Raw genomic sequence first — 56,350 nt, 5'->3', positions numbered from 1 at the left:
AACCCCAGCGTCCCCTGCCCCCAGGAGGTCAACGACACCGCCGTGCGCATCCTTCGGGAGCAGCCGGAGGTCATCCACTGTTACACCAGCGCCCAGGGGGACCAGGAGGCCCGCCAGCGCTTCGCCGACTCCCTCAACCGCCGCTTCGGCACCTGCTATACCGCCGACCAGTTCTACATTACCGTGGGGGCCGCCGCCTCCCTGTGCTGTGTGTTCAACGGCCTGGCCTGCCCCGGGGACGAGTTCGTCGTCTTTGCCCCCTACTTCCCGGAGTATAAGGTCTTTATCGAGGGCGCTGGGGCCAAGATGGTGCTCATTCCCCCGGAAATCGAGGGATTCCAGATCGACTTTGACGCCTTTGAGGCCGCCATCAGCGAGCACACCAAGAGCGTGGTGGTCAACTCCCCCAACAACCCCTCCGGCGTGGTCTACTCCCGTGAGACGCTGGAGCGGCTGTCCGCCATCCTGACGGAAAAGAGCCGGGCCTACGGCCACCCCATCTACCTGATCTCCGACGAGCCCTACCGGGAGATCGTGTTCTCCGGCTTCCAGGTGCCCTGGATCCCCCAGCTCTACCCAGACACCATCGTGTGCTACTCCTTCAGCAAGTCCCTCTCCCTCCCTGGTGAGCGCCTGGGCTACGTGCTGGTCCCCGCCTCCGTCACCGACAGCCGGGAGGTCTACGCCGCCGTGGCCGGCGCCGGACGGTCTCTGGGCTACGTCAACGCCCCCAGCCTGTTCCAGCAGGTCACCTCCCTGTGCTGCGACCTCACCTCCGACCTGGCCGTCTATGAGCGCAACGCCAAGCTGCTGGTCCCCGCCCTGCGGGAGATGGGCTACCACTGTGTGGAGCCCGGCGGCGCCTTCTACCTCTTCCCCCGCTCCCTGGAGCCCGACGATATGGCCTTCAGCGAGCGGGCCAAGCAGTTCGATCTGCTGCTGGTCCCCGGCTCCGGCTTCGGCGCCCCCGGCCACGTGCGCATCGCCTACTGCGTCCAGACCGACATGATCCAGCGGGCCCTTCCCAAATTCAAGGCCCTGGCCGATTCCTACCGGTAAAATCTCTCCACTTTGTAAGTAGTGAGCCAGTCAAAAGATGGATAAGCACTTTTGTGTCTGCTATCTTTTACTGCATACAGAGAGCGCCGTACCGCGCGCAATGCCCGGACCAGGACAGGAGTCCTGCCGGGCCACGGCTCCCAGCCTTTATATGGAGAATATATGATGAAACTCAGGATTGCCTATCTGGATTGTCTGCGCTGTATTGCCATTCTTTTGGTAATCGTCCTGCACGCCATGTCGCCCATCCTCTCCAATCCTGTCTATTACGGCATCCCGTCCTGGTATCTGTGTCTGCTGCAAAACCCGCTGAATCGGATCGGGGTCCCCCTGTTCTTCATGATCAGCGGATATCTGCTCCTCCGCTCCCCGGACACCCTCCGCCCGTCCACTTTCTACCGCAGACATCTCCTGCGGCTGGCGCTCCCCTTATGCACCTGGAATCTGGTCTATCTGCTCGCCGACGCGTTGCGTATAGGAGCCCCTGTCTCCCTTTACGCCTTTCTCTCTTCTCTATTGAATCGCGGCCAAAGTTATCATATGTGGTTTGTCTATACGATGATGGGGATCTATCTGACAGCTCCCTTTCTAAAACGGATCACAGACGCCTGCACGAGCAGGCAGCTGTTCCTGCTCCTCCTCATCCTGATCTTCCCCACCTCTATCCGTCCCCTCCTCAACACAGTGCTGCCGGTCTATATCTATCTGTTCGACCCCATTATGGAGGGATACCTGGGCTTCTTCCTGCTGGGGTATATGCTGGGCCATTACAGCTCCGGCAGGCTCCTGAGGGCCGTGATCTATTGCGGCGGTGTCATAGGATATCTTTGGGGCGTTCTGGGCAATCTCTGGACCGCGTCTCCAGAACACATCCCTCTGCCGTTCAATGGCGGATACTCTCTCAATCACTATCTCTGCGCAGCCGCCTTTTTTCTGTTCTGCAAAACAGTTTCTGCGCGCCATGAGGAAGCCCTGCGTCCCCTGGAAAAACCGCTGGCATCTGCTTCCGATCTTGTATTTGGAGTCTATTGGATCCATGTGTTGATCCTGGATGTGATCTCTGATCTGGCAGGGAGTTCCCTGTCTGTGATCCAGCTTCTGGGTTTGGAGGTCAGCGCCACTGTAATCCTCTCGTTTTCTGTCATGGCGCTGATTGCAAAGCTCCCTCCCCTCCGGAGGTCCCTCATGTAATACTGTAAAGCATCGGCCCCATCCGTGATGGATGGGGCCGATGCTTTTTACCGCTATCCAAACAATACAAATTCTTGAAGGATGCCTATGGTGCTGAGCACATCGGCACATATCATAGATAACAGATGAGAAAACTGCCGGTCCTGTTTTTTTAGCCTGCACCTTATCAGCATCACAAGCCGGGCGATCAGGATCACCAAACTGTATGTCCAAATCAGGCTTGGGAAAAGCAGTCCTTCTGGCGAGGCAAGCATAAGATAGAGCCCTAGCGGCAGAACAGTATATATTACATATTCCAGCCCTTTCACCAGAAAACGGAAAATCAGGATTCCTTCTAATGCCGTCATTCCCAGTATCAAGATCCAATAGCCAGCCGCTACTGCCTCTGTGGGAAAATTCAACGCAGCAGGCCAATCTTCACCTTTTACTTTTAAAAGTATCACAGTTGGAATTCCAGCAGCCACTACAAGCAGAACTTCCCAATAGATTTTTATGAAATTTCTCACTGATTTTTTCATACATCTCTCCGTTATCTGACCATCGCCCCCGCTTCCTTTTATAATAATATATATCTTTTTCTTTTATTTGTCAATCTTTTTGTCTATTTTCAACAAGAACAATCTCTTTTTCCCTCCCAAATGATTCAAACAGCCCGCTTCACAGCCGGCGGATCAACTCCTCCACGTCCTCCATCCGGGTGGCCCAGCTGGTGACGAAGCGGATCACCGTCCGCTCCTCGTCCAGCTGCTCCCAGAAGCTGAATGCGGCCTTCCGGGCCAGGTCCTCCCGCTGGGCCCGGTCCACCACCAGGAATATCTGGTTGGTGGGGGTGTCCAAATAGAAGGAGAACCCCTTTTCCCGGAATCCCTCTCTCAGCCGCTCCGCCGTCTCGATGGCATTTTTGCCCAGCTTCTGGTAGAGTCCATCGGTGAACAGGGCGTCGAACTGCACCCCCAGCAGCCAGCCCTTGGCCAGCAGGGCGCCCCGCTGCTTCACGGCGGTCATAAAGCGCCCGGGGGCGTTGTGCCGGGGGAAGACCACCGCCTCTCCGAACAGGGCCCCCACCTTGGTCCCCCCGATGTAGAACACGTCGCAGCTGGCCGCCAGGTCCGCCAGGGTCATGCCGCTCCCCCGGCTGGCCAGCCCATAGCCCATCCGGGCGCCGTCCAGGTACAGCGGTATCTTGTATTGCCGGCACACCTGGTGGATCTCCCCCAGCTCCGCCCGGGTATAGAGGGTGCCCAGCTCGGTGGGCCAGGACAGGTACACCATGCCCGGAAAGACCATGTGTTCGTGGTTCTCGTCCCCGTAAAAGCCCTCCAGATAGGTCCGCAGCTCCGCCGCTGACAGCTTCCCCTCCCGCTGGGGCAGCTCCAGCACCTTGTGCCCGGTTGCCTCGATGGCTCCCGCCTCATGGGTACAGATGTGTCCCGTGGCGGGGGCGATCACCCCCTCCCAGGGGGCCAGCAGGGCGGAGATCACCGCCTGATTGGTCTGGGTCCCGCCCACCAGGAAAAAGACGTCCCCCTCCGGGCAGCCGCAGGCCCGCCGAATCTTCTCCTTTGCCCGGGCGCAGTATGGATCGGTCCCATATCCGGGATGCTGCTCCCGATTGGTCTCCGCCAGCCGCCGGAGCACCTGCTCGTGGGCCCCCTCAGAGTAGTCGTTGACAAAAGACAGCATGCTCAGTTCCTTCCTCTCTGTAAGATCTCCAGATGAAGGAAGTTTACCACATTTCCCCGGGGATCTCTATACTCTGCCGTCAAAAATCATCGTCTTGTCTGTTCAGCCAGTGATTTTACATACATTTAACCAAAATTCTGCATCCTATTTCTGGACCCAGCCCCCTGCATTTGATATCATACGACTCAGATGATCCGGTCCCGCTTCCGAGCGGACCGCAGCCACAGAGGAGAGCTTGCATGTACGCTATTATCGACATCGGCTCCAATACCATCCGCCTGAATGTCTATCAGGTGGAGGAGGACGGAGCTATCCACAGCATTTTTCAAAGCAAGGAGACGGCCGGCCTGGCCGGCTATGTTCGGGAGGACGGCTCCATGAGCCGGGAGGGCCTCGACCGGGCCGCAGACGCCCTGCTCCGCTTCCGGTCCATCCTGGATGCCCTCCACATTGAGAACCGGGCGGTCTTCGCCACCGCCTCTCTGCGCAACATTACCAACAGTGAGGAGGCGGTCTTCCAGCTCCAGGAGCGCACCGGACTGATGATCCGCCTCCTCTCCGGCCGGGAGGAGGCCATCCTGGACTATGTGGGAGCCACCTCCGGCATGGAGGAGCGGGAGCAGGGCATGGTACTGGACATCGGCGGCGGCTCCACCGAGTGGGTCTGCTTCTCTCAGGGCAGGATACGCCACGCCGCCTCCATCCCCCTGGGCTCCCTGAACCTGTATAACCGCTGTGTGGAGACCCTGCTCCCCTCCCCCAAAGAACAGGCCAAGATCCGCAAGCAGGTGAAAAAGGCGCTGGACGGCGCCCCCCTGCCCGACTTTCCCTGTCCGGTGATCTGTGGGGTGGGCGGCACCATCCGCGGGGCCGGGAAGCTGTGCAACTACCTCTACAAGCTGCCCGCCGGCAACCGCACCATCACCCTGAACATGGTGGACGGCCTCCTGGAGCGCTTCTCCGCTCCCGCTAAGGCGGACCTCCAGATCCTGCTGAAGATCGTCCCCGAGCGGGTCCACACCCTGCTCCCCGGGCTGGTCATCCTCTCCACCCTGGCCCATCGGTGCCGGGGCGACGCCATTGAGGTCAGCAGCTACGGCGTCCGGGAGGGCTTCCTGCTCACCGAGGTATTGAAACGAAGGAGCGTGACTGTCTGATGGCCCGGGAACCCCAACCTTACATGCAGAACCGCGAGCTCTCCTGGCTCACGTTCAATGAGCGGGTGCTGGAAGAGGCCCGCGATCCCTCCAATCCCCTGGCCGAGCGGCTGAAATTTGTCTCCATCTTCACCAGCAACCTGGACGAATTCTTTATGATCCGGGTGGGCAGCCTCTATGACATGGCTGTCATGGGGGACGACCAGGTGGACAGCCGCACTGGCCTGCTCCCCTCCCAGCAGCTGGAGGCCATCTACCGCCGGGCAGTCCTTCTGATGGAGCAGCGGGACCAGGTCTACGCCCAGCTCCAGACCCAGCTCCAGGCCTATGGGGTCTGCGAAGTCTCCCCCGGCCAGCTCGCCGGGAAGGACAAGGACTTTCTCAAGACCTGCTTCAAGACCCAGCTGCTCCCCATCCTCTCCCCTCAGATCGTGGACATCAACCACCCCTTCCCTCACCTCCAGAACAAGAGCGTCTATGTGGTGGCCCGCCTCCATGGGAAGGACCGCAGTCTCTTCGGCATCGTCCCTGTGCCTTCCTCCGCCCCCGACGTGGTCTATCTCCCCGGGGAGGGCCTGCGCTATGTGCGCACCGAACAGCTGCTTCTGGATAACCTGAAGCGGGTCTTTGACCCCTACGGCGTGGCGGAGAAAAACTGTGTCTGCGTCACCCGCAACGCCGATATCGCCCCCCAGGACGAGGGCTTTGATGTGGACGATGACTTCCGCTGCCAGATGCAGAAGCTGCTTCACAAGCGCAAACGGATGGCCGTGGTCCGGCTGGAGTGCGCCGCTCCCCTCAGCGAGGCCCTGTCCGCCTTTCTCTGCAAGCGCTGCCACGTCGCCCCCGCCCAGATCTTCCTCTCCCGGGCTCCCATGCGCATGGGGTTTGTCCACCCCATGCTGAAAAAGCTGCCGGAACCCCTCCACAGTGCGCTGCTCTACCCGCCCTTCTCCCCCCAGACGCCCCCCAAGCCCAAGCGGGAGACCTATCTCCACCTGGTCCAGCGCCGGGACCTGCTTCTCAGCTACCCTTTTGAAAGCATGGAGCCCTTCCTCCGCCTGATCCGGGAGGCCGCCTCCGACCCGTCGGTCCTCTCCATCCAGATCACCATCTACCGCCTGGCCCAGAAGGCCCGGCTCGTGGAGTATCTGTGTGCGGCGGCGGAAAACGGTAAGGAGGTCACTGCCGTCATTGAGCTGCGGGCCCGCTTTGATGAGCAGAACAACATCGACTGGTCCGAGCGCCTGGAGGACGCGGGTTGCCGGGTGATCTACGGGTTCAGCGACTATAAGATCCACTCTAAGGTGTGTCTCATCACCCTGAAAGGCAAATCCGGCATCCAGTACGTCACCCAGATCGGCACCGGCAACTACAACGAGAAGACCTCAGAGCAGTACACAGACCTCTCCCTCATCACCGCAGATCAGGGCATCGGCCAGGATGCAGCGGAATTTTTCAAAAACATGGCTGTGGGCAATCTGGAGGGCAGCTACCACAACCTCCTGGTCTCCCCCTCCAACCTGAAGCAGATCATCCTCCTGCTCATCGGGGAAGAGACCGCCCGGGGCAGCCACGGCCGCATCATCATGAAGATGAACTCCCTCACCGACTACGATGTCATGGAAAAGCTGGCCGAGGCCTCTCGTGCAGGGGTTCGGGTCGATCTCATCATCCGCGGCATCTGCTGCCTGCGGCCCGGCGTCCCCGGCCACACGGAGCACATCTCCGTCACCAGCGTGGTGGGGCGCTTTTTGGAGCACTCCCGCATCTACAGCTTTGGCTCTGGAGAGAACCAGCGCCTCTTCCTGGGTTCGGCGGACATGATGACCCGCAACACCCAGCGCCGGGTGGAGGTCATCTGTCCCGTCTATGCCACCCACACCAAGGCCCGCTTGAATCACATTCTTGACATCCTGCTGCGGGACACCGTGAAGGCCCGGGCCCTGGACAGTGAAGGGAGCTATCAAAAAAAAGTGCCCGCCCCGGGCGCCCCCGGCCTCTCCTCTCAGGACTTCTTCATGGACGAGGCCGTTCGGAGCTGCCGGGAGGTGGAATTTGCCGCCCGTGCCCTGCCCTCCGGCCCCTTGGGCGGCCTGCTGCGCCGTCTCCGCCGCCGCGGATGAGCCCCGCCGTCCGCCCGGCCCCCGTTTTCTGCGCCGGTTTCCTTCCTGCCGTTTCCCTGATCTGAAAATGATGGAAAATCAACAAAAACAGGAAAGCCTTTTCCTGCATAGTCCGCTTCTCCAGGGCAATGCTATGCTCGGATGTTCCATCCAACGAAACAAAGAAGATCAAAATGAACAGGTAAAGGAGAAACGAATTATGTCTACCAACAAGCAGTCTCTGGTCCCCAATGCCCGCGAGGCTCTGAATAAGTTCAAGATGGAAGCGGCCAACGACCTGCGTGTACCTACACCATCTTAAAGATTGCAGGAAAAATGTTGTTAAAATCTACTTAAATCGACGAATTGAGCCACAAAAACTCCGCATCATGTCTGGTACACATGATGCGGAGTCTCTTTTTACTCAACCTTTGGGTGGGAACGGATCATTACCATAGGAGTCTTTCGCACGGATACGGCCATCAGTCCCGTGAATCAGTCGCTCAGACTTCTGGTGAATGGCAATCGTACGTGCAATATCGGCCGCTTGCTTCTGCGTTGCCGTACACTTCGTAGCCCTGGAGTTGCCAGCCCCCTTAACCTGCCAGCCTCCCTTGGGATGCGGCGTCACATGTTGGTTCTTACCCATAGTCTTACCTCCAGTCCGGCACAAGGTTAACCTTGGCAGTATGTCCACATTTAGGACAGCGAACGCCCCCACCGCGAAGGACAACTACTTTGACATTGCCGCAGGAAGAACATGTAGCAGAAATCGTCTCTCCTACATGGTCATTTAAAATCTTCTCAGGATGTTTCTTCAGGTCAGACTCAACACTCTTTTTGATGTCTCTTTCCAGTTCTTTCATGAACTTTTTGGATTCAAAATTGCACTTGAAAGTGGCCATATCGCACCTCCTTATTCGCGAGGCAGGTCAAGGAGATTGTCATGGGTGTAGTCGTTAGGGGTGGACCGCACATATTTCTCTCCTCGGCTGCTGGTGGCAGGAATCACATTGGGGTAGGGCCAAATTTTCACTTGAATAGAACCGGGAGTGTCCCTCAAGAAGTCATGAAGGACTTCTTTTTTAAAAAAACCAGGGTTGTTACAGCCTTCGATATAAATCTCGTCGATTTCTAGAAGGCTTCTGGAATAGTAGCAGCCTCGCTGCATTTTGATTTTTGTGGCATACATTATAAATGTACCACCTTTCTGCTGTAATTACAGCTTTTGTATTTACAAACAGAAAAAGGCCTGTCTTGTGTCCGCAAAACTTGTCCAACACAAAATCTACGGGCTTGCAAGCTCGGCCAAAAGATGATACACTATACCTGTGTATGGAAACGGCGTTATGTATCAGTTTTGACTGGTCTTGCGTCAAACACAGGAGAACAGCATTCTGCGAGTACCAGTCGCGGGGTGCTGTTCTTTTCCTTTTCCTGGTTTGCATTTTATTTCAAATGTTGCTCGTCTACAATAACAATCAACGTTTGGGTCTTGTCGTCATATTCCGGGATGAACTGTTTTGCTTTGCTCAGAAAGTCAATCCCGCTGACTTTAGAAAGATACTTTGTGAAGTCCTTTGCACCGATGCGAACCCAGTCGTTTTTGACACGTGGAGCAAAGTCAAAATAGGGAGCAGTTGTATCGTTGCCCCTATCGCGGATGCCAATGGCCTTGTTCTTTTCATCATAGCCCACAATGATTTGAGCGGGAGCTCCCAGCATATCCACAGCCCCCCTATTGAAAGCAATTCCGAGAGAACTAAGAGTGACGATTGGAGCACCATTTTTCAGATAAGAGAAGTTAAAAGAAAAATCCATTGAGCATCCTTCCTTTCCGAAACATCATTAGTGCAAGAAAAGTATATCATATGCGCAGAAAATTTGCAACAGGAAGATGTGGCATGATTTTTCATCTAATAATGTGAGCGCCACATTTTTACTCGTAAGCTCAGTAAATTAAAAATCATCCCTTTTAATGCTCCTTATATTATAGCATATTTATTTTTTAAATTCAATCAATTCTAACGTATTTTTCTCTTCTGTATATCGCAAATTTTTCTTTTTATATTTCACTCAAACCCCTTAATTTTCACTCTAAAACGCATGAGGTTCGACCCCCATACAGCGTGTTAAATAGCTCATGCACATATAGAGCGCGAAGCCCTTTATATTTTATCCTTCCTATGCCCGAATAGTTAAGCCAAAATTCCTGCTATGTTGCAAAAATTAACCCTTCAATACAGTCACCGGCACCACAAACACCCCGTCCGGCCTTTGATATGCCGCATTGGCCAGGCCGCACAGGACACAGAGCACCACAGGGGGCTTGCCTTTGGGGTCTTCCCCGATCTGCCGCTTGATCTCCAGCAGGTTTTCCGCCGCGGCGTCGATCTGGTTGGCCCCCAGTTTGATCTCGAAGGCGCACCACTGGCCGTCGGGCAACTCAATCACCGCGTCGACCTCCTGATTCTTGTAGTCCTGATAGTGATAGAGACTTGCCCCAAAAGATTCCGCGTAAATCCGCAGATCCCGCTCGCACAGGGCCTCAAACAAAAAGCCCAGGGTCTCCAGATCCCCCAGCAATCCGGCGGGAGTTGCTTTCAGCAGCGCACAGGCCAGGGATGGGTCGGCAAAATGCCGCTTTTCCGCCTGCTTCACCCGGACAGAGGAGCGGATCCCGGAGGAAAACGGCGGCTGGTTATCGGTGAGAAACAGCCGCTTGAAGATGTCCAGATAGGCGGCCACCGTGTTGCCGTCAATATCCTCGTCATCCACGGCCTTGATGTCCTTCATCAGCGTCTTGTTTGTGACGGTGGTGCTCTCGTTTCGGGCCAGGGAGCGCAGCAGCAGGCGCATTTTCTGGGTGTCCCGCTTGATCCCGTCCATGCGGTACACATCGTCGTCGATCACGGCGTTCAGATATTCAGCGGGGAGCAGCATCGCCTGCTCCAGCGGAAGCCCCAGGCTCCCCGGCCAGCCGCCCCGGATAATCAGTTCGATCAATTTCTTCAAGTCCACCTCGCCGGTCATAGCGGGAGTCAGTTCGCCGTGGCACAGCTTCTCCAAGGACACCTTGCCGCTGGAGTCCCCGGACTCCCACAGGGACATGGGGCGCATCCGCAGCCGTGCGATGCGGCCCGCACCGCTGTGGAGGATGCCCTTGTGGTTGGGTGTGGCGGAGCCGGTGAGGATGAACTGCCCTTTCTGTGCCGTTTGATCCACTTTATATCGCACTGCGTCCCAAAGGGGCGGCACCTCCTGCCACTCGTCGATCAGCCGGGGCGTCTCCCCCTCCAGCACCAGGGCAGGGGAAAGCTCCGCCAGCTGCCGGTTCTGGAAACTGCCGGTGGGGTCGCCGATATAGATCTCACTCTTGCTGTGGTAAGAAGAAGTCCAAGTCTTTCCGCACCATTTCGGCCCCTCGATGCAGAGGGCACCAAAGGCGGACAGATACTCCTCCACCTGTCGGTCGATGATCCGGGGTTTATAAATTCGTTCCTTCATGGCAAATACCTCAATCAATAGTCTGACTTCATTATATGTTATTCAGTCAGATTTTACAACTACAATCAGTCAAATTTCTAAATTAAAATCAGGAGGATTTTGACTGGTTAAGATTTCTTCCCTTCTGAACCAGACGGCTACTGATCAGGAACCTCTCTATTCAAGAAGATGTTTGATATATTTCAAAAACCCGTGTACCCGCAATCTGCGGGTACACGGGTTTTATCATTCGACGGGGATCAGGTTGCTCTCATAAGGGCGTTTGCCGGAGAGTACCTCGTCGTAAAAATTCTGTTTCCAATCAATATAGGCCACGCTGCCCTCCAGTTCCCGGATAGTCTCCCGCAGGGCCGCCTGCTTTTCCGCCAGCAGTTCCTTCCTCCGGGGGATGCTGGATGGGCCTTGCAGGCAAAGTTCCAGATACTCCTTCATCTCCTGGATGCTCATACCGCACTTCTTCAGGCAGGTCAGGCTCTCGATCCAGGCCACATCCCGCTCGTCAAATACCCGGCGGTTATTTTTGTCCCGTTTCACATTGGGCACCAGCCCTTCGTTGCAGTAAAACTTCAAGGCTTGATAGGTCATATTGGTTTTCTTGCATACCTGCATCATGGTGTAGATCATAGTTGGCGCCTCTCTATTCACAAAAAATTCACGTTTTTTTGAAAAAAGCTATTGACAGGTTGTAACAACCGGAAATTATAATCGTCAGTATCAAACGGAAGATACAACCGTATCGTAACACAACAAGCTGATTTTTGCAAGAGGGGGTTGATACATTGCTGGCAAAGCAAATGATCCGGCATCTGGTCGATCTCAGCATGACGGTCCTGCTGCTTCTCCTGATGGCCTACTCGCTGGTCGGTGAGGCCGCCCACGAATGGCTGGGGGTGGCGATGCTGGCGCTGTTCCTCTGTCATCATGTGCTGAATGCTGGGTGGTACAGGAATCTGCGAAAGGGACGATATTCCGCCTTCCGCATCTGCCAGACGGCGCTGGCCGGACTGCTGTTCCTGACTATGCTGGGCTCTATGGCAAGCGGCATCCTCATGTCCCGCTATGTGTTTGACTTTCCGCCGCTTCGTGGCAGGCGGGAACTGGTGAGAGCCATTCACCTGCTCTGCGCCTACTGGGGCTTTCTGCTGACAGGACTGCATCTCGGCCTTCATGGGAGCATGGTGCTGGGAGCGGCGCGGCGCATGACAAAGGCGAAGCCCTCCCGGACACGCACCGTCGTCCTTCGGCTGCTGGCCCTATGGATCACGGTCTATGGCGCGGCCGGCTTTTATCGGGATAACATTCTTTCCTACCTGCTGCTGCGGACGCACTTCGTCTTTTTCGACTATGACCAGCCGCTGACCCTGTTTTTTGCCGACCATCTGGCCATGCTGGGCCTGTTTGCCATTTTGGCCTACTACGGGGGAAAGCTGCTGCAAAAGCGGAACCATGTTCACAGATCCCCAAAGGGAGGTGTACCATGAAAACCTTGCTGATCCAAATCCTTTTGCTGGCGGTGGTACTCTCCGGCTGCGGAAACGTACCGGCAGAAGCGCCGTCGGATGAACAGACGGAGGGGGTACCCATGATAGCAGAACCCTTTACGGCGGAAACACTGATTCGGGATGTGATGGCAGACCCCGCTTTTGGTGAGTTTGGCAGGCTTCTCTTTCCGGTGGACGATGGTTATTGGAGCGGCGACACGCTGGAAGAATTGAGGCTGACCTACTACAGCCATATCGACCCGGACAAGACGGTGGAGATCGTCAACTATCTGAAAAGCGAGGCGCAAGCCGGAGAAACCATTTTTTACGACATTTACACCCAAGAGGAAAAGGACGCCGACCCCGCCAAGGAGGACACCGGACTGTTCTTTTTCAAGGGCGAACCGGGAGCCAAATTCGCCGTCTGCAATGCGGGCGGGGCCTTCGCCTATGTGGGGGCCATGCACGACAGCTTTCCCCACGCGCTGGAGCTGTCCAAGCAGGGCTATAACTCCTTTGCCTTGATCTACCGCCCCGGCGCCCAGACCGCCTGCGAGGATCTGGCCCGTGCCATCCAGTTCATTTTTGAACACGCAGAGGAACTGGAGGTGGACACCGGCTGCTACTCCCTATGGGGCGGCTCGGCGGGAGCACGGATGGCGGCATGGCTGGGGACCTACGGCCCGGCGATCTTCGGCGGCGGCGACCTGCCCCGACCCGGTACGGTGGTCATGCAGTACACCGGGCTGGGCGAGTATTCCGAAGCTGACCCGCCTACCTACGCCTGCGTGGGCGACCAGGACGGCATCGCCATCTGGCGTGTCATGCAGGCCCGGCTGGATGCCATGTCTGCTTTGGGCATTGACACGGAATTTCATGTATATGAGGGGCTGGGCCACGGCTTTGGCCTGGGCGCCGGCACCACGGCGGAGGGCTGGATCAACGACGCCATCGCCTTCTGGGAAAAACAAATGGAATGAGAACATATAAGGAGGATCTTTATCATGAACAACTTCAAATTTGAGAACAAAACCAGCGTCTATTTCGGCAAGGGCTGCGTGCAGGAGTCCCTGGGCGGTCTGCTGGAACACTACGGCGACACGGTCCTGCTGGCCTATGGCGGCGGCTCCATCAAGGGCAACGGCGTGTATGACGAGGTGACCGACATCCTGACCGCTGCGGGCAAACGGGTAGTGGAATTTACCGGTATCATGTCCAACCCCACCTATGCCAAGGTGCAGGAGGGGGCAAAGCTGGCCAGAGAGAACCATGTGGACCTGATCTTGGCCGTGGGCGGCGGTTCGGTGTCCGACTGCTGCAAGATCGTGTCGGCCCAGGCCAAGCTGGATGAGGACATCTGGGAGATGCAGACCGTAAGGCACGCCCTCCCTACCGAGTTCATTCCCATGGTCACCATCGTCACCGTGTTCGGCACCGGCTCGGAGATGAACAACGGGGCCGTCATCACCCATGAGGACAAGAAGATCAAGGGTGCGCTCTGGGGCGCCCAGGCGGATTTCGCCTTCCTCGACCCCATGTACTCCATGTCCGTCCCCTTCCCCCAGGTCATCTCCGGGGCCTTCGACACCCTGAGCCACGCCATGGAGACCTACTTCGGCAAGCCGGAGGAGAACAACCTGTCCGACGATCTGAGCGAGGCCGTGATGCGCAGCGTCATCCGCAATATCCGGGTGCTGCTGGCCGACCATGAGAACTACGATGCCCGCAGCGAGCTGGCCTGGGCCTCCGCCATGGCGGAAAACGGTATCCTGAAGATCGGCAAGGTTACCGACTTCCAGTGCCACATGATAGAGCACCAGCTGGGCGCCTATACCAACTGCAACCACGGCGCGGGGCTGGCGGTGATCCACCCGCCGCTGTACCTGCACATCTGCAAGGACGGCGCAGCGCGCTTCGCCCGCTGGGCGCAGAATGTGTGGGGCATCGCGCCCAAGGGCAGCGACGAGGAGACCGCCCTGGCCGGTGTGGAGGCACTGGCGGACTTTATCCGTGAGATCGGCTTGCCCACCACCTTCGCCGAGCTGGGCATCCCCGCCGGCACCGACCTTCGGGCCGTGGCGGACTCCACCGTCCTCACCCCCGGCTGCTGCAAAAAGCTGACCCACGAGGAGATTTACGAAATCCTGAAGGAGTGTGAATGAACATGAAAAAGCAGACAGCAGGCAGAGATGCCCTGGGGGAGTTTGCCCCCAAATTTGCCCAGCTCAACGACGATGTCCTCTTTGGCGAGGTGTGGAGCAGAGAGGAACAGTTATCGGCCCGTGACCGCTCTTTGATCACCGTGACCGCGCTGATGGCCCAGGGGCTGACGGATACCTCCTTCCAGCATCACCTGATGGCGGCAAAGCAGAACGGGATCACCCGCAGCGAGATTGCGGAAATCCTGACCCATGCGGCCTTCTATGCAGGATGGCCCAAAGCATGGGCGGCCTTCCGTATGGCCAAGGAGATCTGGGCAGAGGATGCCGGCGATGAAAAACAGGCACACCAGAACCGCATGGTATTCCCCATCGGTGACCCCAACGACGGCTTTGCCCAATATTTCACCGGACAGAGCTATCTGGCGCCCCTCTCCACCAGCCAGATGGGGATCTTCAATGTCACCTTTGAGCCGGGCTGCCGGAATAACTGGCATATCCATCAGGCTGATAAGGGCGGCGGACAGATCCTCGTCTGCGTGGCCGGACGGGGCTACTATCAGGAATGGGGCAAAGAGCCGCAGGAACTGCACCCCGGCGATATAGTCAATATTGCTCCCGGCGTCAAACACTGGCATGGCGCTGCGCCGGACAGCTGGTTTTCCCACCTGGCGGTGGAGGTGCCCGGAGAGAACGGACACAGCGAATGGTGTGAGCCGGTGACCGAGGAAGATTACAAAAAGTTAAGGTAACGATATGGAGGGCAAGACAATGAGCAAGAAAGTTTTGATCCTGTCCGGAAGTCCCCGCAAGGGCGGAAATTCCGACCTGCTGTGCGATGAATTTATGCGGGGCGCCCAGGAATCCGGCCACCAGGTGGAGAAAATTCGCGTGGCGGCAAAGAAGATCGTCCCCTGCTCCGCCTGCTACTACTGCCGCGACCACGGCGGCGCGTGCGTCTACCAGGACGATATGGCCGAGGTGCTGCAAAAGATGATCGACGCCGATGTCATCGTCCTGGCCAGCCCCGTCTATTTTTACTCCATCGACGCCCAACTCAAGGCGGTCATCGACCGCACCGTGGCCCGGTGGCTGGAGGTCAGAGACAAGGAGTTTTATTACATCGTCACCATGGCGGACGAGGCGAACGCCTCCGCCGATACCACCCTGGCCTGCTTCCGGGGCTATGCCGACTGCGTGGAGGGCGCAGTGGAAAAAGGCGTCATCATCGGCAGCGGCGTCTATGAGCCGGGCAAGGTGAAACAGACCCCCGCCATGGAGCGGGCCTATCAGACGGGCAAGGCTGTGTAAAGGAGCATGACATTATGAGCATTTTATTCGTCAACGGCAGTCCCAATCAGAACGGCAACACCGCGAAGCTCGCGGCGGAGCTGCTGAAGGGCCGGGACTATGAAACCCTGAACCTCACCGACTACACCATCGGCAGCTACGGCCAGCAGCTCCCCGGCGACGGGCTGGACGCGGTCATCGGGGCAATGGAGCAGGCGGATACCATCGTCATCGGATCTCCTCTGTACTGGCACAACATCTGCGGCAGCGTCCGCAATGTGCTGGACCGCTTCTACGGCAGAGTGGAAAACGGCGGGCTGAAGGGCCGCAGGCTGTTCTTCGTGTTCCAGGGCGCCGCCCCGGAGAAGTGGATGCTGGAGGCCGGCGAGTACACCATGAAACGCTTTGCCGCCTTGTACGGCATGGCTTACAGCGGCATGGCAACCAACAGAGCTGAAGCCGCCAAGCTGAGTAAGGAAGTGTGAGATGCGGTACCGTACATTAGGAACCGATCTGACGGTCTCCGCCGTGGGGCTGGGCTGCATGGGCATGAGCCATGCCTACGGCGCTCCGGCGGACAAAAAAGAGATGACGGAGCTTTTGGCCCAGGCCGTGGACATGGGGTATACCTTTTTCGATACGGCGGAGGTCTACGGCACGGCGGAAAACCCACACGACAACGAGGAGTTGGTGGGCGCAGCCCTAAAGCCCTGTCGGGGCAGGGTGGTCATCGCCACAAAATTCGGCATTCATTTCGACCAGAGCAGCCCGGCGGTGAACAAGCCGCTGATCCCGGACTCCCGCCCAGAGGTGATCCGGGCCTCGGCGGAGGCGTCGCTCCGGCGGCTGGGCACCGACCACATCGACCTCTACTATCAGCACCGGCCTGACCCGTGCGTCCCCATCGAAGAAGTGGCCGGAGTGATGGCTGACCTCATCCGAGAGGGTAAGATCACCCACTGGGGGCTGTCTGAAGCGGATGAAACCACCATCCGCCGTGCCCATGCGGTCTGTCCCGTGACCGCCATCCAGAACCGCTACTCCATGATGGCGCGCTGGCACGAGAGCTTGTTTCCCATGCTGGAGGAACTGAACATCGGGCTGGTTGCCTTTTCTCCCCTGGCCAACGGATTCCTCTCCGGTGCCTACGGAAAGGACAGCCGGTTTGACCCGAAGCTGGACTACCGCAGCAATATGCCCCAGTTTACCGCCGGGGCCATCGACCAGAACCGGGCGCTGCTGGCACTGCTGAACAGATTGGCTGAGGAAAAGAACGCCACCCCGGCGCAGATATCCCTGGCCTGGATGCTGTGCAAAAAGCCGTACATCGTGCCCATTCCCGGTACACGAAAATTAAGCCGCTTGGCAGAAAACGCCGGTGCGGCAGAGACCGCGCTGTCCCATGAGGAAGTCGGCACCATTGACAAGGCGCTGGACGGCATGGAGATGTCCCAGGTGTTCGGCGGCTCCGCGATCATCAAGAAATAATGGGTTCGGCAGGTCGCCGCACAGAAACCACAGAGCCGGGACCCGATGGGGCTCCGGCTCTGCTGTTATTCTTCCACTTGGCCGATGGCCATGATGAATTGAAGGACTTCCCTGGGGGGATCGTTGGCATAGATCAGGCCGTAGGGCAGCGTGTAGCTCCACTCTATGGGAACGGTCTCCAGAAGCGGATGGACATTGGCCCAGCACTCGGCGGATAAAATGATCTCATTGCCGCGCACGATCTGGTTGAACAGGTCGATGTCCACATATTCCACGCCTTTCAAACGGATCTCCGGGTGGTGCTGTTCCAGCTCGTCCCGGATGGGGTCCATATAGGCGGAGAGGCCCCGCTTGGTCAGCAGGAGCGTCTCGCCATGCAGATCCTCCACCGTCAGATTTTTCCTGCCTGCCAGCCGGTGGATTTTGGAGAACGCAGCGCAGATGGGCAGATCCCGCAGATGAAAGGAACGGTAGCGTTCACCCCAGTAGGTGGTCTGATAGGGGCAGGAGATCAGATCGATCTTGCGGCCCAGATTGTCCAGCACCTCGTTGAATGCGGGGATGGTGTCCTCGAAAGGGACGATCTCCAGCTGGATGTTTGGATGAAGCTCCGACGCCTTGTGCCATTGCTCCAGCAAGATATTCGCCGGGTTCATCAGAGACACACCAACATGGATGACATACTCCTGGGGCCAATCCAACTCTTTCGCCTTTTGCAGTACTCTGTTCGTATGGCGGATCAGCTTTTTTGCCTCTGTGTAGATCAGCTTCCCCGCCTCTGTCAGCACCAGCCCCTGGGTGCTGCGTCGGAACAATTTGACACCCAGACGATCCTCCAACAGATTGATCTGCTTTGTCACCGCGTTGGCGGAGACATACAGCTTTTCTGACGCCTTCAAAAAGCTGCCGCTGTCCGCAACTTTGATAAAGGTTTCCAAATGTGGGTCGTACACCGTTCTCGCCTCCGCTCGTTCCAACCTTTTGGTTAGCATCATTATAGCTGATTTGTCGTTCCAACGCAAGCCTTCCCGTTGTAAAATAAGCGTGAACAGAGGGAAAATGATCAGCAAAGAGGTGAGAAAAGTGAAACTATTGATCGCCTACTATTCGCGGCGGGGCCAGAACATGGTCGATGGAACCGTTCAAACGCTGAGTGTCGGAAATACGGAGCTGCTGGCAACGCTCCTCCAAACCTTTACCGGGGGAGGCTGCATCCGCATCGAGCCTGTCACCGAGTATTCCGAGGACTATTACCGCTGTATCGACCAGGCCCGGCAGGACCTGTCCAGAGGGGTGCGTCCGGAATTGAAGCATCCGCCGGACAGCATTGTACCTTACGATGTGATCTATCTGGGCTACCCCAACTATTGGGGGACGATGCCAATGGCCGTGTTCTCCTTTTTGGAGCGGTTCGACTTTACCGGAAAGACCATCAAACCCTTCTGTACCCACGAGGGCGGCGGAATGGGGCACAGTGAGCGGGACATCAGGCGGGTTTGCCCCACAGCGCATATTTCCACAGGCTTTCCCGTCCGTGGGACACAGATCGGTGAGGAGCTGTCCGAACTGCAAGCGTGGATACAAGAACCGTAACCAATACAGTATGATATCAAAGCCCTATCAAAAACGAAAAGGAGTTGACCGATATGGAATACATTACTTTGAACAACGGCGTGAAAATGCCTATGGCGGGCATCGGCACCTTCCTGCTTACCCCGGACGAGGCGGAAACCTCCGTCCTCAGCGCACTGGAGGGCGGCTGCCGCCTGATCGACACCGCCAACGCCTATGTCAACGAAAAGGCGGTGGGCCGGGCCATGAAGAAGTCCGGCGTTCCCAGGGAGGAGATCTTCCTGGAAACCAAGCTGTGGCCCAGCTTCTACGAGCAGCCCGACGCCGTGGAGAAAACCCTGGAGCGACTGGGTACGGACTACATCGACCTGCTGCTCATCCACCAGCCCGCCGGGAATTACATCGCCGGCTACCGCCAGATGGAGGCGGCCTATCAGGTGGGAAAGGTGCGATCCATCGGCCTGTCCAACTTCAACCGGGAGCAGATCGAGGAAATTCTGAATATCTGCACAGTCAAGCCCTCGGTCTTACAGACAGAGGTACATCCCTACTCCCAGGAGAAAGAACTCAAGGCATTTCTGAACAAGGAGGGGATCGTGATCCAGGCGTGGTATCCCCTGGGCCACGGCGACAGGGCGCTGCTGGAGGAACCGCTGTTCGCCGAACTGGGCCGGAAGTACGGCAAGTCCGCCGCCCAGATTATCCTGCGCTGGCACATTCAGGACGGCAACATTGTCATTCCCGGCTCGAAAAATCCCGCCCACATCAAGGACAATTTTGATCTGTTCGGCTTCGCCCTGACCAGAGAGGAAATGGCCGGGATCGCCGCCCTGGACAAGAAAGTACGCTACTATACCAGCACACCGGAGCTGCTGGCAAAATATGCGGAAATGGTTCCCCCGGTGGACGATCAGAAGTAAAAATCACATTATAACAGGAGGAAAAGCAATATGAAACACAGATTCGCCGCCCTGCTGCTGGCAGGCGCCATGACATTGTCCTTGGCCGCCTGCGGCCAGCAGGCCCCATCCAATGATCCCCAGGCGGATGAACCGGACATCAGCACCGAACAGACTGTCATCCCCGATGGCGCTCTGGTCATCGCCGAGCAGGGGATGTTCTCCGCCGGCGGTACCGTTATCTCCTCGGACGGCACCTTCGATGTCTCCAACTACTATATGTCCAGAGAGGGCTCTACCTCCCATGTGGATCACGCCAATGTCCTCTACCAGATCCCCGCCGAGGAGGCCGGCCTGCCCATGGTATTCCTCCACGGCTACGGCCAGTCCCGCATGGGCTGGATGACCACCCCGGATGGCCGGGAGGGCTGGTCTGATCTGTTCCTGCGGATGGGTCACAGCGTATTCCTCATCGACCAGCCCCGCCGGGGCGAGGCCGGACAGACCTCTGTGGCCGGCACCATGACCACCGAACCCTCCGACCAGACCTGGTACACCCAGTTCCGCATCGGCACCTATCTGAACGATGCATTTACCTATAACGAAGGCTCCCAGTTCCCCCAGGGGGAGGATGTGCTGGATCAGTTCTTCCGCCAGATGACCCCGGACACCGGCATGGATAACGCCAATGGCGACCAGAACATCGATAACACCGTGGTGGCTCAGGCGGTGGCCGCTGCCGTTGACGAAGTATACGAGCGCACCGGCAAGGACTCCATCCTGGTCACCCACTCCCAGGGCGGTATGCCCGGCTGGGAGACGGCTCGGTACACCGACCACATCGCCGCCATCGTAGCCATTGAGCCGGGTATGGCTCCCCAGGTGGACAGCGAGGATTACAACGCCCTGCTGGAAAAGAACATCCCTGTCACTTTCTATTACGGAGATTATATTGGGGAGGAGTTCACCGATGTTCCGGCGGCCGGGATGTGGGCCATGATGTCCTCCAGCGCCGACGCCTTTACCGAGGCTTATACCGCGGCGGGCGGCGTCAGCACCGTGATCCATCTGCCTGACGAGGGCATCACCGGCAACTCCCACTTCATGTTCCAGGAATTGAACAACGATGTAATCGCCGACCATGTGGAGGCGTGGATCGAAGAAAATGTAAAATAAGGCTTAAAATTGGAGGTAATCAACATGAAAAAGCAAACCATAAAGAAATCCTTGAGCGGCCTGCTGGCCCTCGCCATGCTCCTGGCTCTGGCCGCCTGCGGCCAGCAGTCCCAGCAGACCCAGACGCCCAGCCAGAGCCAGCAGACCCAAGCGCCGGACAACAGCCAGGAGACGCAGGCCCCGGAACCCTCTCAGACAGAGGACGGGGATCCATCTGAGGAACCGGAGGGCGGGAAGACCCTGGTGGTCTACTACTCCGCCACCGGCAGCACCGAGGCGGTGGCCGGGTACATTGCGGACGCCCTGGGCGCCGACACCTTTGAAATCGTCTCGGCGGAGCCGTACACCTCGGAGGATCTGGACTGGACCAACGCGGACAGCCGGGTCAGCCGGGAGCACGATGACGAATCCCTCCGGGATGTGCCCCTGACCACCGCCGAGGTGGAAAACTGGGAGGACTATGACACCGTGTTCATCGGCTACCCCATTTGGTGGGGCATCGCCGCCTGGCCCACAGACAGCTTTGTCAGCGCCAACGACTTCACCGGCAAGACGGTGATTCCCTTCTGCACCTCGTCCTCCTCCGGCCTGGGCGAGAGCGGCGAGCTGCTGGCCGAACTGGCGGGTGCCGGCGAATGGCTGGAAGGCCAGCGGTTCCGTAGCAGCGTCACCCAGGCGGATGTGACGGACTGGGTCAACGGCCTGGGCCTGAACGGCTGATTGGCGACGAATTTTTCCCGGAAGGAGGGGGCGATGTATGAGAAAAGTGTTAGCGGCTTTGCTGTCGGCGGCCTTTCTGCTCTCCGGCTGCACGGCGCAGGCGGCGGCAAAACGTGATGATACCGCCGCTGCCGCGCGGCAGAGTGCGGAGAAAGCCGCAGTCCAGGGCGGATTTGTGGAAAACCAGACGCTGGACGGCGCGGACGGCACCATCCATTTCAGCTACTATCTGCCGGACGGCTACGACAGCGACAAAACATATCCCCTCATCGTGACCATGCCGGGCTATGATCGGATGTGGTTCGGCGAGGATTCCGCAGGCAGCAATCTCACTTGGAACGGTGTGCAGGCATGGACGAAGCTGGGGGAACCGGTGATCCTCGTCTCCGGCCAGCTCACCGACTGGGGCGCCAAATCCGCCCGGCAGGCCAACGAACTGGCTGAGTATATGATCGCGCATTTCTCCGTGGATCGAAGCCGCATCTACGCCGCCGGATACTCCGCGGGCGGCGAGACCATGTCTCAGGCGGTGGCCCTGCGCCCCGACCTCTACGCCGCCTATCTCCACGGCGGCTCCCAATGGGACGGCACATACGACCCCATTGCGGAGAACCGCATAGCGGTCTATATCTTCATGGCGGAAAATGACGAGTATTACGGCTCCCAGAAAGCGCGGGACGCCTACCAAAATCTCCATGCCGCCTATGAAAAAGCAGGACTGCGCGACAGCGAGATCGACCGGCTTTTGCAGCTCAACATTCCGGACAACGCCTGGTTCAACGCCAAGGGCATTTACAACTACCACGGCGGCGGCAGCGTGGTGTTCGACGATGAGACTGTTTTGGATTGGGTGCTTTCCCAGAAAAAATCAACAGGAAAGGATGAAACACATGAAAAAGATGAAACAATTTCTGACGGCGATCATGGCGGCGGCGCTGGTGATCGCGGCGATCCCGACAGCCCTGGCGGCAGGGGGTGTCTTTAGCGACGTACCCGATGGCGCATGGTACGCCGACGCGGTGGAGTATGTCTATGACAACGGCTTGATGAGCGGCACCGGCGCCACTACATTTTCTCCCGATACTGCTACCAGCCGGGCCATGCTGGCCACCATCCTTTACCGGGTTTCCGGAAGTCCGGCGGTATCCGGCCGGGACAGCTTTACCGACACGGATGACGGCGCGTGGTATGCTGACGCCGTCCTGTGGGCGACACAGAGCGGCGTGATGGCCGGCTACGGCGGCGGCCTGTTCGGAGCCAACGATCCCGTTACCCGTGAGCAGATCGCCACGATCCTCTGGCGGTATGCGGGAAGCCCCGCCGCAGAGGGTGGGCAGGATTTTGCCGACGAGAGCAGGATCGCCTCCTATGCCGTCGATGCGGTGGATTGGGTCAGGGCCAACAGCATTATGAACGGCATAGGGGGGAACCACTTTGATCCCCAGGGAAACGCCACCCGCGCACAGGTAGCCACTATCCTGCGCAACTACATGACCATGGATCAGGAGGAGCCTGCCCAGGGAAATCGTATCCTGGTGGCCTATTTCTCCGCCAGCGGCAACACCGAAGCGGTTGCGGAGACCATCGCAGACACACTGAACGCCGACCTCTTCGAACTTGTCCCCGCCGATCCCTATACCGACGCCGACTTGGACTGGACGGAATCCGGCAGCCGGGTCAACCGGGAACATGAAAACGAGGCCCTACGGGATGTGGAGCTGGCCTCCGCCACGATGGAAAACTGGGAGGACTACGACACCGTGTTCATCGGCTACCCTATCTGGTGGGGCATCGCCGCCTGGCCGGTCAATGACTTTATCCAGTCCAACGACTTCAGCGGCAAGACGGTCATCCCCTTCTGCACCTCCACCAGCTCCGGCCTGGGCCAGAGCGCCGAACTGCTGGAGGAGCTGGCCGGTACCGGCACTTGGCTGGAGGGCCAGCGGTTCCGCAGCGGCGTCAGCCAGGCGGATGTGACGGACTGGGTCAATGGTCTGGATATCTAACATCGATTGAAGGAAAGCGTGGACACGATGAAAGTTTTGCTGGTCAACGGCAGCCCTCATAAGGAGGGTTGCACCTATACCGCACTCACAGAAGTGGCAAAGGCGCTGGAGTGCGAGGGGATCGGCACCGACTTTTTCTGGATCGGCAGCAAGCCCCTCTCCGACTGCATTGCCTGCAAAACCTGCGCCACCAAGCACGCCTGCGTCTTTGACGACAAGGTGAACGAGTTTCTGGATATGGCGGCGGACTATGACGGCTTTATCTTTGGCACTCCTGTTCACTGGGGAGGAGCCACCGGAGCCATGACCTCCTTCCTGGACCGGGCATTTTACGCCGACTTCTGTGGCGGACGGAACAATTTCTATCTGAAGCCCGCCGCGGCCATCATGTCTGCCCGCCGCGCCGGCACCACCGCTACCTGGGATCAGATGAATAAATACTTCGGCCTGATGCAGATGCCAATCATCACCTCCCGGTACTGGAACATGGTCCACGGGGCCAGGCCGGAGGATGTGGGAAAGGACGAGGAGGGGATGCAGGTCATGCGGATCCTGGGAAAGAACATGGCCTGGTTCCTCAAGTGCAAAGAGGCGGGCGAAAAAGCCGGCGTCCCCCTGCCGGAGCAGGAACAGATCCATTTTACGAATTTTATTCGGGAGTAGAATCCCCTTTTTAAGATGTAGGCAGGAACTTTAAAAGCATTCTCCGCAATTCTTGCAAATGATAACTATTTTTAGAGAATGGGAGGCGAGTTTATGAGCGGCGGCATTGCAGGAAAGCGTGTTTTATTGATTGATAGCAATCAAGCATACACAGAGCATAGCTGTACTCTATTGTATAAAATCGGCATTAAGCCCCACATAGCCTCAACCATCCATAGTGCCATCAGCCAGATGATGATCAGCACCTTTGATGTGGTGGCGCTGGACACGGCTATGGAAGACGCTGCCTGCTTAATTGGGCCGTTGATTGACCTTCGACATGCCAAGAACACTCTGCTGCTCCTGTTCCCAGTAGAAGGCTCTGATATGCGGGCTTCTTTCCTAAGTCGTGGCTTTGATATGTGCCTGCCTGTCGCTGACCCAAGGGAGTGTGCCGCTGCTATTTACTCCTTGTTGCGCCGTCCGCCTGCCCACGAATATCCAACTGGAGCCACTCCGCCAGGTCGCATCATATACAAAGACTTAGCGATTGATCCGCTGCGGCAAAAGGTGATGATGAAGGATACCGCAGTGACCTTAACAACTATGGAGTTCAAGCTGCTCTACTTCCTGGCTAGCAACCCAACGATTGTGTTCTCAAAAGATCGGATCTACGAGCGGGTATGGCAGGAAAATAGTCTTTATGGCAGCAAGAGCGTCAATGATATGATTTGCTCTATCCGAAAGAAGCTGAAGCTATCTCCCAAAGATCCCACTTATATCAAGACGATTAAAGGCACCGGATACTGTTTTGCTCCATCGTATTAAAAACTGATTTCCCGTAAAAATTCTCTTTTTCACCCGCTTACCGAAAAAAGTAATTCCGAGATGTGCCGCTATTGTATGAATAGCGGCACATCTCATTCTCAACGGGCTATTTCAGAAATCAGAAAGGCGGGTATCACGATGGAATATACAAAGCTGCGAACGCAGGTCATCGAAGACCTCAAAAGCTACCCAACTCTAAAAAGGAAAATATCTCTCCTCCGCTATGAACAGGAACACCCCGCCAGGATCACAGACGGCGAGGTGATTGACAGCATGGCCTTTTCCCGTTCAATAGGTGACGGAATCAAACCGCCCGTCTGCATCTCCGATAAAACCATGTTGATCGCCGCACAGTTCCGGGATAAAACAGACCGCTTAAATCAAGGAACTGTCATGGAGATTGCAAAAGAACTCCATACAGTAGAGCGCCAGCTTGCCAGACTGGAATTTTATGTGTCCCAGTTGGACGAGAAGCAGGCTGAGGTCATCCGAAAATACTATTTTGAGGAGAAAACCTGGGGTGCGCTTCAGCAGGAAATGCATCTGGCGCCCCGCACGCTCATCAAGCGCCGGGACGATGGCCTGAACGCGCTTGTGTCTATTTATATGTACCTGAGACAGATTACAAAAAAGGGAGATAATCAATAGATAATTTGTGGAAGAAAAAGTCTTTAGCGACATAAGTTAACGAAAGCATCAGGTGTAGCCAAAAGCGCAACTGTACAGAACAAATTTTTCATGTTACACTCAGCTTGTATTTTAGGTCAGATTTTGTAGGTCAGATTTTTTACCCCCAAGGGGCGTACTGCGCCCTGCCGGGAGACCTGTCATACCCTAAAACCCGACACCCGACAACTGGATACGGACCAAACAGGCCTGGAAACAAGGGGCGAACGCTTTGTTTTCAGGCCTTGTCGTATCCAAAAAAACACACCGCCCGGTGCCTGCACAGCGGATCTGGAACTTGTCACTTCAGACCGTCAGGGCGTACGAAGGAGAAAAACAGATATGACCAGAAAGCGCAATCCGCTTAACCCTTTGATTTATGGGCCGATCCCGACAATCGGCCGCCTCTGTCAACGGCAGGACAGAGGTTCCCGTCCGCCAATATACCCGCCCTGCTGCCGTGGGTGGGCTCAAGGACGCTGGCAGAGCTTCTGCCCCTTGCCCAAGGGTGCGCGTCCGCCGCGGGAGAGTCGATCCCGCCCGCTTATCAGCAGGTTTGCGGCATCCATGCTCAACAGAGACAGTTTTCATACAGATACTTGTCGAAAGCCATAAAGCCCAGCCGCCCCAATGCTTTGAAGCCCTGAAATGCGGCTGGCCTCTGGTTGGACAGACGGAAAAGAGCCGGAAATCACCGACCGCGCCGATGGGCAAACTGCGTCCTTTTTCAGAAAGGATGTTGCTATCATGTCAAAGCATTTCGAGAATTTGCTATCCCAGTTAGAGCGATTGCGCCGCCACAACCGTCAAGGCAGCTTCCGCACCCGAGCGCGCTATTATGAGGCTATGAAGCGCTTTTGCCGCTTTGCAGCCGAGCAATACCGTTTGGAGCGGCTGGCAAATCTGGCACCGAAACACATTTATGCCTATGTTGACTTTTTGAAAGCCAGTGGAAAGTCCCCGTCCACCATCAAAACGGATTTAGCTGCCATCCGATTCTTCCACGACTTGATTCCAAATCCCCGCTATGAACTGCCGGGAAACCAGGAACTTTTCCTGACCCGCCGCACCTTCGGAGAGGTAGACCGCACCTGGAGCAATGTAGAGTTCAACAAAATGCTGGGCAAGGCACTGGCCGAGGATCGCTATGATTACATCCTGGCCCTCTATCTGGCCCGGTATGCGGGACTGCGCATCCATGAGTGCTTCCGCATCGACACCGCCACAACAGAGAAAGCCTTGCGGGAAAAGGCCATCACCGTCAAAGGTAAGGGCGGCAAAATGCGGACAGTCCCCATCAACGAGCAGATCGCCATTGCTTTGCGGGAACAACTGGAGCGCAAGGAGCGGGGCTGTAAGCTGTTGGTGCCAGGCAATATGCCCACCCACCAGGCGATCAATCATCTGCAAGGCTTCATCTTTACACATCGGGCGGAGATCCAAGATGAAGGCTCCACCCGCCCCATGACCTTCCACGGCCTGCGGCACACATATGCCGCCGAGACTTACAAAAAGCTGATAGAAAGCGGCATGAACGAGCTGGACGCCCACTTTGCCGTGTCCCGTCTGCTGGGCCATGAGCGGCCCGATGTGACCAACATCTATCTGGCCTCTCTGCCCAAGGGAGCGCGCCATGGGAAATAACGGAATGAATCATAAGCGTCCGGGCCAAACTATGTCCGGAGGCGAATGTATGGAGCAACAAGAGATCACACTGGGACAAGTCACCTATCAAATCAGCCGTGTCTATGCCGGGACCCGCCCCGCCTCAGAACTGGTGGCGGAGCGGCTGGCCGGACGGCTAACGGAAGATCCTCCCTTTGACGAAAGGCACGCTGACGCGGTATAATGCGTTCAGTGGGTCGGTTCGTCGTAAGGAGGCGAGGATGAGAACCGACAAATTAACGCTGGGGTTCGCCTATCTGCGGCTGTCCAACGAGGAGGCCCAGGGCGGGGAATCCTCCAGTATCACCAACCAGCGCATGATCGTGCAGAATTACTGCAAGCAGAACAACATCACCCTGGTGCGGGAGTTTGCGGATGACGGCTGGTCCGGCGGCAACTTCGACCGGCCGGCCTTTCAGGAGATGATGCGCCAGCTGGAGCAAGGTAAGGCCAATACCGTCATCACCAAAGACCTGTCACGGCTGGGCCGCGATATGCGGGAGGCCAGCTACTACGCCGAGCAGTTTTTCCCGGAGCATGGTATCCGCTATATCGCCATCGGGGACAACTTTGACACCGAGCGGGAGAACATCATGGCCCCCTTCCTCTTCGCCATGAACGAAGTCTATCTGCGGGACGGCTCCCGGAAGGTGAAGGATGTACTCCGCAGCAAGCGGGAGAGCGGCCAGTACTGCGCCTGCCCGCCCTACGGCTACCGCAAGGACAGCCAGGACAAGCACCGCCTGGCCCCCGACGAGCAGACCGCCCCGGTGGTGCGGCGCGTCTTTGAGCAGGCGGCCAAGGGGGATTCCTCCCGGAAGATCGCTCTGGACCTGAATGCCGACGGCGTCATCCCGCCGCTGAAGTACCGGGTACTCTACCGGGACGAGTTCAGCCCGGAGGGGGCGGCCCGGGCCAGCGATGTGTGGAACTACACCACGGTGAAACGCATCCTGAAAAATCCGGTCTATCTGGGCCACACTCTGCTGGGCAAAAGCCGCAAGGCCAGCGTGAAGTCCAAGAAAAAAGTCCCGGTCCCCCGGGACGACTGGGCTGTGACGGAGGGTACCCACCCGCCCCTGGTGACAAAGCAGCTCTATGAGCGGGCCCAGGCCAACCTGGGCCGGGGCAGCCGGGACTACCGGGCCTATGACCAGGTGCGCAGGAGCATCTTTTCCGGCGTCACCGTCTGCGCCAAGTGCGGCTATTCCCTTTGCTCCTGTGGGACGGTCTACAAGGGGGAGCGGGAGAAGTACTGGTATCTCTCCTGCACCCACCAGCGGCAGGACATTGCCGAGCCCTGCACCGGCGTCCGGGTGCGGTATGCCGATCTGCTGGAAGTTGTGCGGCGGGATCTGAACAGTTTGCTGTCCATGACGGACGACCGGATGGAGCGGATGGTGCGGAACGCCCTCAAGCGTTTTGGCAGTGAGGAAGTCCTCAAGGCAAAGAAGCTCCGGCGGGAGCAGGCGGAGGCCCGGCTGCTGACCATCGACAAAATGGTGGGCAAGCTCTACCTGGACAACGCCGAGGGACATCTGGACGATGACCGGCTCCGGCGGATGGTAGCCGACTTGGAGAAGGAGTCCGCCGGACTGAAGGCGATATTAGCCGAACTGAGCGCGGTCACCCCCGCCCACGAGGTGGAGGAGAACTACCGCCGCTTTTTTGCCTTGGCCAGGGAGTACACGCAAATCGAGGAACTGGACCGGGACATTCTGCTGACCTTTGTGGAGCGTATTGAGGTCGGCCCCAAGGAGTACCCGGACGGCACCGTGAAGGCCACCCACCGCAGCCAGCCCTACCGCCAGAGCATCCGCATCTTCTACCGTTTCATCGGGGAGATGCAGGATAACGCAACGCGGGAGCTGCCCGTTGATGTCTCCATCTCAAAACAGAGCGAAAATCGGGAGAACAAGCCAAATTTGGCATGATGTTTTTGTCGAACTGTGACAAGGAATTTGGCCCCAAACCCCTTTGAGATGGAGAGGGAACATCAAGGGAGGTGGGTGTCAACCTGAAGCAGGGCTACAACGGCGACCTGACCAGCAAGCAGGCCGGTTCCGTGGGCGGCCAGATGGTCAAGAAGATGATCGAAGCCTACGAGAACGGCATGAAGTAATTGCCGCCTCTCTGATCGGATGCGGAAGGCGTCCCCCCGCTGTCCCCTATGGGCTGCGGGGGGACGCTTGCTTTTTCCCCGAAAGATCAAAAAAAATTAAAAACCTCTTTACAACATTACATTAGCGTGCTAAAATGTGAAAGTGTCAAATGCTCCGTTTTTGACCAATCTGCATTTTGGAGGATCTCTCGGTATGAAAAAGATGTTGTCTCTTGTAATGGCGATCACTATGTGCCTGTCTCTGGCCGCCTGCTCTGGCGGGACCACTTCTCAGGGGGAGAGCAGCCAGTCTCCCGCTGCCAGCACCCCCGCCGCCAGCTCCAGCCAGGGGGCATCCAGCACTCCCGCGGACGCGGAAAGCGACCTGGCCTATGTCCAGGACCAGGGCACCCTGTATGTGGGTATCACCAATTTCGCCCCGATGGACTATAAGGAAGCGGGGAGTGACGAGTGGATCGGCTTTGATGCCGACATGGCCAAGGCCTTTGCCGAGAGCCTGGGCGTGAACGTGGAGTTCCAGGAGATCACCTGGGACTACAAGGTCCAGGAGCTGGACTCCAAGACCATTGACTGTGTATGGAACGGCATGACCATCAACGACGAGGTCACCGCCGCCATGGGCGTCTCCGAGCCCTACTGCACCAACTATCAGACCCTGGTCTACCCCGCCGACAGGGCGGCGGACTTTGAGGGGCTGACCTCTCTGGAGGGGCTGAGCATCGCCGTAGAGTCCGGCTCCGCCGGTGAGGACGCCGCCGAGGAGCTGGGGGCCACCACCGTGCCCGTGCAGTCCCAGGCCAACACCCTGATGGAGGTCGCCTCCGGCACCTCCGATGCCGCTGTTATCGACGTGCTCATGGCCGCCGAGATGACCGGCGAGGGCACCAGCTACGGCGATCTGGTGTACGACCTTAACCTTAACGACATGAGAGCAGAGGCATCTGAGTTCTACGGCGTGGGCTTCCGCAAGGGCTCTGACCTGGTGGATGCTTTCAACGAGTTCTGGAAGCAGGCCGTGGCTGACGGCACCGTGGAGCAGATTGCTGCCACCTATGGCCTGCAGGATGCCGTCATCCTGGAGTAAACGATCTCCGCAGCTGAATCCCTTGAAAGCAGAGAGCGGGTCCGCTCTCTGCTTTTGAGCGGTTGCGCCCCACTATCACAGACAGAGAGGACGACCCCTATGCTCGACTTTTTTCAATCACCAGTGACCCAGACGGTACTGATAGCCTTGAACCAAGGGTTTCTTGTGACCCTGGAGCTGTTTTTCGTGACCCTGATCGGGGCGCTCCCTCTGGGGCTGGTCATCGCCTTCGGCTCCATGAACCGCTGGACGCCCCTGTCCCGGCCCACCCGGTGGGTCCTGCTCCGCCGGGGGCAGGAGCCCGGCCGGGTGGCCCGGGCGCTCATTTCCTTCCGCCCCATCAGCTTGGTCACCCGTCTGCTGGTCTGGATCGTCCGGGGCACGCCCCTGATCCTGCAGATCATCGCCCTGTTTTATGTGCCCGGTCTGATACTGGAGGATGGCAGTCCATGGCCCCGGGGCGAGGTGGGACGGATGGCGGCGGTATGCGTGGCCTTCATCATCAACTACGCCTTCTATTTTTCCGAGATCTACCGGGGCGGCATCCAGGGGGTGCCGGCGGGGCAGAACGAGGCCGGCCTGGTGCTGGGCATGACCAAGCGGCAGATTTTTTTCAAGGTCACCCTGCTCCAGATGGTCAAGCGCATCGTGCCCCCCATGTCCAACGAGATCATCACCCTGGTCAAGGACACCTCCCTGGCCCGTGCCATTGCGCTGCAGGAGGTCATCTGGGCGGCTGAGTCCTTCATGAAGGGCAATCAGGGGATCTCCGGCCTGTGGTGGCCGCTGATGTTCACGGCGGTCTACTACCTGGCCTTCAGCGCCATCGTGACCATGGTGCTGGGCCGGCTGGAAAAGAAGCTGGACTACTTCCGGGTATAAGGGGGAGCGAACATGCCGATCTTAGAAGTACATCATATTGAAAAGCACTTTGGCGCGACCCGGGTGCTGGAGGACATCAGCTTTGACCTGGAGCAGGGCCAGGCTCTGGCCATCATCGGCTCCTCCGGCAGCGGCAAGACCACCCTGCTGCGGTGCCTGAACTTTCTGGAGACCCCCGACCAGGGGCAGATCGTCGTCCAGGGGAACACTCTGTTCGACGCCGACGATCCCGCCACCCAGCGGGAGAGCGAGGTGCGGAAAAAGCGGCTCCATTTCGGCCTGGTGTTCCAGTCCTTCAACCTGTTCCCCCAGTACACCGCCCTGCGGAACGTCACCCTGGCCAAGGAGCTCCTCAGCCAGGAACGGCCTGACTTCAAAGCCAACCGGAAGCAGATCCTGGAGGAGATCCAGGCCGAGGGCCGGGAGCTGCTGGCCAAGATGGGTCTGAGTGACCGCGCGGACCACTACCCCAGTCAGCTCTCCGGCGGCCAGCAGCAGCGGGTGGCGATCGCCCGGGCCCTGGCCCTCCACCCGGACATTCTTTGCTTTGATGAGCCCACCTCCGCCCTGGACCCGGAGCTCACCGGTGAGGTGCTCAAGGTCATCCGCTCCCTGGCGGAGCAGAAGACCACCATGATCATCGTCACCCACGAGATGGCCTTCGCCCGGGATGTGGCCGATCAGGTCATCTTCATGGACGGCGGCGTCATTGTGGAGCAGGGCCCAGCCCATCAGGTCATCGAGCACCCCTCTCAGGAGCGCACCCGGCAGTTCCTCTCCCGGTATGCGGAGAGTTGAGCACACCACAATTTTAAACCTCACCAGTGGGAGCTTCTTGTATAAGGAAGCTCCCACTTAGCTTGTGGAAAAAACCTCCTGCTCGGAGTTCCAGCGCCCGCAGGCAGCCGAGCAAGGTTTGATTGCGTCATTTCTCAGGGCATCTGCCTTAGAAATGATGCTTTTCATGAAATCTTTACCCACAATTCTGCAAGGAATTGTGGGTAAACTTTTCTAAACTCCTGCTCGAAAAAGCGGCAGAGCTACTTTTTCAACAGTCTCACCGTCTTGTCTCCACATTCTTTTCCCCTCCCCTGCATAGAATGGAGCGGAGGTGAAATGACCTTGGATCTGAGAAACAACACCATTACGGTGGGGGAGCTGCTGGATAACCGGGCCTCCCGGTCTGTGTTCCAGCGCCGGTTTGGGAAATTTATGAACCACCCGCTGGTGGGGGCCTCCCGGTCCCTGACCCTGGCTCAGCTGGCGGAGATGGCCGCCGTCTGGCTGCCCCAGAGGACCATCCAGGAGACCATTCAGGAGCTGCGTCAGCTGTAACATGACATAACGCACAGGGGGCGTGCCCAGCAGGCACGCCCCCTGTGCGTCTGGCCCCTATCGGGAGGACACCTCCTCCAGCCCGGAGCCCGCCGCTTCCGGCCCTGAGGCGCCGCATCCGGCCAGCAGCGGCAGCAGGACCAGCGCCGCCGTCCCTCCAGCTCTTCTTTTTCTCATCCTCCGTCCCCCTCTCCCTATCCATATGAAACAGCCGGGAGGTCCTTCCACCTCCCGGCTGCCGCCGCGCTCAGCCCTCCTGGGCCGGCTGGTCCTCCTCCGGAAGCGCCAGCTCAGGGGCCGCCGGGTCAGTGAACACTTTTTGAAAGATCTCGCCGCTCATGGTCTCATGGACCAGCAGATAGCGTGCGGTGAGCTCCAGCTCCTGCCGCCGCCGGGTCAGGATCTCTTCACACCGGGCATAGGCCCGGTCCACGATCGCCTTGACCTCCTCGTCGATCTGGCCTGCCACCTCCTCGGAGTAGGTCCGGGCCTGGGCCATGGTGCGGCCGATGAACACTTCATCGTTCTCGTTGCCGTAGGCGATGGTCCCCAGCCGCTCGCTCATGCCGTACTTGGTGACCATAGCCCGGGCAGTCTGAGACGCCTTCTGGATGTCGCTGGAGGCACCGGTGGAGATGTCGTTGAGCACCAGCTGCTCCGCCACCCGGCCGCCCAGGCAGACAGCAATGCGCTCCTCCAGCTCCCGCTTGGACAGATAGGCCCGGTCCTCCCTGGGCAGAGAGATGGTCATGCCTCCCGCCTGTCCCCGGGGCACGATGGTAATCTGGTGCACGGGGTCCTGGCTGTCCAGCTCGTGGATCACCACGGCGTGGCCCGCCTCGTGGTAGGCGGTAAGCCGCCTGGCATGGGGCGTCACCACCCGGCTGCGCTTCTCCGGGCCGGCAATTACTTTCATCATGGCCTCGTGGAGGTCCTGGCGGGTAATGAAACGCCGGTCCTCCCGGGCAGAGAGCAGAGCCGCCTCATTGAGCAGGTTCTCCAGATCCGCACCGGTGAAGCCGGAGGTGGCCTTCGCCACATCGGAGAGGGATACGTCCTCCGCCAGGGGCTTCTTCCGGGCGTGGACCTTCAGGATCTCCTCCCGGCCCTTGATGTCGGGCAGTCCCACATAGATCTGGCGGTCGAACCGGCCAGGCCGCAGCAGGGCGGGGTCCAGGATGTCCGGCCGGTTGGTGGCCGCCATGACGATGACCCCCTCATTGGAGCCAAAGCCGTCCATCTCCACCAGCAGCTGGTTCAGGGTCTGTTCCCGCTCGTCGTGGCCGCCGCCCAGGCCGGCGCCCCGCTGCCGGCCCACCGCGTCGATCTCGTCGATGAACACGATGGCGGGGGCGTCCTTCTTGGCCTGGTCGAACAGGTCCCGCACCCGGCTGGCACCCACACCCACATACAGCTCCACGAAGTCAGAGCCCGAGATGGACAGGAAGTGGACCCCCGCCTCGCCGGCCACCGCCTTGGCGATGAGGGTCTTGCCCGTGCCCGGAGGCCCCACCAGCAACACGCCCTTGGGGATGCGGGCGCCCAGGGCGGTGAACTTCTGGGGGTCCCGGAGGAACTCCACGATCTCTTCCAGCTCCTCCTTCTCCTCATCCGCACCGGCCACATCGTTGAAGGTGACCTTCTTCCCCTGGTCTGCCAGGGTGCGGGTGCGGGCATGGCCGAAGCGGGACGGCCCCCCTCCTCCGCCGCCCCCAGTGTTCTGCCGCAGATACATGGTGTACATCAGGATGCCGAAGCCCAGCAGGATCACCAGGTAGGGCACATAGGCGAACCACCAAGGCTCCGCCCAGCCGGCGGGGTAGTCATAGTCCTGGATGATCCCAGCCTGGCGCTGGCTGTCGATAAGCTCGTGCAGGTCGTTATAGAACACATTGAAGTCGGCCAGGTGGTACTTCAGGGTGGAGGTGTCCTCTCCCTCCCCCCGCAGAGTCAGAGTGAGCACATTGTCCTCCACGGAGAAGTACTTCACCTTCTCCTGCTCAAAGAGCAGGCGGATCTCATTATAAGTGGGGTCATCCGGCTCGTTCATCTGCTGCACCGCATTGAAGGTGAACACCATCACCAGGATGGCCAGCAGATAGAAGATCAGGTCCCGCGCGCTGAACCGTTTCAGGAAAACCACGTCCTTTCCGGCGGATCACAAATTTCAGGAGGCCGCCGCCCTCCAAGTCTCTCCGGCTCAGCCGCCGTAGACCTCCGGCTTCAGGATGCCGATGTAGGGCAGGTTCCGGTAATGCTCTGCGTAATCCAGCCCATAGCCCACCACAAAGGCGTCTGGAATGGTGAAGCCGGAGTAGTGGACCTCCACTGGCTTGACCCGGCGCTCCGGCTTGTCCAGCAGGGTACACAGCCGGATGGAGGCCGGGCTGCGCTGCTCCAGCACCTTCAGCAGATAGCTCAGGGTGTTTCCGCTGTCCAGGATATCCTCCACCACGATGATGTTCTTCCCCGTGATGTCGCTGGACAGGTCCTTGGTGATCTGCACCTGGCCGCTGGAGGAGGTCCCGCCGCCATAGGAGGACACCGCCATGAAGTCCACCGTACAGGGCAGATCGATGCGCCGGCACAGGTCCGCCATGAACACAAAGGAACCTCGGAGCACGCTGACCAGCATGATCTCCTGTCCGACGTAGTCCCGGTTGATCTCACCGGCGATCTCCTTCACCCGCTGGGCCAGCTGTTCCTCTGAAAACAGTATTTCCTGGATATCCTTTTCCAACATGAAATATTCTCCTTTTCTTTTCGCCGTAATATGCCAGCAGGGCTCCCCCAGGCGGGGCAGAAAGGCCGCGTCCGGCCCCAGCTCCGCCACCGCAGCCACCCTGCCGCCGCTGTCCAGCACAGGGACGGTATCCCGCAGGTGCCTGGGCAGCTTCTGGTCGATCATGATTTTTTTCACGGTTCGGCCCGGACGGCCCGGACGCTCCAGCCGGTCCCCGGTCCTCCGGGGACGGACGGTGAGCCCCTCTGCCCCAGCCAGCCAGAATTCCCGGCCCGACTGGGGCTCCCCTTGGTACACCGCTGCCGCGCAGGTCAGGGTCCACTCCCCCGTCCGCAGCTGCCCGGGCATGGGGAGGGATGCCTCCTCCAGTGCCGGGGGCGCAGTCTCCCGGGTGAGCACCAGCATCTCATACTCCCGTCGGGCGGTGATGCCCTCCGGCAGATCCAGCCGGGCAGAGGGGTCCCTCCCCCGGCACAGGGCCACCACCCCCCCCAGATGGGGGGCGGCCAGATCGGTATCTCCGTCCCGCAGGCGGGCCAGCAGCAGCCGGGCCGCCCGGGGCGCCAAGGCGTCAGGCAGATCCCCCACCGCTGCCGCGGGCAGGCGGAGGGTCCCCGCGCGGGGGAGGAGGTCCGCCACCGCCTTTTCCGCCAGGCCGGTGAGGTAGTCCTCGTCTGTCCNGGGCTCCGCCGTCCGGCGGGCGAAGCCGGGGCACATGTCCTCCAGCTCCGGCACCACCTGCCAGCGCAGGCGGTTGCGGGAAAAGGACTCGTCCCTGTTGGAGCTGTCCTCCACATGGGGCAGTCCGTAGAGGCGCAGATATTCCTCCACCTGGGCCCGTGTGGTGGTGAGCATGGGGCGGATCAGCCCCTCCCCCACCGGGCGGATGCCGGTCAGCCCCCGCAGGCCGCTGCCCCGGAGCAGGTGGAGCAGGATGGTCTCTCCATTGTCATCCGCGGTGTGGGCGGTGGCGATCAGGGCTCCGCCCAGCTCTGCCGCGGTCTCCCGGAGGAAGGCGTAACGCATCTCCCGGGCGGTCTCCTCCAGGCCTCGTCCCAGCTCTCCGGCCCGGGCAGCCACGTCGCCCCGGCCCACATAGAGGGGGACACCGGGCAGCTCATGTCCGTCCACCTGGGCGGGGCCGCACCACTGGGCGACGAAGCGGCGGACGAATGCTTCGTCCCGCCGGGATTCCTCCCCCCGCAGCTGATGGTTGTAGTGGGCGGCAGCCAGACGGAACCCCATCCGCTCCCGGAGCAGGTACAGCCGGTGCAGGAGATACACCGAGTCCGCCCCCCCAGAGCAGGCGCACAGCACCGTGCTCCCCGGCGGGATCATTCCGTAGGTCTCGATGAGGGCGTTCAGCCCATGGAACGGGCTGGAATGGGCCATGGTCAATACTCCTCATGGGTCCGGTCGATGGAGGAGAAGGTGGTGTACTCAGGCAGCCACTGGAGCTCCACCGTCCGGGTCTCCCCGTGCCGGTTTTTGGCGATGATGCACTCGGCCAGGTTGTGGTTTTCTGATTCTTTCTCGTAGTAGTCCTCCCGGTAGAGGAACATGACGATATCGGCGTCCTGCTCGATGGCCCCCGATTCCCGCAGATCTGAGAGCATGGGCCGCTTATTGGTCCGGCTCTCGTTGGCACGGGAGAGCTGAGACAGGCACAGCACCGGCACGTTCAGTTCCTTGGCCATGATCTTCAGGGCCCGAGAGATGTCGGAGACGATCTGCTGCCGGTTGTCGCCGCTGCGCTCCTTTCCGCCGGCGGAGGTCATCAGCTGGAGGTAGTCGATGACCACCAGCCCCAGGTCCTCCACCCGGCGGCATTTGGCGTTGATATCGGCCACCGACACCGTAGAGTCGTCGTCGATGAGGATCTTAGTGCGGTTCAGGGCGTCGGCGGCGGCGGCCACTTTCTCCCAGTCGCTCTCATTGAGCTTTCCGGTCACCAGCTTTTTGTTGTCCACAAAGGATTCGTTGGAGATCAGGCGCAGCACCAGCTGCTCCCGGCTCATCTCCAGGGAGAAAAAGGCCACGCTCTTCCCGGAGAACTTGCCCGCGTGGAGCAGGATGTTCAGCGCCATGGAGGTCTTTCCCATGCCGGGCCGGGCGGCCAGCAGGATCAGGTCGGACTTGTTCAGGCCGGAGATGGCCAGATCCAGGTCCCCCAGTCCGGTGGACAGGCCGGGCACCGCCGCGTCGCTGGCGGCCAGCTCATTGAGCCGGTCATACACATCCAGTAGCACTGCAGAGATGGGTGTCAGTCCCCGGGCGGCCCGCCCCTGCCGGATGGCGTAGATCCGCTGCTCCGCCGCCTCCAGCACGTCCTGGCCGCTGTCTGTGCCCTGCTGGACCATAGCGGTCATGTCCCCCGCCGTCTCGGCGATGCGCCGCAGCAGGGTCTTGTCCTTGATGATGGCCACGTACTCCCCCACGTTGGCCGCAGTGGGCGTGGTGTCCATCAGCTGGAGGATGTAGTTGCGGGAGACATTCTCGTCGTAGACCCCGTTTTTCCGCATGTTCTCCAGCACCGTCACCGGGTCGATGGTGAGGGAGAAGTTGAACATGGAGTAAATGGTCTCGTAGATCTCCCGGTTCTGCCGGATATAGAAGTCCTCCGGCCGGAGCTGCTCGATCACATCCGGGACACAGCGGGGGTCGATGAGCATGGAGCCCAGCACGGCCTGCTCCGCCTCCACAGAATGGGGGAGCTGCTTAAGGAGCAGCTCTTCCTCTTCCAGCGCCATATGAGACCACCTGCCTTCCAAATCAGGAATTCAAAATCGAGAGTTCGGGATTTTGGTGCCCGGAACCGCCGGGCGGTGGGAGTGCCGCGCATCAACGCTCTGCACAGCGCCCCTCTCCTCACCCCTCACCGTCCTTCTCAGGCCTCCGCCACCATGACGTTTACCGTGCCGACCACCTCATAGCCCAGCTTGGCGCGGATCTGATAGCCGCCGCAGGCCTTGATGGGTTCGTCCAGAACCAGCTTGGTCTTGGCGATCTCCACCTGGTGCTGCTCGGCCAGGGCCTCGGAGATCTCCTTGGCCGTCACAGCGCCGAAGAGGCGCCCGCCCTCGCCGGCCTTGGCGGTGATCTTCACCATCAGTCCCTCCAACTGCTTGGCGGTGGCCTCGGCCTGCGCCTTCTCGGCGGCCTCCTGGGCCTTGCGTGCCTTCTCCTGCTGCTTCATGGTGTTGATATTGTCCGCCGTGGCAGAGACGGCCAGCTTCCGGGGCAGAAGGAAGTTGCGGGCGTATCCGTCGGAGACCTCCACCATCTGGCCCTTCTTGCCCTGGCCCTTGACATCCTGCTGTAAAATCACTTTCATGTTGTGTTCCTCCAAATACTATCAGTAATAATTTTAGGAAATATCTTATTTGGGAATGAGCGGCTCCCTCAGGAGTCCTCCTCCAGATAGCGGTCGATGGCCTGTGTCAGCTCCACGGCCACCTGTTCCAGCGTCTTGCCCGCCACCTGTCCGCCGGCGGCGGCGGCGTTGCCTCCGCCCCCCAGCTGCTCCAGGATGACCTGGACGTTGGTGTCTCCCATGGAGCGGCCTGAGATGATGATCTGCTCCCCGTCGGGAAAGAGCACAAAGGAGGTGCTGATCCCCACGATGTTCAGCAGCTCGTCCGCCGCCTGGGCCGCTGTCACCCGGCCCACCGTGTGGTCCACCACGGCAATGGCGATGTGGTCCCGGTACAGCTTCGCATTCTGGATGATATCGTATTTGGCGATGGTGCCGGACAGGTCGTTCTGGAACAGCCGCTTCACCTCCCCGGTGTCGGCGCCGGAGCGGCGCAGGAAAGCTGCCGCCTCAAAGGTGCGGCCGCCGGTGCGCATGGTGAAGTTCTTGGTATCCAGCACGATGCCCGCCAGCAGGGCTTCCGCCTCTGTGCGGAGCAGGTCGGTGGGCTCTGCGATGTACTGGAGCAGCTCGGTGACCAGCTCACAGGCGGAGGAGGCGTAGGGCTCGTGGTAGTTCAGCGCCGCTCCCTCGATATAGGTGGCCGCCCGCCGGTGGTGGTCGATGACCGCCACCCGGTTGCAGGACTCCAGCAGCTCCTGGGCTTGGACCTGCTCCGGGCGGTTGGTGTCCACCACCACCACCAGGGAGCGGCTGTCCGCCGCCACCAGGGCCTCCTGGGCACTGAGGAAATTCCCCCGGTACTCGGGCAGCTGGTCCAGCTTATCCAGGATGGGCTTGGAGGGATTGGTCCCCCCCTCCCGGATGATGTAGGCGGGGACTCCTTTTTTCCGGGCGATGGCGCACACGCCCACCGCGGCGCCGGTGGCGTCCATGTCGGGCATCTTGTGGCCCATGATGAACAGTTTGGAGGAGTCGGACACCAGGGCGGACAGGGCGTTTGCCATCACCCGGCTCTTCACCTTTGTGCGCTTCTCCGTCTCGGTGGAGTGGCCTCCATAAAACTCAAAGGTGAACTTGTTGCGGATGACCGCCTGGTCTCCCCCCCGGGAGAGGGCCATCTCAATGGACAGGTTGGCGTACTGCATCAGCTCCTGGAAGCTGCCGCCGTCCTTGCCGATGCCGATGGACAGGGTCGCCGCCAGGCCGCTGGAATTGACCACCTGGTGGATGGTGTCCAGGATGTCGAACTTCTGGTCCACAAACCGGGACAGGTACTGCTCCTCGAACAGGAGCAGGTAACGGTCCCGCTCCATTCTGCGGAGCATGCCCCCGGTGCCCGCCACCCAGGCATCCAGCCGGGCGTTGACCTCGGCGTAGATGGTGGATCGCTGGTTCTCCGTCTGGTTCTTCATCAGGTCCTCATAGTTGTCCAGCAGCAGCACCGCCATCACCGGGCGGCTCCCCCGGAACTGGTCCCGCACCTGGCAGAACTCGGTCACGTCCACCCAGTAGGTGGTGGCCAGGAAGCCCCCCTCCCGGCCCGAGGCCCGGACCAGGTGTCCGTACACCAGAAAGCGGCGGGGACCGAAGGTGACCTCGGTGGGACACTCGTTTTTCCCCTCCATGAGCCAGCGGGTATCAAAATCCGGGATCACGCTGCTCAGCTTGGCGTCGAACAGGTGCTCCTTCTCCCCTGCCAGATGGAGAAAACGGTCATTGGTCCAGATGATGTCGTCGCTCTCCGGGCGGAAGATCACCATGGGCAGGGGGGAGTTTACCATGGTGTCCTTGGTGGCCACATCCATGTTCCCGGTGACGTTCTCGATGTACTTGGCTATCTCCCGCCGCCGCCGGCGGCTGTTCTCCCGGTAATACAGTCCCAGCAGGACCACCACCACGGCCTCCGCCGCCGCCAGATACAGGCTGAAAAAGGCAGACGCCGCGGCAAACAGGATCAGACAGACGAAATAGAGCTGAAAGCTTGGCTGAAGCATCTGCGTCATTTTTCGGTTCAAGATCCGTTCCTCCTCTTCGGGGCGGCCGTTCCTCCCCCTCCCGGGGGCGGGACCTCCTATCACAACAAAAAGGTCCGCCCGTCAGCAGGACCTTCTTCACGCCCCATTCCCGCGCCGTGCCGCCGTATCAGCGCGGTGATTGGTGATATTATATCAAACCCCCAGGGGAAAAACAATAGCAAACCGTCCAGGCGGGGCCATTCTCTGGGGAAATGGCGGAATTCTTTCCCTAAAAAGTTGGGCCGGCCCCACTTTTCCCACGATTACCCGTTGCGTCTGGAAAAAAAGGCTGATATAATATGGAAATACCAGAAAAGCCGTCCTCCAAACCAGGACCGCTCGATTTGAGTTTACTTTAGGAGGAAACCAAGATGCAAGAGATCAAGATCACCCGCGCCGAGCAGCGGAAGGAGAAGCCTGACTCCTCCAAGCTGGTCTTCGGCAAGTATATGACCGACCACATGTTTGTGGTGGACTATGACGAGGGTCAGGGCTGGCATGACGCCCGCATCGTCCCCTATGCCCCCCTCCAGATCGACCCAGCCGCCAAGGTCCTCCATTACGCCCAGGAGATCTTCGAGGGCCTGAAAGCCTACCGCACCGCAGACGGCTCCATCCAGCTGTTCCGCCCCATGGACAACGTGCGTCGGCTGAACCTGTCCTGCGAGCGCATTGCCCTGCCCGAGGTGCCTGAAGACCTGGCCCTGGCCGGTATCACTGAGCTGGTCAAGCTGGATCAGAAGTGGGTCCCCTATGAGAAGGACACCTCCCTGTATATCCGTCCCTTTGTCATTGGTCTGGACCCCACCCTGGGCGTCCACACCTCCCACCACTGCCAGTATATCGTCATCGTCTGCCCTGTGGGCGCCTACTACCCGGAGGGACTGGCCCCCACCAAGATCTATATCGAGGACCAGGACGTCCGCGCCGTTCGGGGCGGCACCGGCATGGCCAAGACCGGCGGCAACTACGCCGCCTCCCTGCGGGCGGGCAACCGCGCCGAGCAGAAGGGTTACACCCAGGTCCTGTGGCTGGACGGCGTCCACCGCAAATATATTGAGGAAGTAGGCGCTATGAACGTCATGTTCAAGGTGAACGGCAAGATCCTCACCCCCGACCTGAACGGTTCCGTGCTGGACGGCATCACCCGCCGCTCCTGCATCCAGCTGCTGAAGGACTGGGGCTATGAGGTGGAGGAGCGCCGCATCTCCGCCGAGGAGCTCTTCCAGGCCGCCAAGGACGGAACCCTGGAGGAGGCCTGGGGCACCGGCACCGCTGCTGTGGTCTCCCCCATCGGCGAGCTGGCCGAGGGGGACGAGAAGGCCATCATCAACCACAATGAGATCGGCCCTGTCACCCAGAAGCTGTACGACACCCTCACCGGCATTCAGTGGGGCCGCGTTCCCGATCCCCACGGCTGGATCATGAAGCTGTAAGCAGATTTTTTAAACTCAAGGGCCGCCCCACCGGGGCGGCCCTTGAGCCTTTTTTCTGACGCCGGCTCCGCCGGACTATTTTTATAGTTTCATGGGGGGATAGAACTGCACCGAGGTCACCGGGTCCAGTCCCACCTTCTCCGCCTTCATGGTGTACTCCTCCGCGCTGCCGGTGGTGAAGATATCCAGCCGTCCGGGCTGAGGACCGTCGTTCACCAAGCCGTCCCGCTCCAGATAGGCCAACACGTCCTTGGCCATCTGCTCCGCCGGGTCCAGCAGCCGCAGGCCCGGGAAGAGCCTGTGGATATTTTCCTCTACCAAGGGATAGTGGGTGCAGCCCAGCACACAGCATTCGATCTGCTCGTCCCGGACCAGTCCCTCCAGGTTCTTCTGCACATCTGCATCGATCAGCGCCTGTCCCTCCGGCCTGCCCACGTTTCGCTCCACCACGTTGGCCAGGTCAGGGCAGCCATGGCTGATGACCACCTTGTCCGGCGCTGCCTTGCCGATCAGATCCGGGTAGCAGTGAGTGGAGGCAGTGAAGCAGGTGGAGATGACTCCTACCTTATGGACATCCAAGTCCTTTACCGCGTCCGCACCCGCCTGGACTACGCTGAGCACCGGGCAGCTCATCTCATCCCGGTACTGATCAATGAGGCAGGAAATGGTGTTGCAGGCCACCAGCAGGGCCTTGACCCCCTTTTCTTCCATGAAGCGCAGCATGTAGCGGGTCATAGTGAGGATCTCCTCCGCGGTGTGGTTGCCATAGGGCGTGTTGGCCCCGTCCCCCAGATAGACCAGATTCTCCCGCGGGAGCAGCTTCTGCACCTTCCGGGCCACACTGAAGCCGCCGATCCCCGAATCGATGATCCCAATGGGGCTTTCTTTGCTGAACATGATGATCTCCTTCTTTCTTTGTTGTCCCGCTCCGGCCCTTCCGGCCGGGCATGTCAGTGGTCTCGTTCTACTGCTCCGTCCGCTCTGTCTCTTCGGCGCCTGCCGCAGCCAGGCTCCCGTCCAAGGTGTTCAGCTCATATATCTCGGTGTCGGTGGTGATGTGCCAGACCGGGATCAGCGAGATGGGACCCCCCAGGGCGTTGGAGAGGGTATAGGCGATCTCGATCTCCCGGACCTCACTGCAGATGTCCATCCGCTCGCTCAGGCCCGCATAAAAGCGCATCAGCGCCGTCATCGCCGTGATGGGCGTACCTGCTGTGGTCTGGGGCGTCCCGGTGAGACGCCGGCCCTCCTCGATCCGCTTCAGCTCGCCCCCCTCGTAGACCAAGGTCGCCCGGCAGGGCAGCACCGGCACGCCGTTCCACAGCTGCCGCAGGGTGACGCTCCCGTCCTGGGCGTTGCCCGCGCTGCTCACCACCTCCCCCTGGAAGTGGAGCAGCTCCATGGTCTCCAGAGCATGCTCCGCCATCTCCGCCCCCTCTGGGACCGGGAAGGCGCCGCTCTGAAAGTCGGCCCAGAACTCCCCGCTGCTGTGGCACTGGAGCAGCCCCCGCTCCCCCTCATAGACATAGACCTCGCCGCTGCGTTCCTCCCGGGTCAGGCCATCCCCCAGCAGCGCTGCTGCCAGGGTCTGCTCTTCCTCCAGGTCCCGTTCCATGCCCATGGGCGGCAGCTCCGCAGACCTGGGCACGATGCGCTCGTCCACCTGGATGCCCCGCTCCGCCAGGAAGGAGACGGCCTGCTCCAGCGCCTTGTCCTGGAGCTGCCAGTCCCGGATCTCCCGCCAGCCCACAAAGGCCAGCAGGCACAGGTTGGTCACCAGCAGCATCAGGATGATGATATTTTTGATCTTGGGCCAGGCCACGGCTCTCCCTCCCCTCCGGTCTCTCTCACCGGGCGATCCAGCCGGCGGTGACCGTTCCGCCGCCGCTGTCCTGATATCCCAACAGCAGCTCCCGGCCCTCCAGCCCCGCCGCCTCCATGGCGGCCATGGCCTGGAGCCGGGGCAGCACCAGCCCGCTCTCCGCCGTCTCCTCATAGCTTCTGGCCTGGAGGGTGATCTCCGCGATCTGTCCGTTCTGCACCAGGAACCGGGCCGCGCATCCCTCCTCGTACACCTGGACTGCCGCGCCGTCCAGACAGTAGCCGAACTCCACCGCCCAGCCCCCCGTGATCCGCTCCACATGGGTGAGCACCAGCCGGGCGGCCCCGCACTGGGTGCCCAGTGTCTCGGAGACCAGCACCCGGCAGGCCTCTACCGCTTCATAGCACCCCGTTCCGCCGGTGTCCGAGGCCACCGGATAACGGGATATCTCCCCCTCCGTAGTATGGTAGCGCACCGTGCCCTGGGCAGATACCCGCAGGGTGTCATACCCGTTGCGCACCACCAACTCTCCGTCGGTCCCCTGATAGGTGTAGCTGCTGCTGGCCGGGAAGTCCAGTGCCTCCAGCAGGCTGTTGAGGCCCTCCTCCCGGCTGAGGGGGTTGTAGGCCTGATAGACCGCCGGCTGGGGTGTGCCCGGCATCAGCAGGGTGTAGGGAGACAGGAGGCTGTACCCCTCCTTCTCAAAGGCAAAACAGGCGCCGTTGTCCGACAGGCCGGAGACAGCGGACTCCAGCCGGCTGACGCTGATCACGTCCACCGGGCCGGCGTAAAACTGCCCGCTCTCCTCATCCTGGTAGTAGAGGAACACCTGTCCCCGGGAGGCGGCCAGTGCCAGCCGGCGCACGAACACCTCCCCCCCTGTGCTCTCCCCGGTGAGCCAGCCCGTCAGCACCGACAGGGGGACCCCCTCCATCAGGTCGAAGTACAGGCTGGGCGGGGAGGTCAGGGCGGTGCGCCACTCCCACTGGCTGACGGGGCTCATCTCTCCCCCGTCGCTCAGCGCCTCCACCAGCAGATTGGCCACCTGCTGGAATAGGGCGTCGGTGCTCTGCTGGTCATACTGTGCCCCATAGCGGATGGTGGTCTCTCCGCTCCTGCCCACTGCCGCCATCCGTACCGGGCGGACCATCTCCATCTGGCCGGGGGCCTGGGTCTGGCCCTGCCCCTCCTGGGGCGTGTCCGCCAGCAGATCTCCCAAGCTCCCGGTGCGCTGGACCCTGGTAGTCAGCCACACCGCTGAGCAGGCCAGCAGGACGATCAGCACGTCCTTGCCCAGCTCCAGCAGGCGGGCGTGCTTGCTCTTTCTATTCATGGTCCGGCCCCTCTATCTTCAGCTCCATCCGCACCGCCAGTCCCGGGCCCTCCTTGTCGGCCAGCTCCAGCACGCCCTGGTGCCGGTCGATGATCTCCTTGGCGATGGACAGGCCCAGTCCGGTCCCGCCCGACTGGCGGGACCGGGCCTTGTCCACCCGATAAAACCGCTCGAAGATGCGGGGCCGGTCCTCCGGCGGGATGCCGATGCCGTTGTCATCCACCAACATCCACACCCGGTCCCCCCGCCGTCCGGCGGAGATGACGATGCGCCCTCCGTCCGGCGTGTACTTGATGGAGTTGGACACGATGTTCATCATCACTTGGACCACTCGCTCCCGGTCGGCCACGATCTCGGGCAGCTCCGGCTCGATTTTCAGCTCAAGGGCATGGCTGTGGCGCTGGGCCTCCATATAGACCGCGTTATACAGGTCATGGAGCACCGCAGAAAAGGAGAACTGGGTCAGCTTCAAATCGGTGCGCCCCGAGTCGAACCGGGACAGGGTGAGCAGGTCCTGCACGATGTGGGTCATGCGGTCGCTCTCGTTGAGGATGACTCCCAGGAACTTCTTCTCCATGGCTGGGGGCAGGTCTCCGGCGCTGTCCACCAGCGTTTCGGCATAGCTGCGGATGTTGGTGAGGGGGGTGCGCAGCTCGTGGGACACGTTGGCCACGAACTCCCGGCGCATCTCCTCGTTCTTCCGCTGCTCGGTGACGTCGTGGATGACCACCAGTACGCCCCCCTGCCGGTCCCGGTCGAAGGGAGCCATCAGCAGCTGGAGGAATCGCTCCTCAACCGTCTGCTCCTCCTGGAGGTAGTCGGGCACCGCCAGCACCCGCTCCAGAGAGACCAGGCCGCCGAACAGCTCCCCGAAGGTGGTGTCCGTCCCGATGGGCCGGTGGAGCATCTCCTCCGCGGAGGGATTGAAGTGGATGACCTCTCCAGTCCGGGAGAAGGCCACCACGCCGTCCGTCATGTGGAGAAAGAGGGTGTTGAGCTTGTTGCGCTCGTTCTCCACCTGGCGGATGGTGTCCTGGAGCTGACCCGCCATATCGTTGAAGGTGTCGGTGAGCACGCCGATCTCGTCCCGGGAGGCCACCTCGATCTTATGGGCGAAGTCCCCCTCTGCCACCCGCATGGCTCCCTCCGTCAGCCGCTGGATGGGAGTGATCATGGTCTTGGAGAGGAGGAAGGACAGCAGCACTGAGATCACCAGACCGAACAGCAGCGCCTCCATGATCAGCAGGAAGAGCTGGTTGTTCAGGTTGGACACGGTGGCCTTGTTGTCCAGGATATAGATGATATAGTCGCTGCCGCCCCGCTGGATGGGGATGGCCACATCCATGTAATCGGCGGCCGCGTTGCTCTCGTCTCCCACCTGGCCGGACTCGATAGCCGTCATCAGGTTCCCGGTGTAGGACAAGCCGGAGGCGCCGCTCTCACCGTTGGAGCTGGCCAGCACTGAGGTCCCCTCCCCGTCCAGGATGTAGAAATTGCGGTTGCGGGTATCCACGCCCAGCTGGCCGGCATAGGCATTCAGCACCGTCTTCAGCGCCCCTGCCCCGTCGGTCTCCCCATCCGCAGCGGTGCGCAGGTCGGAGACGATCTCCTGGTCTCCGAACACTGTGCTCATCTGGCTGTAAAAGTCCTGGATGTAAAAGGCCACCACAGAGTTGATGAGGAAAGCCCCCACCACCGTCATCAGCGACAGGATGAGCAGCACCATCAGCATCACCAGCTTCATGTGCAGGCTGCGCAGCATCGGGGCACCTCCTCTCTTCTCTCTCCGTCCCTCTGTCTCAGGGGGGCGGGCTCTGTTCCATCCGCCTGCCGGTCACAGGCACCACACCTCGGCGCCCTGGGAGATAGCCTCTGCGGCACCCTGGGCGGTCTCCGGCTCAGCCGCCGAAGTAGTACCCCATCCCCCGCTTTGTCACTACGAATTTAGGACTGGCGGGGTCAGTTTCCCGCAGGACTCGTCCTGCGGGAGCCCTTTTCTTTTTTCTGATCTCCAGACGAATGGATCGTCCCGGAGAGGACCCTCCGCTCCCGCTCCGGGTCCGCGCCGGACCACCGGCGTCCCCCCTGCGGCGGGTCCCCGAGGACGTCCCCGCCCTCGGCCCCTCCGGCTCAGCCGCCGAAGTAGTACCCCATCCCCCGCTTTGTCACCACGAATTTAGGACTGGCGGGGTCGTCCTCGATCTTCTCTCTCAGGCGGCGGACGGCCACGTCCACCGCCCGCACATCGCCCACATAGCCTTCATAGTCCCACACATGCTCCATCAGGGCCTCCCGTGAAAACACCTTGCCCGGCTGGGCCGCCAGGAAACGGATCAGATCGTACTCCCGCTGAGACAGCTGAAGGGGCTGCCCGTCCTTGAGCACCGCCATCTGGTCCGTGTCCACTGTCACCCGGCCCAGCTCCATCCGGTTGGTGGAGGCTGCCGCCCCCTTCCCAGCGGGCACCATGCTCATACGGCGGATATTGGCTTTCACCCGGGCCAGCAGCTCCCGCATGGAGAATGGCTTTGTGATGTAGTCGTCCGCCCCCAGCTCCAGGCCCAGGACCTTGTCGGTCTCCTCCTCCCGGGCGGTGAGCATGATAATAGGGGTTGAGGAGCCGCTCTCCCGCACCTGGCGGCACACCTCGAAGCCGTCCATCCCGGGCAGCATCAGGTCCAGCAGGATCAGGTCCGGGTCCTGCTCCAGCGCCAGTTGGAGCCCAGTGGGGCCGTCGTAGGCCTCCAGGGTGTCATACCCCTCCCGGCTCAGGTTGAAGGACAAAATATCCACGATGTTCTGCTCATCCTCTACGATCAGGATGCTCTTTCCCACAGAAATCCCTCCTTGTCGTCCATATCAGCGGCCCAGCAGAGTCTTGACCTTCAGCACGGTGGCCACTGTCTTCGCGTCTGTGATCTCCCCGGACATGACCTGCTCCACCAATGTGTCAAAGGGCATGGTCACCACATCCAGAAACTCGTCCTCGTCCAAGTGCTGCCGGGCGCGGGTCAGGTCCCGCGCCAGATACATGTGCAGCGCCTCGTCGCAGAATCCAGGTGAGGCATAGATATGGCCCAGATAGGTCAGTTCCCCCGCCTCCAGGCCGGTCTCCTCGCTCAGCTCCCGAAGGGCGGCGGGGCGGTGGTCCTCCCCCGGGTCCAGCTTGCCGGCGGGCAGCTCCAGCAGCAGACCGTGGAGCGGATAGCGGTACTGCCGCACCAGCGCCACGTTGTCCGCCTCATCCAATGCCAAAATGGCCACGCCCCCTGGGTGGAGCACCACCTCCCGCTGGGCGGTCCCCCCGTCCGGCAGGCCGGCGGTATCCAGCAGGACCGTGATGATCCGGCCCTGGAACATCGTTTTGCTTTCAATGGTGCGCTCTGTCAGGTCCATCTTCCGCTCCCTCCCCGGCGCGTCCCATTTGGGGCGGCCTGCTTCAAATTCAGGGCCATTATACCACGCTTTTCCCCGTTTGCCAACTAAAAGCGGTCAGCCGGAAAAAAGCCCCGGCCGCCTGACGGCCGGGGCCCGCCGGTGGCAGGCGCCACCGGCTACCGGTCCCGCCTCCCTCTCGGCCAGAGCAGCAGCTCCGCCCCGAAGAGGACGGTCACCGCTCCCGCCAGGAGCCAGCTGTACCAGTCCGGTTCCATGTGGGGGAGCACCCCCGCGGCGCACAGGGCCAGAAAGCCCCACCACACCGCCAGCATCACAGCGGCGGCCGCCAGCTCCTCCTTCTCTGCCTGCCACCAGGGCGCTCCGGCGGGGATCGCCTGGCCGCGTCCCCGGCTCTCCCACCACGTCTTCCCCCACAGGATGGCCAGTTCCGCGGTCAACAGGCCCAGCCCTACCCAGAGGATCCCGGGCACCTCCCGGTCTGGGAGGATGCCCCAGGCGCACAGGACCAGCAGTAGCCAGCCCCCGCCGAGCCACAGTCCCACTCGGATCAGGCCGTGCCGGGTAATCTCCTTCTGTCTCTTCTCCTGCTCCATGGGGCTCCTCCCTCTTCTGTCTAGCGGCCTTCTCCGGCCTGGCTCTGGGCGTCCTGGCGGATCAGCAGCTTCAGCGCCTCCACCCCTACGTCGATGGCCAGCGCGGTGTCGTGGGACTCCTGCTGGTCCAGCCCCGCCTGCTCCCGCTCCTGGTTCCAGATCACGTGGAACACAGAGCCGCACCGCACTCCCCGGGCCGCTGCCACGGTGAACAGAGCCGCAGACTCCATCTCTGAGGCCAGCACCCCCAGCCGCTTCCATGCCTCCCACTTCGCCTCCAGCTCCCCAGATACCGGCATCCGGGCGGGGTCGTGCTGTCCGTAAAAGGAGTCCTTGCACTGGACCACCCCCGCGTGCCAGGGCTTCCCCAGCGCCTGGCAGGCCCGCACCAGCGCGCCGGCCACCTGGAAATCAGGGACAGCGGGGTACTCGATAGGGGCGTACTCCCGGCTGGTCCCCTCCATTCGCACCGCGCCGGTGGCCACCACCACGTCTCCGCTGCGGACATCCAGGCGGATGCCGCCGCAGGTACCCACCCGGACAAAGGTGTGGGTCCCCAGGTTGGCCAGCTCCTCCATGGCAATGGCGGCGGAGGGGCCGCCGATGCCGGTGGAGACCACGCTCACCTTCTCCCCCAGCAGGGAGCCGGTCCAGGTCTCAAACTCCCGATTGGTGCGCACATGGACCGCCCCCTCCAGCCGCTGGGCAATGGAGCGGCATCTGCCCGGATCACCCGGCAGGACACAGTAGCCCCCCACATTCCCCGGACCGCACTGGATATGAAATTGTAGTGCTCTCTCCTGCATGATCTGGCCTTCCTTTCCCCGCCTCAGGCGGACCTCCGTTTTTCTTTCTATATTATATCGGTTCCACCCCACAGACGCAAGCGTCCATCCGCCGGTTTTCTTTTGCCGCCTGTACCCCTTGCAGGGGAATGGCTCACCCCTCTGCGGAAAAAGGCACTCCGTCCGAAAACAGGGATGGCTCCTGGCGCCCCTGCGGTGCCAGCTCCACAGCAAAAGCCCCCGCCTGCTCTGGGGCAGGCGGGGGCCGCGGGCTTTTCCAGCATCCGGCCGGTGCTTCAAAATACCAGGTCTCTCCCGGAAGTCAGTGCTTTTTGAAATAGTCGTTGGTGCTGCGAATGATCACATTGGACAGCAGCAGCAGGCCAATGAGGTTAGGGATGGCCATCATGCCGTTCAGGGTGTCGGAGATGTCCCACATCAGGGTGCCGTTTCCGGTGGCACCCACGATGCACACCAGAACAAAGACCACCTTAAAGATCCACACCACCGCTTTATTGTTGTTGGACAGATAGGCCCAGCACCGCTCACCGTAGTAGCTCCAGCCCAGGATGGTGGACAGGGCAAAGAAAAGCAGGCTGATCTGAATGATGGTCCCGCCGATAGTCCCGGGCAGGATGGCATTGAAGGCGGCCACCGCCGCCGCGCCGTTGGTGGCGTAGCTGTCCAGCCCCACGTCCAGCACACCGGATAGAATGACTGCCAGGGAGGTCAGCGTGCAGATGACGACGGTGTCGATGAACACCTCAAACACGCCCCACATCCCCTGCTCCACCGGCTCCTGGGTCTCGGAGGCCGCATGGGCCATGGGGGCGGAGCCAAGGCCTGCCTCGTTGGAGAATACGCCCCGGGCAAATCCTTGGCGCATAGCCACCATAATGGCATAGCCGAATACGCCGCCCCCCACCGCCTCAAAGCTGAAGGCGCTGGTGAAGATGGAGGCCAGGGCCGCCGGCACTTGGTCGATCCGCAGCAGGATCACCGCCAGCCCCGCCCCAATGTAAAAGATGGCCATGAAGGGCACCATGTAGGAGGTCACCCGGCCGATTCGCTGGACTCCGCCCAGCACCACAATGCCTACCACCACCGCCAGGAGCACGCCGGTGGTCAGGCCGCTCATCCCGAACAGCCCCTCCATCGCCCCGGCGATCTCGCTGCTCTGGGAGATGTTCCCAATCCCGAAGCAGGCGAAGCCCGCCACCAGTGAAAACAGCACCGCCAGCCACTTCATGCCCAGGCCCTTTTCGATGTAATACATGGGCCCGCCGTAGTGGACCCCGTTCTCGTCAACCTGCCGGTACTTCAGGGCCAGTACGATCTCCGCAAATTTGGTGAACATCCCAAAGAAAGCCGCGAACCACATCCAGAACACCGCCCCCGGCCCTCCGGCGAAGATAGCCCCGGTGACACCGGCGATGTTGCCAGTGCCCACGGTGCCAGCCAGAGCAGTGGTCACTGCCTGAAAGGGGGTGAGGTTCTTGGCATCCTTGTCCCGCTTCTCCCGCCTGCGAAACAGTGAGCCCACCGTATTGCGCATGATATACCCAAATTTTGCGGCCTGGATGCACCCGGTGCGGGCGGTGAGGTAGACGCCCGTGCCCACCAGGAGCAGCAGCATCACCGGCCCCCACACGAAGTTGTTGACGGCCGAGTTGATCTTGGTGATGATTTCAATCATAATTCCCCTTCCTTTCCTGTTTCTGGGAGCGTCCGGCCCGGCCAAGATAAAAAAAGAGCGCGGTCCGAGGCAGCCGCGCTCTATTGATCTCCGGAACTCTCCCCGCGGGGCCTCCCATCCTTCTCCGCCCCGCTCTTTTGAAAGGAATTATAAGGGTTCCCGCCCCAAAATGCAAGAAAAATTTTTTATCCTTCATTTTTTCTGTCCAGGGCAGAACTCTGCCGCTCCCTTACAGCAGGACGAAGGTCACGCCGTTATTGTGCCGCTCCAGGTCCCGGTCCCTCCGCAGGGTGGGACAGCGCTGAAAGGCGGCCAGGGTGTCGGAGTCAAAGATGGAGAAGGACTCTCCGGGGATGTAGCCCCAGATCTCTCCCCCCTCCTTCATCCGATTCAGGCGCCGCCTGGCTTCCACCCGGATGCGCCCTCCCGCGCCGGAGGAGCCGTAGCCGTGGATAAGCTTCACCGCGGAGCACCCCAGGCCGGGGCTGCGGCGCAGCTCAAAGAGCATCTGACGGATAGCCTGCTCGGCCCGGGGCATGCCCCGCTCCAGGTCCACCTCCCGCAGGTCATTCATCCAAGTCCCGCCCCCTTGTCTCGATGATGTCCCCATTCAGATCCCGCTCCAGGTCCCGCACCATCCGGCTCAGCCGGTGGATGATCCACAGGTCGCTGAGCCCGTCGTAGATCAGCACCAGGCCGATCAGGGTCACCAGGGCGGCGAAGGTGCCGAAGGGGTTGATGAGGATCAGCGCCCCCAGGGCCAGGGTCAGGGCGGAGAGGGCCAGGTCCAGCCACCACCGAGCCGCTCCCTGGCGCATCAGGGAGACCGAGCTCTGGACATCCAGCACGCCGTGGAAGATGACCACAGCGCCGAACACATACTGCACCAGGGCGATCACCGAGTCGGAGCTGGTCATCAGCCAGATCCCCAGGCCGGAGAGCACCACGCCGGGGATCAGGGTGAAGGCCGATATGCCCCCCTCCCGCCTGCGGACCAGCCAGCCCAGGATATACACAAGGCCGCAGATCAGCAGGGCCGCCCCCAGCAGGGTGCACATCAGCCGCACAGACCGGTCGGGCCACACCACCAGCACCGCCCCCAGCACCATGGTGATCAAAGCCACGATGACGCTGCTGCGCCGCTGTTCCTGCAAGATGGTTTTCATAATAGTCAGGCACCTCTTTCTTTATTTTGCGCCCCCAGGGCTTCAGCCCTCCCGGCGGTAGATCAGCCGTCCATCCTTCCAGGTGGCCAGCACGGGGATGTCCCGCAGGCTCATGGGGTCCGCAGTGAGCGGGTCCCGCTCCAGCAACACCAGGTCCGCCCGCTTCCCCTCCCGCAGGCTGCCCTTCTCCCCCTCCTCAAAATACTGCCAGGCCGCCCGGATGGTCACTGCGGCCAGGGCTTCCACCACGGGGATCTTCTGCTCCGGCCCCAGCACCGCGCCGGAGCGGGTCAGCCGGTTCACTCCGCACCACACCGTCTCCAGCATGTCCGGCGGGAGCACCGGGGTGTCCTGGTGGAAGGTGAAGGGGATGTCCCGCTCCAGGGCCGCCCCGGCGGGGCTGATCCGGGCCGCCCGCTCCGCCCCAAAGTTTTTCACATGCACGTCTCCCCAGTGGTACACATGAGCCGCGAAGAAGGAGGGCACCACCCCCAGCTCCTTCACCTTGTCCAGCTGGTCCAGATCCAGCAGCTGGGCATGGATCATCACTGGCCGCTCCAGATGTGCCTCCCGTTCCCGCTCCAGCTGCTCCAGCACGGACAAGTACTGCCCTGCCGCCGCGTCGCCGTTGCAGTGTGCCAGCAGCTGCATCCCCTGGTCCAGGGCCAGGGCCATCCGGTCATACACCTGCCGGTCGGTGAGGACCGGGTAGCCCCGGTCCTGGGGTCCGCCTCCCAGATAGGGGGTGCGCATCCAGGCGGTGCGTCCCTGAGGCGAGCCGTCCAGAAATATCTTATACCCCCCCAGCTTGAAATGGCCGCTGTACGCCCGGATATGGCCGGAGAACGCCTCCGCCGCCTGTCCGTCGGCATCAGCGTAGCCCACCACGTCCAGCCAGAGCAGGTCCCGCTCCAGCAGCTGGCGGTAGAGGGGGATGAGCTGGTCCGGCATCATCCCCTCCTGTACTGTGGCCACGCCGTAGGAGGCATAGCTCCTCTGGGCCTTGTCATAAGCCGCCAGCAGGTCTTCTGTGTCTGGCAAGGGCACCCGCTTCTGGAGCTGCAGGAATGCGTTCTCCTCCATATATCCGGTGAGCTTCCCGTCAGGGCCCCTCTCCATCCTCCCGCCCGGCGGGCACGGGGTCTCCTCATTTACCCCCAGCCGCTCCAGTGCCAAGGTGTTAAAGACCCCCACGTGTCCTGAGCGGTGCTGGATCATCACCGGATGGCCCGGACAGGCCGCGTCCAGCAGCTGGCGGGCGGGATGCCTCCCCTCCGCCAGCTCATTGTGGTCGTAGCCCTCTCCCCGGACCCATTCTCCCGGGGCCAGGCTCTCTCTTGCCGCGAAGGCGGACAGCCGCCGCCCCAGATCCTCCCAGCTGGCGCACTCCCCCAGGCCGGCCTGGAGGAAGGTGTTGGCATAGGCGGTCAGGTGGCTGTGGGCGTCCACAAAGGCAGGGAGCAGGGCCCGCCCCTTCAGGTCCACCCGGCGCACAGTCCCTTCCGCTCGTTCCTCCGCGCCGTGCAGACTGCCGGCGTAGAGGATCCGCTCCCCCTCTGTCAGCAGCGCCTGGACATAGAGCTCCCGCTCCATCGTGACGATAGGCCCTCCAAAATACAGTGTCTGAGACATAAATGACCTCCCTGAGCCGCCCCGGGCGGCACGCTGTGCTACCTCTAGTATGGCGGTCCGGCTGCTTTTTATGGGGCATCCGGGTCCCGCGCCCCGCTTTTCCTTTCTTCGTTTTTTATTGTATCACACCCCTCCCCGGAGAACAAGCGGATGGGCCGTATTTCTCACCGCCCGACAGTCTCCCGTTAATGCGTTTCTCTGGGCCTGTCCCCTTTCTGCAATTTTTTCTGATCCATTTTGCATTTTGTATTGCTTTTTTCCGTCTGGCAAGGTATAATTCCTTTATATCCGCGCACAAGTGTTTTTGTTGCACAGACATTTCAGTGCGGTGAATCACTTGAATCCAACTGAAAAAAGGAGTATCGAAGATGAAAAAGTTTCTTGCCTGCGTGCTCTCCGCCTCTATGATGCTGGGCCTGCTGGCCGGCTGTGCCGGCGCCGGTTCCAGCAGCGGCAATGCCCCCGCTGGCAGCGGTGCCGCCGTCTCCACCCCGGCTGTCTCCGGGGACAATGTCCTCAAGATCGGCGTGTTCGAGCCCTCCACCGGCGATTCCGCCTCCGGCGGCAAGAAGGAGATGCTGGGCATGCAGTACGCCAACTCTGAGACCCCCACCGTCACTGTGGGCGGCCAGGAGTATCAGATCCAGCTGGTCTACGCCGACAACGGCTCCTCCACTGACAAGGCCCTGACCGCCGCCACCCAGCTGGTGAGCGAGGGCGTTTCTCTGGTGCTGGGCTCCTACGGCTCCGGCGTGTCCATCGCCGCCGGCCCCACCTTCGGCAACGCGGGGCTGCCTGCCATCGGCGTCACCTGCACCAACCCCATGGTCACCGCCGGCAATGACTACTATTTCCGCATCTGCTTCCTGGACCCCTTCCAGGGCACCGTCCTGGCCAACTTCGCCATGGAGAAGTTCCAGGCCAAGACCGCCTATCTGTTGGGCGAGGCGGGCAATGAGTATGACCAGGGCCTGATCAACTTCTTTGAGCAGGCCTTCACCGCCGCCGGCGGCAAAGTCATCAAGGACGCCTTCCCCACCAACAACTCCGACTTCAACTCCTATCTGAACAAGGCCAAGGCCGAGGGGGCCGACGTCATCTTCACCCCGGTCTCCATCGCCTACGCCACCCAGATCATTTCCCAGGCCGCCTCTCTGGGCATCGACATCCCCTTCCTGGGCTCCGACACCCTGGACGACAACATGGTGCTGGAGGCCGCCAAGGGCACCGACGTGCAGCTGTATGTGTCCACCTTCTATCAGGAGGGCGGCAACCCCGAGTTTGACGCGGGCATCAAGGAGTACATCAACACCGCCTCCGGCGCTCTGGAGGCCAACGGCGGAAACGACACCGTCGCCGCGGTGTCCGCCATGGGCTATGACGCATACTATGTGGCTCTGGAGGCCATCAAGGCCGCCGACTCCGTGGACCCCGCCGCCATCAAGGCCGCGCTGTGGGATGTGGAGCATGACGGTGTTTCCGGCCACATCGCCTTTGACGACGAAAACGGCGACGCCGTCCGTGACACCGCCTACATCAAGCACTCCACCAACGACGGCTCCTGGGAGCTGGAGACCCAGCAGACCGTTCAGTGAGCGCCGCTCTCTGACTGATACCGCTTTCCGGTACGGCGGGGG

General features: G+C 60.5%; 56 protein-coding genes and 2 pseudogenes (1 of these 58 running past the window's edge). 31 read left to right on the top strand and 27 right to left on the bottom strand.

The annotated features are described in order from the left end of the window. Both BN1969_RS06185 and BN1969_RS06180 read left to right on the top strand, forming a co-directional pair. A protein-coding gene (locus tag BN1969_RS06185) for a pyridoxal phosphate-dependent aminotransferase (RefSeq protein ID WP_050623500.1) crosses the window boundary here: on the top strand, positions 1 to 1,059 show its 3' portion. It extends 123 nt beyond the left edge of the window; only the last 1,059 of its 1,182 coding nucleotides appear in the window; its start codon lies off the left edge, out of view; it ends in the stop codon at positions 1,057 to 1,059. Between the two features lie 165 nt (positions 1,060 to 1,224). Next, positions 1,225 to 2,250 (top strand): acyltransferase, encoded by a 1,026-nt coding sequence (locus BN1969_RS06180; protein WP_050623499.1) that lies wholly within the window; start codon positions 1,225 to 1,227, stop codon positions 2,248 to 2,250. A gap of 53 nt (positions 2,251 to 2,303) precedes the next feature. On the opposite strand, the gene BN1969_RS06175 is transcribed toward BN1969_RS06180, so the two are convergent. Beyond that, entirely contained in the window at positions 2,304 to 2,768 is a 465-nt protein-coding gene (locus tag BN1969_RS06175; protein WP_050623498.1) for a hypothetical protein, read from the bottom strand. A gap of 139 nt (positions 2,769 to 2,907) precedes the next feature. Continuing rightward, positions 2,908 to 3,933: a threonine aldolase family protein gene (locus tag BN1969_RS06170; RefSeq protein WP_050623497.1), complete on the bottom strand. Its 1,026-nt coding sequence runs from the start codon at positions 3,931 to 3,933 to the stop codon at positions 2,908 to 2,910. Between the two features lie 239 nt (positions 3,934 to 4,172). Between BN1969_RS06170 and BN1969_RS06165 the strand changes: the two genes are divergently transcribed. The 3 genes from BN1969_RS06165 (at position 4,173) to BN1969_RS17840 (ending at position 7,517) form a co-directional block, all read left to right on the top strand. Further along, on the top strand, positions 4,173 to 5,090 hold the full coding sequence (locus BN1969_RS06165) for a Ppx/GppA phosphatase family protein (RefSeq protein ID WP_050623496.1): 918 nt from the start codon (positions 4,173 to 4,175) through the stop codon (positions 5,088 to 5,090). Next, complete coding sequence (gene ppk1, locus BN1969_RS06160; protein ID WP_050623495.1) at positions 5,090 to 7,216, top strand: polyphosphate kinase 1; 2,127 nt, start codon at positions 5,090 to 5,092, stop codon at positions 7,214 to 7,216. The genes BN1969_RS06165 and ppk1 overlap by 1 nt, the downstream gene beginning before the upstream one ends. A gap of 199 nt (positions 7,217 to 7,415) precedes the next feature. Beyond that, entirely contained in the window at positions 7,416 to 7,517 is a 102-nt protein-coding gene (locus BN1969_RS17840) for a small, acid-soluble spore protein, alpha/beta type (RefSeq protein ID WP_077138711.1), read from the top strand. Positions 7,518 to 7,619: 102 nt separating this feature from the next. Here BN1969_RS17840 and BN1969_RS06155 read toward each other — a convergent pair whose 3' ends face one another. The 6 genes from BN1969_RS06155 to BN1969_RS06130 all read right to left on the bottom strand — a co-directional run bounded on the left by BN1969_RS06155 (position 7,620) and on the right by BN1969_RS06130 (position 11,326). Further along, the gene (locus tag BN1969_RS06155; protein WP_050623494.1) at positions 7,620 to 7,844 is read right to left on the bottom strand and encodes a DUF2188 domain-containing protein; all 225 of its coding nucleotides are present in this window, start codon (positions 7,842 to 7,844) and stop codon (positions 7,620 to 7,622) included. A gap of 4 nt (positions 7,845 to 7,848) precedes the next feature. Next, positions 7,849 to 8,100: a hypothetical protein gene (locus tag BN1969_RS06150; RefSeq protein ID WP_050623493.1), complete on the bottom strand. Its 252-nt coding sequence runs from the start codon at positions 8,098 to 8,100 to the stop codon at positions 7,849 to 7,851. 11 nt (positions 8,101 to 8,111) lie between these two features. Further along, positions 8,112 to 8,387, bottom strand: a complete 276-nt coding sequence (locus tag BN1969_RS16995) for a DUF3892 domain-containing protein (protein WP_077138710.1) — start codon at positions 8,385 to 8,387, stop codon at positions 8,112 to 8,114. Between the two features lie 257 nt (positions 8,388 to 8,644). After that, positions 8,645 to 9,016, bottom strand: coding sequence for a hypothetical protein (locus BN1969_RS06140; RefSeq protein WP_050623491.1), 372 nt, complete (start codon positions 9,014 to 9,016; stop codon positions 8,645 to 8,647). Positions 9,017 to 9,424: 408 nt separating this feature from the next. After that, the gene (locus tag BN1969_RS06135) at positions 9,425 to 10,702 is read right to left on the bottom strand and encodes an ATP-binding protein (protein ID WP_050625413.1); all 1,278 of its coding nucleotides are present in this window, start codon (positions 10,700 to 10,702) and stop codon (positions 9,425 to 9,427) included. 225 nt (positions 10,703 to 10,927) lie between these two features. Further along, a complete protein-coding gene (locus tag BN1969_RS06130; RefSeq protein WP_050623490.1) occupies positions 10,928 to 11,326 on the bottom strand; it encodes a MerR family transcriptional regulator in 399 nt (132 codons plus the stop codon). A 155-nt stretch (positions 11,327 to 11,481) separates the two neighbouring features. Here BN1969_RS06130 and BN1969_RS06125 point away from each other — a divergent pair, with 155 nt between their 5' ends. The 7 genes from BN1969_RS06125 to BN1969_RS06095 are packed head-to-tail and all read left to right on the top strand — an operon-like array spanning position 11,482 to position 17,120. Then, positions 11,482 to 12,183, top strand: coding sequence for a DUF4405 domain-containing protein (locus tag BN1969_RS06125; protein ID WP_242850286.1), 702 nt, complete (start codon positions 11,482 to 11,484; stop codon positions 12,181 to 12,183). Continuing rightward, positions 12,180 to 13,163: an alpha/beta hydrolase gene (locus BN1969_RS06120; RefSeq protein WP_050623489.1), complete on the top strand. Its 984-nt coding sequence runs from the start codon at positions 12,180 to 12,182 to the stop codon at positions 13,161 to 13,163. Before BN1969_RS06125 ends, BN1969_RS06120 begins: the two co-directional genes overlap by 4 nt. Positions 13,164 to 13,187: 24 nt before the next feature. Further along, positions 13,188 to 14,345: an iron-containing alcohol dehydrogenase gene (locus tag BN1969_RS06115; RefSeq protein WP_050623488.1), complete on the top strand. Its 1,158-nt coding sequence runs from the start codon at positions 13,188 to 13,190 to the stop codon at positions 14,343 to 14,345. Positions 14,346 to 14,347: 2 nt separating this feature from the next. After that, positions 14,348 to 15,094: a carboxymuconolactone decarboxylase family protein gene (locus BN1969_RS06110; RefSeq protein ID WP_050625411.1), complete on the top strand. Its 747-nt coding sequence runs from the start codon at positions 14,348 to 14,350 to the stop codon at positions 15,092 to 15,094. A gap of 19 nt (positions 15,095 to 15,113) precedes the next feature. Then, positions 15,114 to 15,653, top strand: coding sequence for a flavodoxin family protein (locus tag BN1969_RS06105; protein ID WP_050623487.1), 540 nt, complete (start codon positions 15,114 to 15,116; stop codon positions 15,651 to 15,653). A 14-nt stretch (positions 15,654 to 15,667) separates the two neighbouring features. Then, a complete protein-coding gene (locus BN1969_RS06100) occupies positions 15,668 to 16,117 on the top strand; it encodes a flavodoxin family protein (protein ID WP_050623486.1) in 450 nt (149 codons plus the stop codon). 1 nt (position 16,118) lies between these two features. Beyond that, positions 16,119 to 17,120, top strand: coding sequence for an aldo/keto reductase (locus BN1969_RS06095; RefSeq protein WP_050623485.1), 1,002 nt, complete (start codon positions 16,119 to 16,121; stop codon positions 17,118 to 17,120). Between the two features lie 65 nt (positions 17,121 to 17,185). Here BN1969_RS06095 and BN1969_RS06090 read toward each other — a convergent pair whose 3' ends face one another. Beyond that, complete coding sequence (locus tag BN1969_RS06090; protein ID WP_050623484.1) at positions 17,186 to 18,073, bottom strand: LysR family transcriptional regulator; 888 nt, start codon at positions 18,071 to 18,073, stop codon at positions 17,186 to 17,188. 130 nt (positions 18,074 to 18,203) lie between these two features. Between BN1969_RS06090 and BN1969_RS06085 the strand changes: the two genes are divergently transcribed. The 17 genes and pseudogenes from BN1969_RS06085 (at position 18,204) to BN1969_RS06010 (ending at position 32,717) form a co-directional block, all read left to right on the top strand. Continuing rightward, complete coding sequence (locus tag BN1969_RS06085; RefSeq protein ID WP_050623483.1) at positions 18,204 to 18,713, top strand: flavodoxin; 510 nt, start codon at positions 18,204 to 18,206, stop codon at positions 18,711 to 18,713. Between the two features lie 53 nt (positions 18,714 to 18,766). After that, entirely contained in the window at positions 18,767 to 19,612 is an 846-nt protein-coding gene (locus tag BN1969_RS06080) for an aldo/keto reductase (protein ID WP_050623482.1), read from the top strand. A gap of 30 nt (positions 19,613 to 19,642) precedes the next feature. Beyond that, entirely contained in the window at positions 19,643 to 20,767 is a 1,125-nt protein-coding gene (locus BN1969_RS06075; RefSeq protein WP_187120333.1) for an alpha/beta hydrolase, read from the top strand. A 24-nt stretch (positions 20,768 to 20,791) separates the two neighbouring features. Continuing rightward, positions 20,792 to 21,487 (top strand): flavodoxin, encoded by a 696-nt coding sequence (locus BN1969_RS06070; protein WP_082203519.1) that lies wholly within the window; start codon positions 20,792 to 20,794, stop codon positions 21,485 to 21,487. A gap of 37 nt (positions 21,488 to 21,524) precedes the next feature. Continuing rightward, positions 21,525 to 22,472: a carboxylesterase family protein gene (locus tag BN1969_RS06065; RefSeq protein ID WP_077138709.1), complete on the top strand. Its 948-nt coding sequence runs from the start codon at positions 21,525 to 21,527 to the stop codon at positions 22,470 to 22,472. After that, positions 22,378 to 23,493: a flavodoxin gene (locus tag BN1969_RS06060; protein ID WP_187120332.1), complete on the top strand. Its 1,116-nt coding sequence runs from the start codon at positions 22,378 to 22,380 to the stop codon at positions 23,491 to 23,493. The genes BN1969_RS06065 and BN1969_RS06060 overlap by 95 nt, the downstream gene beginning before the upstream one ends. Before the next feature lie 27 nt (positions 23,494 to 23,520). After that, a complete protein-coding gene (locus BN1969_RS06055; RefSeq protein WP_050623480.1) occupies positions 23,521 to 24,156 on the top strand; it encodes a flavodoxin family protein in 636 nt (211 codons plus the stop codon). 93 nt (positions 24,157 to 24,249) lie between these two features. After that, positions 24,250 to 24,963: a winged helix-turn-helix transcriptional regulator gene (locus BN1969_RS06050; RefSeq protein WP_050623479.1), complete on the top strand. Its 714-nt coding sequence runs from the start codon at positions 24,250 to 24,252 to the stop codon at positions 24,961 to 24,963. Positions 24,964 to 25,101: 138 nt separating this feature from the next. After that, on the top strand, positions 25,102 to 25,611 hold the full coding sequence (locus BN1969_RS06045) for a hypothetical protein (RefSeq protein ID WP_050623478.1): 510 nt from the start codon (positions 25,102 to 25,104) through the stop codon (positions 25,609 to 25,611). Between the two features lie 765 nt (positions 25,612 to 26,376). Beyond that, on the top strand, positions 26,377 to 27,273 hold the full coding sequence (locus BN1969_RS06040; RefSeq protein WP_187120331.1) for a tyrosine-type recombinase/integrase: 897 nt from the start codon (positions 26,377 to 26,379) through the stop codon (positions 27,271 to 27,273). A gap of 49 nt (positions 27,274 to 27,322) precedes the next feature. Beyond that, a complete protein-coding gene (locus BN1969_RS17835) occupies positions 27,323 to 27,478 on the top strand; it encodes a hypothetical protein (protein ID WP_154669723.1) in 156 nt (51 codons plus the stop codon). 37 nt (positions 27,479 to 27,515) lie between these two features. Next, positions 27,516 to 29,228 (top strand): recombinase family protein, encoded by a 1,713-nt coding sequence (locus BN1969_RS18855; RefSeq protein WP_050623476.1) that lies wholly within the window; start codon positions 27,516 to 27,518, stop codon positions 29,226 to 29,228. 59 nt (positions 29,229 to 29,287) lie between these two features. Next, positions 29,288 to 29,416: pseudogene (locus tag BN1969_RS06030) on the top strand (alpha/beta-type small acid-soluble spore protein); the annotation flags it as partial. A 193-nt stretch (positions 29,417 to 29,609) separates the two neighbouring features. After that, a complete protein-coding gene (locus BN1969_RS06025) occupies positions 29,610 to 30,500 on the top strand; it encodes a transporter substrate-binding domain-containing protein (RefSeq protein WP_050623475.1) in 891 nt (296 codons plus the stop codon). Between the two features lie 99 nt (positions 30,501 to 30,599). Next, positions 30,600 to 31,382 (top strand): amino acid ABC transporter permease, encoded by a 783-nt coding sequence (locus BN1969_RS06020; protein WP_050623474.1) that lies wholly within the window; start codon positions 30,600 to 30,602, stop codon positions 31,380 to 31,382. Positions 31,383 to 31,394: 12 nt separating this feature from the next. Beyond that, a complete protein-coding gene (locus tag BN1969_RS06015; RefSeq protein ID WP_050623473.1) occupies positions 31,395 to 32,180 on the top strand; it encodes an amino acid ABC transporter ATP-binding protein in 786 nt (261 codons plus the stop codon). A gap of 318 nt (positions 32,181 to 32,498) precedes the next feature. Continuing rightward, entirely contained in the window at positions 32,499 to 32,717 is a 219-nt protein-coding gene (locus tag BN1969_RS06010; protein WP_242850285.1) for a hypothetical protein, read from the top strand. Between the two features lie 247 nt (positions 32,718 to 32,964). Here BN1969_RS06010 and ftsH read toward each other — a convergent pair whose 3' ends face one another. The 6 genes and pseudogenes from ftsH to BN1969_RS05985 all read right to left on the bottom strand — a co-directional run bounded on the left by ftsH (position 32,965) and on the right by BN1969_RS05985 (position 40,851). Beyond that, positions 32,965 to 34,860, bottom strand: a complete 1,896-nt coding sequence (ftsH, locus tag BN1969_RS06005; RefSeq protein ID WP_272867222.1) for an ATP-dependent zinc metalloprotease FtsH — start codon at positions 34,858 to 34,860, stop codon at positions 32,965 to 32,967. A gap of 57 nt (positions 34,861 to 34,917) precedes the next feature. Next, complete coding sequence (gene hpt, locus BN1969_RS18495; RefSeq protein WP_050625406.1) at positions 34,918 to 35,460, bottom strand: hypoxanthine phosphoribosyltransferase; 543 nt, start codon at positions 35,458 to 35,460, stop codon at positions 34,918 to 34,920. 39 nt (positions 35,461 to 35,499) lie between these two features. After that, positions 35,500 to 36,798 (bottom strand): annotated as a pseudogene (tilS, locus tag BN1969_RS18850) (tRNA lysidine(34) synthetase TilS); the annotation flags it as partial. A 56-nt stretch (positions 36,799 to 36,854) separates the two neighbouring features. Next, positions 36,855 to 38,210, bottom strand: a complete 1,356-nt coding sequence (gene dnaB / locus BN1969_RS05995; RefSeq protein ID WP_050623472.1) for a replicative DNA helicase — start codon at positions 38,208 to 38,210, stop codon at positions 36,855 to 36,857. 137 nt (positions 38,211 to 38,347) lie between these two features. After that, complete coding sequence (gene rplI, locus BN1969_RS05990) at positions 38,348 to 38,794, bottom strand: 50S ribosomal protein L9 (RefSeq protein ID WP_050623471.1); 447 nt, start codon at positions 38,792 to 38,794, stop codon at positions 38,348 to 38,350. Between the two features lie 68 nt (positions 38,795 to 38,862). Beyond that, entirely contained in the window at positions 38,863 to 40,851 is a 1,989-nt protein-coding gene (locus BN1969_RS05985) for a DHH family phosphoesterase (RefSeq protein WP_242850284.1), read from the bottom strand. A 371-nt stretch (positions 40,852 to 41,222) separates the two neighbouring features. On the opposite strand from BN1969_RS05985, the gene BN1969_RS05980 reads away from it, so the two are divergent. Continuing rightward, complete coding sequence (locus tag BN1969_RS05980; RefSeq protein ID WP_050623470.1) at positions 41,223 to 42,287, top strand: branched-chain amino acid aminotransferase; 1,065 nt, start codon at positions 41,223 to 41,225, stop codon at positions 42,285 to 42,287. Between the two features lie 81 nt (positions 42,288 to 42,368). Here BN1969_RS05980 and murI read toward each other — a convergent pair whose 3' ends face one another. The 12 genes from murI to BN1969_RS05920 form a co-directional block, all read right to left on the bottom strand. After that, complete coding sequence (murI, locus tag BN1969_RS05975) at positions 42,369 to 43,184, bottom strand: glutamate racemase (RefSeq protein ID WP_050623469.1); 816 nt, start codon at positions 43,182 to 43,184, stop codon at positions 42,369 to 42,371. A 67-nt stretch (positions 43,185 to 43,251) separates the two neighbouring features. Continuing rightward, the gene (locus BN1969_RS05970) at positions 43,252 to 44,109 is read right to left on the bottom strand and encodes a hypothetical protein (RefSeq protein WP_050623468.1); all 858 of its coding nucleotides are present in this window, start codon (positions 44,107 to 44,109) and stop codon (positions 43,252 to 43,254) included. A 25-nt stretch (positions 44,110 to 44,134) separates the two neighbouring features. Further along, entirely contained in the window at positions 44,135 to 45,442 is a 1,308-nt protein-coding gene (locus tag BN1969_RS05965; RefSeq protein WP_050623467.1) for a hypothetical protein, read from the bottom strand. Beyond that, positions 45,435 to 47,204 (bottom strand): ATP-binding protein, encoded by a 1,770-nt coding sequence (locus BN1969_RS05960; RefSeq protein ID WP_050623466.1) that lies wholly within the window; start codon positions 47,202 to 47,204, stop codon positions 45,435 to 45,437. The genes BN1969_RS05965 and BN1969_RS05960 overlap by 8 nt, the downstream gene beginning before the upstream one ends. A gap of 368 nt (positions 47,205 to 47,572) precedes the next feature. Further along, on the bottom strand, positions 47,573 to 48,277 hold the full coding sequence (locus tag BN1969_RS05955) for a response regulator (RefSeq protein WP_050623465.1): 705 nt from the start codon (positions 48,275 to 48,277) through the stop codon (positions 47,573 to 47,575). A gap of 24 nt (positions 48,278 to 48,301) precedes the next feature. Continuing rightward, complete coding sequence (locus BN1969_RS05950) at positions 48,302 to 48,838, bottom strand: NUDIX domain-containing protein (RefSeq protein WP_050623464.1); 537 nt, start codon at positions 48,836 to 48,838, stop codon at positions 48,302 to 48,304. A 158-nt stretch (positions 48,839 to 48,996) separates the two neighbouring features. Further along, positions 48,997 to 49,434 carry a hypothetical protein gene (locus BN1969_RS17830; protein ID WP_050623463.1) on the bottom strand — a complete coding sequence of 146 codons (438 nt, stop codon included), beginning with the start codon at positions 49,432 to 49,434 and terminating at the stop codon, positions 48,997 to 48,999. A 20-nt stretch (positions 49,435 to 49,454) separates the two neighbouring features. After that, complete coding sequence (udp, locus tag BN1969_RS05940) at positions 49,455 to 50,240, bottom strand: uridine phosphorylase (protein ID WP_050623462.1); 786 nt, start codon at positions 50,238 to 50,240, stop codon at positions 49,455 to 49,457. Positions 50,241 to 50,541: 301 nt separating this feature from the next. Beyond that, a complete protein-coding gene (locus tag BN1969_RS05935; protein WP_050623461.1) occupies positions 50,542 to 51,915 on the bottom strand; it encodes an alanine/glycine:cation symporter family protein in 1,374 nt (457 codons plus the stop codon). 229 nt (positions 51,916 to 52,144) lie between these two features. After that, positions 52,145 to 52,489: a hypothetical protein gene (locus BN1969_RS05930; RefSeq protein ID WP_050623460.1), complete on the bottom strand. Its 345-nt coding sequence runs from the start codon at positions 52,487 to 52,489 to the stop codon at positions 52,145 to 52,147. Further along, positions 52,482 to 53,081: an HdeD family acid-resistance protein gene (locus BN1969_RS05925; RefSeq protein ID WP_050623459.1), complete on the bottom strand. Its 600-nt coding sequence runs from the start codon at positions 53,079 to 53,081 to the stop codon at positions 52,482 to 52,484. The genes BN1969_RS05930 and BN1969_RS05925 overlap by 8 nt, the downstream gene beginning before the upstream one ends. Before the next feature lie 42 nt (positions 53,082 to 53,123). Continuing rightward, positions 53,124 to 54,713: an amidohydrolase gene (locus BN1969_RS05920; protein ID WP_050623458.1), complete on the bottom strand. Its 1,590-nt coding sequence runs from the start codon at positions 54,711 to 54,713 to the stop codon at positions 53,124 to 53,126. Between the two features lie 368 nt (positions 54,714 to 55,081). Between BN1969_RS05920 and BN1969_RS05915 the strand changes: the two genes are divergently transcribed. After that, positions 55,082 to 56,308, top strand: a complete 1,227-nt coding sequence (locus BN1969_RS05915) for an ABC transporter substrate-binding protein (RefSeq protein ID WP_077138707.1) — start codon at positions 55,082 to 55,084, stop codon at positions 56,306 to 56,308. Positions 56,309 to 56,350 lie beyond the last annotated feature (42 nt).

The sequence above is a fragment of the Clostridium phoceensis genome (assembly GCF_001244495.1).
GTDB lineage: Bacteria > Bacillota > Clostridia > Oscillospirales > Oscillospiraceae > Lawsonibacter > Lawsonibacter asaccharolyticus.
The sequence above is the reverse complement of the archived record's forward strand: the minus strand, read 5'-3'. Positions and strand labels throughout refer to the sequence as shown.

Excerpts from the sequence above, each read along its gene's own strand:
- BN1969_RS06180 (WP_050623499.1), top strand. The coding sequence starts at position 1,225 with ATGAAACTCAGGATTGCCTATCTGGATTGTCTGCGCTGTATTGCCATT.
- BN1969_RS06175 (WP_050623498.1), bottom strand. The coding sequence starts at position 2,768 with ATGAAAAAATCAGTGAGAAATTTCATAAAAATCTATTGGGAAGTTCTG.
- BN1969_RS06170 (WP_050623497.1), bottom strand. The coding sequence starts at position 3,933 with ATGCTGTCTTTTGTCAACGACTACTCTGAGGGGGCCCACGAGCAGGTG.
- BN1969_RS06165 (WP_050623496.1), top strand. The coding sequence starts at position 4,173 with ATGTACGCTATTATCGACATCGGCTCCAATACCATCCGCCTGAATGTC.
- ppk1 (WP_050623495.1), top strand. The coding sequence starts at position 5,090 with ATGGCCCGGGAACCCCAACCTTACATGCAGAACCGCGAGCTCTCCTGG.
- BN1969_RS17840 (WP_077138711.1), top strand. The coding sequence starts at position 7,416 with ATGTCTACCAACAAGCAGTCTCTGGTCCCCAATGCCCGCGAGGCTCTG.
- BN1969_RS06155 (WP_050623494.1), bottom strand. The coding sequence starts at position 7,844 with ATGGGTAAGAACCAACATGTGACGCCGCATCCCAAGGGAGGCTGGCAG.
- BN1969_RS06150 (WP_050623493.1), bottom strand. The coding sequence starts at position 8,100 with ATGGCCACTTTCAAGTGCAATTTTGAATCCAAAAAGTTCATGAAAGAA.
- BN1969_RS16995 (WP_077138710.1), bottom strand. The coding sequence starts at position 8,387 with ATGTATGCCACAAAAATCAAAATGCAGCGAGGCTGCTACTATTCCAGA.
- BN1969_RS06140 (WP_050623491.1), bottom strand. The coding sequence starts at position 9,016 with ATGGATTTTTCTTTTAACTTCTCTTATCTGAAAAATGGTGCTCCAATC.
- BN1969_RS06135 (WP_050625413.1), bottom strand. The coding sequence starts at position 10,702 with ATGAAGGAACGAATTTATAAACCCCGGATCATCGACCGACAGGTGGAG.
- BN1969_RS06130 (WP_050623490.1), bottom strand. The coding sequence starts at position 11,326 with ATGATCTACACCATGATGCAGGTATGCAAGAAAACCAATATGACCTAT.
- BN1969_RS06120 (WP_050623489.1), top strand. The coding sequence starts at position 12,180 with ATGAAAACCTTGCTGATCCAAATCCTTTTGCTGGCGGTGGTACTCTCC.
- BN1969_RS06115 (WP_050623488.1), top strand. The coding sequence starts at position 13,188 with ATGAACAACTTCAAATTTGAGAACAAAACCAGCGTCTATTTCGGCAAG.
- BN1969_RS06110 (WP_050625411.1), top strand. The coding sequence starts at position 14,348 with ATGAAAAAGCAGACAGCAGGCAGAGATGCCCTGGGGGAGTTTGCCCCC.
- BN1969_RS06105 (WP_050623487.1), top strand. The coding sequence starts at position 15,114 with ATGAGCAAGAAAGTTTTGATCCTGTCCGGAAGTCCCCGCAAGGGCGGA.
- BN1969_RS06100 (WP_050623486.1), top strand. The coding sequence starts at position 15,668 with ATGAGCATTTTATTCGTCAACGGCAGTCCCAATCAGAACGGCAACACC.
- BN1969_RS06095 (WP_050623485.1), top strand. The coding sequence starts at position 16,119 with ATGCGGTACCGTACATTAGGAACCGATCTGACGGTCTCCGCCGTGGGG.
- BN1969_RS06080 (WP_050623482.1), top strand. The coding sequence starts at position 18,767 with ATGGAATACATTACTTTGAACAACGGCGTGAAAATGCCTATGGCGGGC.
- BN1969_RS06075 (WP_187120333.1), top strand. The coding sequence starts at position 19,643 with ATGAAACACAGATTCGCCGCCCTGCTGCTGGCAGGCGCCATGACATTG.
- BN1969_RS06070 (WP_082203519.1), top strand. The coding sequence starts at position 20,792 with ATGAAAAAGCAAACCATAAAGAAATCCTTGAGCGGCCTGCTGGCCCTC.
- BN1969_RS06065 (WP_077138709.1), top strand. The coding sequence starts at position 21,525 with ATGAGAAAAGTGTTAGCGGCTTTGCTGTCGGCGGCCTTTCTGCTCTCC.
- BN1969_RS06060 (WP_187120332.1), top strand. The coding sequence starts at position 22,378 with ATGAAAAAGATGAAACAATTTCTGACGGCGATCATGGCGGCGGCGCTG.
- BN1969_RS06055 (WP_050623480.1), top strand. The coding sequence starts at position 23,521 with ATGAAAGTTTTGCTGGTCAACGGCAGCCCTCATAAGGAGGGTTGCACC.
- BN1969_RS06050 (WP_050623479.1), top strand. The coding sequence starts at position 24,250 with ATGAGCGGCGGCATTGCAGGAAAGCGTGTTTTATTGATTGATAGCAAT.
- BN1969_RS06045 (WP_050623478.1), top strand. The coding sequence starts at position 25,102 with ATGGAATATACAAAGCTGCGAACGCAGGTCATCGAAGACCTCAAAAGC.
- BN1969_RS06040 (WP_187120331.1), top strand. The coding sequence starts at position 26,377 with ATGTCAAAGCATTTCGAGAATTTGCTATCCCAGTTAGAGCGATTGCGC.
- BN1969_RS17835 (WP_154669723.1), top strand. The coding sequence starts at position 27,323 with ATGGAGCAACAAGAGATCACACTGGGACAAGTCACCTATCAAATCAGC.
- BN1969_RS18855 (WP_050623476.1), top strand. The coding sequence starts at position 27,516 with ATGAGAACCGACAAATTAACGCTGGGGTTCGCCTATCTGCGGCTGTCC.
- BN1969_RS06025 (WP_050623475.1), top strand. The coding sequence starts at position 29,610 with ATGAAAAAGATGTTGTCTCTTGTAATGGCGATCACTATGTGCCTGTCT.
- BN1969_RS06020 (WP_050623474.1), top strand. The coding sequence starts at position 30,600 with ATGCTCGACTTTTTTCAATCACCAGTGACCCAGACGGTACTGATAGCC.
- BN1969_RS06015 (WP_050623473.1), top strand. The coding sequence starts at position 31,395 with ATGCCGATCTTAGAAGTACATCATATTGAAAAGCACTTTGGCGCGACC.
- BN1969_RS06010 (WP_242850285.1), top strand. The coding sequence starts at position 32,499 with ATGACCTTGGATCTGAGAAACAACACCATTACGGTGGGGGAGCTGCTG.
- hpt (WP_050625406.1), bottom strand. The coding sequence starts at position 35,460 with ATGTTGGAAAAGGATATCCAGGAAATACTGTTTTCAGAGGAACAGCTG.
- dnaB (WP_050623472.1), bottom strand. The coding sequence starts at position 38,210 with ATGGCGCTGGAAGAGGAAGAGCTGCTCCTTAAGCAGCTCCCCCATTCT.
- rplI (WP_050623471.1), bottom strand. The coding sequence starts at position 38,794 with ATGAAAGTGATTTTACAGCAGGATGTCAAGGGCCAGGGCAAGAAGGGC.
- BN1969_RS05980 (WP_050623470.1), top strand. The coding sequence starts at position 41,223 with ATGCAAGAGATCAAGATCACCCGCGCCGAGCAGCGGAAGGAGAAGCCT.
- murI (WP_050623469.1), bottom strand. The coding sequence starts at position 43,184 with ATGTTCAGCAAAGAAAGCCCCATTGGGATCATCGATTCGGGGATCGGC.
- BN1969_RS05965 (WP_050623467.1), bottom strand. The coding sequence starts at position 45,442 with ATGAATAGAAAGAGCAAGCACGCCCGCCTGCTGGAGCTGGGCAAGGAC.
- BN1969_RS05960 (WP_050623466.1), bottom strand. The coding sequence starts at position 47,204 with ATGCTGCGCAGCCTGCACATGAAGCTGGTGATGCTGATGGTGCTGCTC.
- BN1969_RS05950 (WP_050623464.1), bottom strand. The coding sequence starts at position 48,838 with ATGGACCTGACAGAGCGCACCATTGAAAGCAAAACGATGTTCCAGGGC.
- BN1969_RS17830 (WP_050623463.1), bottom strand. The coding sequence starts at position 49,434 with ATGGAGCAGGAGAAGAGACAGAAGGAGATTACCCGGCACGGCCTGATC.
- udp (WP_050623462.1), bottom strand. The coding sequence starts at position 50,240 with ATGCAGGAGAGAGCACTACAATTTCATATCCAGTGCGGTCCGGGGAAT.
- BN1969_RS05935 (WP_050623461.1), bottom strand. The coding sequence starts at position 51,915 with ATGATTGAAATCATCACCAAGATCAACTCGGCCGTCAACAACTTCGTG.
- BN1969_RS05930 (WP_050623460.1), bottom strand. The coding sequence starts at position 52,489 with ATGAATGACCTGCGGGAGGTGGACCTGGAGCGGGGCATGCCCCGGGCC.
- BN1969_RS05925 (WP_050623459.1), bottom strand. The coding sequence starts at position 53,081 with ATGAAAACCATCTTGCAGGAACAGCGGCGCAGCAGCGTCATCGTGGCT.
- BN1969_RS05920 (WP_050623458.1), bottom strand. The coding sequence starts at position 54,713 with ATGTCTCAGACACTGTATTTTGGAGGGCCTATCGTCACGATGGAGCGG.
- BN1969_RS05915 (WP_077138707.1), top strand. The coding sequence starts at position 55,082 with ATGAAAAAGTTTCTTGCCTGCGTGCTCTCCGCCTCTATGATGCTGGGC.